This is a genomic window from Streptomyces luteosporeus, assembly GCF_039532865.1.
Lineage (GTDB): Bacteria > Actinomycetota > Actinomycetes > Streptomycetales > Streptomycetaceae > Streptomyces > Streptomyces luteosporeus.
In genome coordinates this window covers 1-56,262 of sequence record NZ_BAAASL010000003.1, presented here as the reverse complement: position 1 = coordinate 56,262, position 56,262 = coordinate 1, and the positions used below count along the sequence as shown (strand labels likewise).

Annotated in this window: 50 protein-coding genes, 2 rRNA genes, 1 pseudogene and 1 riboswitch (1 of these 54 only partly in view); of the genes and pseudogenes, 21 read left to right on the top strand and 32 right to left on the bottom strand. The window is 73.6% G+C overall.

The genetic code is table 11. The annotated features are described in order from the left end of the window. The 3 genes from scpA to ABD361_RS04370 all read right to left on the bottom strand — a co-directional run. Window positions 1-419: the beginning of a methylmalonyl-CoA mutase gene (gene scpA, locus ABD361_RS04380; RefSeq protein ID WP_344433334.1), read on the bottom strand. Its footprint begins 1,783 nt before the window's first position; 419 of the gene's 2,202 nt are visible here — the first part of the coding sequence; the start codon lies at window positions 417-419; the stop codon falls past the left edge of the window. Beyond that, window positions 419-2,305 (bottom strand): methylmalonyl-CoA mutase family protein, encoded by a 1,887-nt coding sequence (locus ABD361_RS04375; RefSeq protein WP_344433333.1) that lies wholly within the window; start codon window positions 2,303-2,305, stop codon window positions 419-421. The genes scpA and ABD361_RS04375 overlap by 1 nt, the downstream gene beginning before the upstream one ends. Window positions 2,306-2,425: 120 nt before the next feature. After that, on the bottom strand, window positions 2,426-4,519 hold the full coding sequence (locus tag ABD361_RS04370; protein ID WP_344433331.1) for a SpoIIE family protein phosphatase: 2,094 nt from the start codon (window positions 4,517-4,519) through the stop codon (window positions 2,426-2,428). An 80-nt stretch (window positions 4,520-4,599) separates the two neighbouring features. On the opposite strand from ABD361_RS04370, the gene ABD361_RS04365 reads away from it, so the two are divergent. Further along, window positions 4,600-6,030 carry a lipase maturation factor family protein gene (locus ABD361_RS04365; RefSeq protein WP_344433330.1) on the top strand — a complete coding sequence of 477 codons (1,431 nt, stop codon included), beginning with the start codon at window positions 4,600-4,602 and terminating at the stop codon, window positions 6,028-6,030. Between the two features lie 139 nt (window positions 6,031-6,169). On the opposite strand, the gene ABD361_RS04360 is transcribed toward ABD361_RS04365, so the two are convergent. Then, complete coding sequence (locus tag ABD361_RS04360) at window positions 6,170-7,606, bottom strand: FAD-dependent monooxygenase (protein ID WP_344433329.1); 1,437 nt, start codon at window positions 7,604-7,606, stop codon at window positions 6,170-6,172. Between the two features lie 115 nt (window positions 7,607-7,721). Between ABD361_RS04360 and ABD361_RS04355 the strand changes: the two genes are divergently transcribed. Together ABD361_RS04355 and ligD (ABD361_RS04350) are read left to right on the top strand one after the other, a co-directional pair. Then, entirely contained in the window at window positions 7,722-8,735 is a 1,014-nt protein-coding gene (locus ABD361_RS04355) for a PHP domain-containing protein (RefSeq protein WP_344433328.1), read from the top strand. Between the two features lie 35 nt (window positions 8,736-8,770). Next, window positions 8,771-9,697: a non-homologous end-joining DNA ligase gene (gene ligD / locus ABD361_RS04350; protein WP_344433666.1), complete on the top strand. Its 927-nt coding sequence runs from the start codon at window positions 8,771-8,773 to the stop codon at window positions 9,695-9,697. 18 nt (window positions 9,698-9,715) lie between these two features. On the opposite strand, the gene ligD (ABD361_RS04345) is transcribed toward ligD (ABD361_RS04350), so the two are convergent. Next, a complete protein-coding gene (gene ligD / locus ABD361_RS04345) occupies window positions 9,716-10,630 on the bottom strand; it encodes a non-homologous end-joining DNA ligase (protein ID WP_344433327.1) in 915 nt (304 codons plus the stop codon). A gap of 32 nt (window positions 10,631-10,662) precedes the next feature. Between ligD (ABD361_RS04345) and ku the strand changes: the two genes are divergently transcribed. After that, the gene (gene ku, locus ABD361_RS04340; protein WP_344433326.1) at window positions 10,663-11,706 is read left to right on the top strand and encodes a non-homologous end joining protein Ku; all 1,044 of its coding nucleotides are present in this window, start codon (window positions 10,663-10,665) and stop codon (window positions 11,704-11,706) included. A gap of 29 nt (window positions 11,707-11,735) precedes the next feature. On the opposite strand, the pseudogene ABD361_RS04335 reads toward ku, so the two are convergent. Further along, window positions 11,736-14,454, bottom strand: a pseudogene (locus ABD361_RS04335) (ATP-binding protein). A 423-nt stretch (window positions 14,455-14,877) separates the two neighbouring features. Here ABD361_RS04335 and ABD361_RS04330 point away from each other — a divergent pair. The 5 genes from ABD361_RS04330 (at window position 14,878) to ABD361_RS04310 (ending at window position 19,214) form a co-directional block, all read left to right on the top strand. After that, complete coding sequence (locus tag ABD361_RS04330; RefSeq protein ID WP_344433325.1) at window positions 14,878-16,389, top strand: ATP-binding protein; 1,512 nt, start codon at window positions 14,878-14,880, stop codon at window positions 16,387-16,389. 28 nt (window positions 16,390-16,417) lie between these two features. Next, window positions 16,418-16,804 carry a roadblock/LC7 domain-containing protein gene (locus ABD361_RS04325; RefSeq protein WP_344433665.1) on the top strand — a complete coding sequence of 129 codons (387 nt, stop codon included), beginning with the start codon at window positions 16,418-16,420 and terminating at the stop codon, window positions 16,802-16,804. Beyond that, window positions 16,801-17,175, top strand: a complete 375-nt coding sequence (locus ABD361_RS04320) for a DUF742 domain-containing protein (RefSeq protein ID WP_344433324.1) — start codon at window positions 16,801-16,803, stop codon at window positions 17,173-17,175. Before ABD361_RS04325 ends, ABD361_RS04320 begins: the two co-directional genes overlap by 4 nt. Further along, window positions 17,156-17,779 carry a GTP-binding protein gene (locus tag ABD361_RS04315; RefSeq protein ID WP_344433323.1) on the top strand — a complete coding sequence of 208 codons (624 nt, stop codon included), beginning with the start codon at window positions 17,156-17,158 and terminating at the stop codon, window positions 17,777-17,779. The genes ABD361_RS04320 and ABD361_RS04315 overlap by 20 nt, the downstream gene beginning before the upstream one ends. 91 nt (window positions 17,780-17,870) lie before the next feature. Beyond that, window positions 17,871-19,214: a cytochrome P450 gene (locus ABD361_RS04310; RefSeq protein ID WP_344433322.1), complete on the top strand. Its 1,344-nt coding sequence runs from the start codon at window positions 17,871-17,873 to the stop codon at window positions 19,212-19,214. Here ABD361_RS04310 and ABD361_RS04305 read toward each other — a convergent pair. Next, the gene (locus ABD361_RS04305; RefSeq protein ID WP_344433321.1) at window positions 19,097-20,296 is read right to left on the bottom strand and encodes a terpene synthase family protein; all 1,200 of its coding nucleotides are present in this window, start codon (window positions 20,294-20,296) and stop codon (window positions 19,097-19,099) included. The two genes, ABD361_RS04310 and ABD361_RS04305, sit on opposite strands and share 118 nt — an antisense overlap. A gap of 338 nt (window positions 20,297-20,634) precedes the next feature. Here ABD361_RS04305 and lnt point away from each other — a divergent pair, with 338 nt between their 5' ends. Continuing rightward, window positions 20,635-22,203 carry an apolipoprotein N-acyltransferase gene (lnt, locus tag ABD361_RS04300; RefSeq protein ID WP_344433320.1) on the top strand — a complete coding sequence of 523 codons (1,569 nt, stop codon included), beginning with the start codon at window positions 20,635-20,637 and terminating at the stop codon, window positions 22,201-22,203. A gap of 56 nt (window positions 22,204-22,259) precedes the next feature. Here the strand turns inward: lnt and ABD361_RS04295 are convergent, their stop codons facing one another. Then, on the bottom strand, window positions 22,260-23,465 hold the full coding sequence (locus ABD361_RS04295; protein ID WP_344433318.1) for an FAD-dependent monooxygenase: 1,206 nt from the start codon (window positions 23,463-23,465) through the stop codon (window positions 22,260-22,262). Between the two features lie 89 nt (window positions 23,466-23,554). Between ABD361_RS04295 and ABD361_RS04290 the strand changes: the two genes are divergently transcribed. From ABD361_RS04290 to ABD361_RS04280, 3 genes are all read left to right on the top strand, one after another. Continuing rightward, complete coding sequence (locus tag ABD361_RS04290; RefSeq protein ID WP_344433317.1) at window positions 23,555-24,178, top strand: TetR/AcrR family transcriptional regulator; 624 nt, start codon at window positions 23,555-23,557, stop codon at window positions 24,176-24,178. Between the two features lie 63 nt (window positions 24,179-24,241). Further along, the gene (locus ABD361_RS04285) at window positions 24,242-24,754 is read left to right on the top strand and encodes a DinB family protein (RefSeq protein ID WP_344433664.1); all 513 of its coding nucleotides are present in this window, start codon (window positions 24,242-24,244) and stop codon (window positions 24,752-24,754) included. Between the two features lie 92 nt (window positions 24,755-24,846). After that, window positions 24,847-25,524 carry a hypothetical protein gene (locus tag ABD361_RS04280; protein WP_344433316.1) on the top strand — a complete coding sequence of 226 codons (678 nt, stop codon included), beginning with the start codon at window positions 24,847-24,849 and terminating at the stop codon, window positions 25,522-25,524. Between the two features lie 46 nt (window positions 25,525-25,570). On the opposite strand, the gene ABD361_RS04275 is transcribed toward ABD361_RS04280, so the two are convergent. The 5 genes from ABD361_RS04275 to ABD361_RS04255 all read right to left on the bottom strand — a co-directional run bounded on the left by ABD361_RS04275 (window position 25,571) and on the right by ABD361_RS04255 (window position 29,318). Beyond that, entirely contained in the window at window positions 25,571-26,257 is a 687-nt protein-coding gene (locus ABD361_RS04275) for a uracil-DNA glycosylase (protein ID WP_344433315.1), read from the bottom strand. Between the two features lie 101 nt (window positions 26,258-26,358). After that, a complete protein-coding gene (locus tag ABD361_RS04270; RefSeq protein WP_344433314.1) occupies window positions 26,359-27,120 on the bottom strand; it encodes an SDR family oxidoreductase in 762 nt (253 codons plus the stop codon). 52 nt (window positions 27,121-27,172) lie between these two features. Beyond that, complete coding sequence (fabG, locus tag ABD361_RS04265; protein WP_344433313.1) at window positions 27,173-27,934, bottom strand: 3-oxoacyl-ACP reductase FabG; 762 nt, start codon at window positions 27,932-27,934, stop codon at window positions 27,173-27,175. Window positions 27,935-28,080: 146 nt separating this feature from the next. After that, window positions 28,081-28,497 carry a DUF3037 domain-containing protein gene (locus tag ABD361_RS04260; RefSeq protein ID WP_344433312.1) on the bottom strand — a complete coding sequence of 139 codons (417 nt, stop codon included), beginning with the start codon at window positions 28,495-28,497 and terminating at the stop codon, window positions 28,081-28,083. Then, a complete protein-coding gene (locus ABD361_RS04255; protein WP_344433311.1) occupies window positions 28,494-29,318 on the bottom strand; it encodes a HipA family kinase in 825 nt (274 codons plus the stop codon). Before ABD361_RS04255 ends, ABD361_RS04260 begins: the two co-directional genes overlap by 4 nt. Window positions 29,319-29,447: 129 nt before the next feature. Here ABD361_RS04255 and ABD361_RS04250 point away from each other — a divergent pair, with 129 nt between their 5' ends. Together ABD361_RS04250 and ABD361_RS04245 are read left to right on the top strand one after the other, a co-directional pair. Next, window positions 29,448-29,939: a Rieske (2Fe-2S) protein gene (locus ABD361_RS04250; RefSeq protein ID WP_344433310.1), complete on the top strand. Its 492-nt coding sequence runs from the start codon at window positions 29,448-29,450 to the stop codon at window positions 29,937-29,939. An 83-nt stretch (window positions 29,940-30,022) separates the two neighbouring features. Then, window positions 30,023-30,487, top strand: a complete 465-nt coding sequence (locus tag ABD361_RS04245; protein WP_344433309.1) for a pyridoxamine 5'-phosphate oxidase family protein — start codon at window positions 30,023-30,025, stop codon at window positions 30,485-30,487. A 46-nt stretch (window positions 30,488-30,533) separates the two neighbouring features. On the opposite strand, the gene ABD361_RS04240 is transcribed toward ABD361_RS04245, so the two are convergent. After that, window positions 30,534-31,475: a LysR family transcriptional regulator gene (locus ABD361_RS04240; protein WP_344433308.1), complete on the bottom strand. Its 942-nt coding sequence runs from the start codon at window positions 31,473-31,475 to the stop codon at window positions 30,534-30,536. Between the two features lie 74 nt (window positions 31,476-31,549). Between ABD361_RS04240 and ABD361_RS04235 the strand changes: the two genes are divergently transcribed. Continuing rightward, window positions 31,550-32,626: a DMT family transporter gene (locus ABD361_RS04235; RefSeq protein ID WP_425583145.1), complete on the top strand. Its 1,077-nt coding sequence runs from the start codon at window positions 31,550-31,552 to the stop codon at window positions 32,624-32,626. Here the strand turns inward: ABD361_RS04235 and ABD361_RS04230 are convergent. Then, window positions 32,617-33,948, bottom strand: a complete 1,332-nt coding sequence (locus ABD361_RS04230) for an aminotransferase class I/II-fold pyridoxal phosphate-dependent enzyme (RefSeq protein WP_344433306.1) — start codon at window positions 33,946-33,948, stop codon at window positions 32,617-32,619. The two genes, ABD361_RS04235 and ABD361_RS04230, sit on opposite strands and share 10 nt — an antisense overlap. A gap of 35 nt (window positions 33,949-33,983) precedes the next feature. On the opposite strand from ABD361_RS04230, the gene ABD361_RS04225 reads away from it, so the two are divergent. After that, window positions 33,984-34,646 carry a pyridoxamine 5'-phosphate oxidase family protein gene (locus ABD361_RS04225; protein WP_344433305.1) on the top strand — a complete coding sequence of 221 codons (663 nt, stop codon included), beginning with the start codon at window positions 33,984-33,986 and terminating at the stop codon, window positions 34,644-34,646. Here the strand turns inward: ABD361_RS04225 and ABD361_RS04220 are convergent. Both ABD361_RS04220 and ABD361_RS04215 read right to left on the bottom strand, forming a co-directional pair. Next, window positions 34,633-35,646 carry a DMT family transporter gene (locus ABD361_RS04220; protein ID WP_425583143.1) on the bottom strand — a complete coding sequence of 338 codons (1,014 nt, stop codon included), beginning with the start codon at window positions 35,644-35,646 and terminating at the stop codon, window positions 34,633-34,635. The two genes, ABD361_RS04225 and ABD361_RS04220, sit on opposite strands and share 14 nt — an antisense overlap. Window positions 35,647-35,809: 163 nt before the next feature. After that, window positions 35,810-36,814 carry an EamA family transporter gene (locus ABD361_RS04215; protein WP_344433304.1) on the bottom strand — a complete coding sequence of 335 codons (1,005 nt, stop codon included), beginning with the start codon at window positions 36,812-36,814 and terminating at the stop codon, window positions 35,810-35,812. A gap of 143 nt (window positions 36,815-36,957) precedes the next feature. On the opposite strand from ABD361_RS04215, the gene ABD361_RS04210 reads away from it, so the two are divergent. Beyond that, on the top strand, window positions 36,958-37,773 hold the full coding sequence (locus ABD361_RS04210) for a PhzF family phenazine biosynthesis protein (protein ID WP_344433303.1): 816 nt from the start codon (window positions 36,958-36,960) through the stop codon (window positions 37,771-37,773). A 10-nt stretch (window positions 37,774-37,783) separates the two neighbouring features. Here the strand turns inward: ABD361_RS04210 and ABD361_RS04205 are convergent, their stop codons facing one another. Beyond that, entirely contained in the window at window positions 37,784-38,536 is a 753-nt protein-coding gene (locus tag ABD361_RS04205) for a CPBP family intramembrane glutamic endopeptidase (RefSeq protein ID WP_344433662.1), read from the bottom strand. A 176-nt stretch (window positions 38,537-38,712) separates the two neighbouring features. Next, window positions 38,713-40,215 carry a glutamate-cysteine ligase family protein gene (locus ABD361_RS04200; protein ID WP_344433302.1) on the bottom strand — a complete coding sequence of 501 codons (1,503 nt, stop codon included), beginning with the start codon at window positions 40,213-40,215 and terminating at the stop codon, window positions 38,713-38,715. Between the two features lie 484 nt (window positions 40,216-40,699). On the opposite strand from ABD361_RS04200, the gene ABD361_RS04195 reads away from it, so the two are divergent. Then, complete coding sequence (locus ABD361_RS04195) at window positions 40,700-41,287, top strand: hypothetical protein (protein ID WP_344433661.1); 588 nt, start codon at window positions 40,700-40,702, stop codon at window positions 41,285-41,287. A 317-nt stretch (window positions 41,288-41,604) separates the two neighbouring features. Next, the gene (locus ABD361_RS04190) at window positions 41,605-41,802 is read left to right on the top strand and encodes a DUF5999 family protein (protein ID WP_344433301.1); all 198 of its coding nucleotides are present in this window, start codon (window positions 41,605-41,607) and stop codon (window positions 41,800-41,802) included. Window positions 41,803-41,887: 85 nt separating this feature from the next. Here ABD361_RS04190 and gcvP read toward each other — a convergent pair whose 3' ends face one another. Further along, entirely contained in the window at window positions 41,888-44,773 is a 2,886-nt protein-coding gene (gene gcvP / locus ABD361_RS04185; RefSeq protein WP_344433300.1) for an aminomethyl-transferring glycine dehydrogenase, read from the bottom strand. 188 nt (window positions 44,774-44,961) lie between these two features. Further along, window positions 44,962-45,061, bottom strand: a riboswitch (glycine riboswitch). Window positions 45,062-45,174: 113 nt separating this feature from the next. Here gcvP and ABD361_RS04180 point away from each other — a divergent pair. After that, window positions 45,175-45,567, top strand: coding sequence for a PRC-barrel domain-containing protein (locus tag ABD361_RS04180; protein ID WP_344433299.1), 393 nt, complete (start codon window positions 45,175-45,177; stop codon window positions 45,565-45,567). Between the two features lie 179 nt (window positions 45,568-45,746). Here the strand turns inward: ABD361_RS04180 and ABD361_RS04175 are convergent, their stop codons facing one another. From ABD361_RS04175 to ABD361_RS04120, 12 genes are all read right to left on the bottom strand, one after another. Then, a complete protein-coding gene (locus tag ABD361_RS04175) occupies window positions 45,747-47,120 on the bottom strand; it encodes a DNA polymerase IV (protein WP_344433298.1) in 1,374 nt (457 codons plus the stop codon). A 110-nt stretch (window positions 47,121-47,230) separates the two neighbouring features. Further along, a complete protein-coding gene (locus tag ABD361_RS04170) occupies window positions 47,231-47,872 on the bottom strand; it encodes a MerR family transcriptional regulator (RefSeq protein ID WP_344433297.1) in 642 nt (213 codons plus the stop codon). A 177-nt stretch (window positions 47,873-48,049) separates the two neighbouring features. Next, window positions 48,050-48,523 (bottom strand): bifunctional nuclease family protein, encoded by a 474-nt coding sequence (locus ABD361_RS04165; protein WP_344433296.1) that lies wholly within the window; start codon window positions 48,521-48,523, stop codon window positions 48,050-48,052. Between the two features lie 51 nt (window positions 48,524-48,574). Continuing rightward, a complete protein-coding gene (ftsR, locus tag ABD361_RS04160) occupies window positions 48,575-49,363 on the bottom strand; it encodes a transcriptional regulator FtsR (RefSeq protein WP_344433295.1) in 789 nt (262 codons plus the stop codon). Between the two features lie 35 nt (window positions 49,364-49,398). Further along, the gene (locus ABD361_RS04155) at window positions 49,399-50,244 is read right to left on the bottom strand and encodes an FHA domain-containing protein (protein WP_344433294.1); all 846 of its coding nucleotides are present in this window, start codon (window positions 50,242-50,244) and stop codon (window positions 49,399-49,401) included. Between the two features lie 130 nt (window positions 50,245-50,374). Then, complete coding sequence (locus tag ABD361_RS04150) at window positions 50,375-51,292, bottom strand: DUF881 domain-containing protein (RefSeq protein WP_344433293.1); 918 nt, start codon at window positions 51,290-51,292, stop codon at window positions 50,375-50,377. Between the two features lie 9 nt (window positions 51,293-51,301). Next, window positions 51,302-51,634: a small basic family protein gene (locus ABD361_RS04145; RefSeq protein WP_071964751.1), complete on the bottom strand. Its 333-nt coding sequence runs from the start codon at window positions 51,632-51,634 to the stop codon at window positions 51,302-51,304. Continuing rightward, a complete protein-coding gene (locus ABD361_RS04140) occupies window positions 51,631-52,521 on the bottom strand; it encodes a DUF881 domain-containing protein (protein WP_344433291.1) in 891 nt (296 codons plus the stop codon). Before ABD361_RS04140 ends, ABD361_RS04145 begins: the two co-directional genes overlap by 4 nt. A gap of 90 nt (window positions 52,522-52,611) precedes the next feature. Then, window positions 52,612-55,107: a sugar phosphate nucleotidyltransferase gene (locus ABD361_RS04135; protein ID WP_344433290.1), complete on the bottom strand. Its 2,496-nt coding sequence runs from the start codon at window positions 55,105-55,107 to the stop codon at window positions 52,612-52,614. Window positions 55,108-55,195: 88 nt separating this feature from the next. Continuing rightward, window positions 55,196-55,786, bottom strand: coding sequence for a cardiolipin synthase ClsA (gene clsA / locus ABD361_RS04130; RefSeq protein WP_344433289.1), 591 nt, complete (start codon window positions 55,784-55,786; stop codon window positions 55,196-55,198). 157 nt (window positions 55,787-55,943) lie between these two features. Next, window positions 55,944-56,060 (bottom strand): 5S ribosomal RNA (gene rrf / locus ABD361_RS04125). A 96-nt stretch (window positions 56,061-56,156) separates the two neighbouring features. Then, window positions 56,157-56,262 (bottom strand): 23S ribosomal RNA (locus tag ABD361_RS04120); the annotation flags it as partial.

The window sequence follows — 56,262 nt, the reverse complement described above, 5'->3', positions numbered from 1 at the left end:
CCCACGTCGCCGGTCACGCGCGGGTGGTCGCTGTCGTAGCCGCGGTGGGTGGGCAGGTCGAAGGCGACGGACAGGCCCTTCTGGCCGGCCGCGAGGTTGCGGCGGTAGAAGGCGTTGGACTCCTCGGCCGTGGAGAAGCCGGCGTACTGCCGGATGGTCCAGGGCTGGTTGACGTACATCGTCGGGTAGGGGCCGCGCAGGTAGGGCGCGATGCCCGGGTAGGTGCCGAGGAAGTCCAGGCCGGCGAGGTCCTCGGCGCCGTAGAGCGGCTTGACGCCGATGCCCTCGGGGGTCTCCCACACCAGGTCCTCGGCCCGGTGGCCGGTGCTCTCCTTCAGGGCCGAGCGCCAGGCGGCGGCGTCGGCCGGGCCGTCGCCGGGGGTGCCCAGGTCGATGCGGGAGAAGTCCGGAATGCGCATCACGCCACTCCCAGGTGGTCCAGGACGGAGGAGAGGACGGCGACGGCGTCGCCGCCGGCGAAGACGAACGCGTCGACGCCGGCCAGTTCGAAGGATTCCCGCTGTGCGCCGGAGGCCTTCCCCGCGAGGTGCACGCGGGTGGCGCCGGCCGCCTTGAGGGCGGCGGCGACGGCGGGCGCCTGCTCGGCGTAGAGGGCGTCGCTGGAGCACAGGCAGGCGACCGTGGTGCCGCTGTCCGCCAGGGCGCCGGCGGCGGTGCCGGCGTCGACGGCGGCCTGGACGGGTTCGATGCCGCCGGCCTGGAAGAGGTTGGCGGCGAAGGTGGCGCGCCCGGTGTGCGCGGCGGCGGGGCCGAGGGTGGCGAGCAGGACGCGCGGGCGGGCGCCGGTGGCGGCGAGGTGGGCGTCGGAGCGGGCCCGCAGGGCCTCGTACGCCTCGTCGCGGCGCACCCGGGGCAGGCCCCCCGCGGGGGCGGCGGGGGCGGGCTCGCGGTGGACGGGCTGCTCGGCGAGGTGGGGGAACTCGCTGACGCCGGTGACCGGTTCGCGGCGGGTGGCCAGGCGCTGCGAGCGCTCGGCCCAGGTGGCGGCGAGGCGTTCGCCGACCATCCCGGAGCGCAGCGCGGCGGCCTGGCCGCCGGCGCGTTCGAGTTCCTGGAAGAAGGCCCAGGCGGCGTGGGCGAGTTCGTCGGTGAGCCGCTCGACGTACCAGGAGCCGCCGGCCGGGTCGGCGACGCGGGCGAGGTGGGACTCCTCCAGCAGGATCGACGAGGTGTTGCGGGCGATGCGGCGGGCGAAGGCGTCGGGCAGGCCGAGGGCCTGGTCGAAGGGCAGGACGGTGACCGCCTCCGCGCCGCCGACGCCCGCGGCCAGGCAGGCGACGGTGGTGCGCAGCATGTTCACCCACGGGTCGCGGCGGGTCATCATCACCGGGGAGGTCACGGCGTGCTGGCGCTGGGCGCCGGCGGCGGGTGCGGCGCCGCTGACCTCGGCGACGCGGGCCCACAGGCGGCGTGCGGCGCGCAGTTTGGCGATGGTCACGAACTGGTCGGCGGTGGCCGCGTAGCGGAACTCCAGCTGGGCCAGGGCCTGCTCGACGCCGAGGCCGGCGTCGGTGAGGGCGCGCAGGTAGGCGACGCCGGTGGCCAGGGAGCAGCCCAGTTCCTGGGCGGGGGACGCGCCGGCCTCGTGGTAGGGCAGTGCGTCGACGGTCAGGGCGCGCACGCCGGGGCGGGTCGCAAGGCAGCGCTCGGCGAGGGCGGCGGCGGCCGCGAGGGGGCCGGTGGGGTCGGCGTCGGTGCCGGTGCGGGCCAGGGTGCCCAGCGGGTCGGCGCCGAGGTTGCCGCGCGGGGCCCCGGGGGCCAGGGCGCGCTCGTCGTACAGGCGCAGCAGCTGCCCGGCCGCGGCCTCGAACTCGGCTCCGGCGTCGAGGACGACGGGGGCGAGGTCGAGGTAGACGCCGTCGAGGGCGGTGGGCAGGGCCTCGACGGGCAGGTGCGCCCCGCCGGTGGTCAGCCACAGGCTGGTGACGCCGTTCTCCAGGTCGGCGAGGACGGCCTCGTTGGTGCGGCGCGGGTCGGGGTCGCGGTGGTGCTGGCGTACGTCCCAGCCGGTGGTGGTGCCCTCGGGCCGGGCGCCGCGCACGAAGGGCGGGAAGCCGGGCCAGCCGGTGCCGGCGGCCGCGGCGCGGCCGTCGTCCGCGGTGTAGAGGGGGCGCGTGACCAGCCCGTCCTCGAGGGCGGTGGCCAGGGCGTCCTCGGCAGCCGCGCCCTGCGCCGTGCCGCCCGCCTTGGCGAGGACCCCTTGGACGAGGCGCTGCCACTGTTCGCGGGTCGCGGGCGGGAATTCGGCGGCCAGGACGAAGCCGTCATCAGGCAGGACCGTCATGGGGGGAACGTTAGGGGAGCGGGCCCGTCCGGCAGCAGGGGCAACGGCTGTGACCTTGGCCTCTTCCGGGGCGTGGTCGCGTGGTCGCCGTTCGCTTCAGCCGTTCTTCAGTCATCCGCCTCAATCGGCGGGCCGGTCCTCCTCCCGGTATCCGTCGGTCACGACGAACTCGCACCAGACGGATTTTCCGGAACCGCGCGGTTCGACGCCCCAGGTGTCGGCGAGGCGGTCGACGAGCATCAGGCCGCGGCCGGAGACGCCGGATTCGCCCGGTTCCCGGCGGCGGGGCAGGGCGCTGGAGCGGTCCTCGACCTCGACGCGCAGGCGGCGTACGGGCCCGGTGAGCATACGGATCGTCACGACCGCCGCCCCGTCGGTGTGCAGCAGGGCGTTGGTGACCAACTCGTCGGCGGCCAGCTCGATTTCGTCGGCGCGTTCGCGGGCGCCCCAGGCCCGCACGGCGGCGCGGATCATGTGCCGGCCGGCGGAGAGGGCCTCGGGGTCGGCGGGGGCGATGTGCTGCTGCAGGCGGCCGCCGCCGCGGGTGGCCGGGCCGTGCCGGCGCAGCAGCAACAGGGCCATGTCGTCCTCGCCGAGCCGCTCGCCCACGTCCTCGCACAGCAGGTCGGCGAGCCCGTCCAGGTCGTAGGGGCCCTTGCGGACGAGGTCGGTCAGGTGCTGCATGCCCTCGTCGAGGTCGGCGCCGGGCTGTTCGACCAGGCCGTCGGTGAACAGCAGCAGCGTCTCGCCCGGGTCCAGTTCCATGGTGGTGACCGGGTAGTCGGGGCGGCCGAACTCGGCGGAGAGCCCGAGCGGCAGGCCGCCGGAGACCGGCAGCCGGCGGCAGGTGCCGTCGGTGTGGCGCAGCACCGGGTCCATGTGGCCGGCGCGGACGAGGTGGACGACCCCGGTGGCCAGGTCGGCCTCGGCGTAGGTGCAGGTGGCGAAGCGGTCGGTCTCCAGTTCGTGGAGGAAGACGGAGGCGCGGGCCATGACGGTGGCGGGGGCGTGGCCCTCGGTGGCGTAGGCGCGCAGCACGATGCGCAGCTGGCCCATGACGGCGGCGGCGTGGGTGTCGTGGCCCTGGACGTCGCCGATGACGGCGCCGACCCGGCCGCCGGGCAGCGGGATGGCGTCGTACCAGTCGCCGCCGATGTCGCGGCCCATGCGGGCCGAGCGGTAGCGGGCGGCGATCTGGGCGCCGGGGACGTCGGGCAGCCGGCGGGGCAGCATGGACTGCTGCAGGCCCTCGGCGAGGTCGTGTTCCTGGTCGAAGAGCATGGCGCGGGCTATGGCCTGGGCCAGGCTGCTGCCGAGGGCGATGAAGAGGTTGCGCTCCTGGCGGGTGAAGCCGCGGGACTCCCGGTAGAGCAGGCCGAGGGCGCCGATGGCCCGGCCCTGGGCGATCAGCGGGAGGTAGGCGGCCGAGGCGATGCCGATGTCCCTGATGCGCTCGTACAGCCAGGGGTAGCAGGTGGCGAACTCCTCGGGGGACTCGATGAAGCGCGGGGCGAGGGTGCGGATCACCTCGCTCATGGGGAAGTTGTCGTCGATGCGGGTGTAGCGGGTGCCGGGGATGAAGTGCTCGGAGGGCCCCTCGGCGACGAGGTGGATGCGGCCGGAGTCGACCAGGCCGAGGACGAGCAGGTCGGAGCCGAGGTATTCGACGGCGCGCGGGTCCTTGAAGAAGTCGATCACGTCCTGGACGGTGCGGGCGTGGGCGAGGGCGGCGGTGGTGGTCTCGACGACGGTGGTCTGGTGACGCCGGTCGTCGTCCACGTCGCGCGGGGCGCCGTGGCCCAGCTCCTCGGTGGCGTCGCGCACGATGCCGACGATGCGGCCGGGCCGGCCGGTCTCGTCGCGCCGGATGCGGCCCTGGGCGTACGTCCAGCGCAGGCCGCCGCCGGGCAGCCGGACCCGGTAGTAGACGCCGTAGATCTCGCTGCCGTCCTTCAGGGCGCGGGCGACCTCGCCGTCCACCCGCATGGCGTCGGTGCGCGGCAGCCGGCCGATCAGCTCGTCGATGTGGCCGTGGAAGGTCTCCGGCGGCACGCCGAGCACCTCGCGCGCCTGCTCGTCCAGGTGGATGCGGCCGCTGCCGAGGTCCCAGTCGAAGCTGCCCATCCGGTTGAGGGCGAGGGCCGTCTCCGGGCGGGCGGGCCAGTCCTCCGGCGGCGGCACGGCGGCAGGCGTCGTCGCTCCCCGATCAACCATATGAGCAACTTTGCCACCTTTTATCGGTTTCTTCGATGCGACGGCGATCGGCCGGGCGGCCCGGTGGTACGGATACCGGCATGGAGTGGTTCACGGCCGGCGGGTACGGGCTGAGCCGGCTGGTGCTGCAGCGCGGCCTCGCGGCCCTCTACCTGGTCGCCTTCCTCGCCGCGGCCCTGCAGTTCCGGGCGCTGATCGGCGCACGGGGGATGCTGCCGGTCCCCCGCTACCTGGCGTACGTCCCCTGGCGCCGGGCGCCCAGTGTCTTCCACGTGCACTACTCCGACCGCTTCTTCGCCGCCTGGTCCTGGAGCGGGACGCTGCTGTCCGCGGCGGTCCTCGCGGGCGCCGCGGACGCGGTGCCGCTGTGGGCGGCGATGGCGATGTGGGCACTGCTGTGGGCCATGTACCTGTCGATCGTCAACGTGGGCCAGACCTGGTACAGCTTCGGCTGGGAGTCGCTGCTGCTGGAGGCCGGCTTCCTCGCCGTCTTCCTCGGCAACGCGCGCACCGGCGCCCCGGTGCTGGTGCTGTGGCTGATGCGCTGGCTGGTCTTCCGCGTCGAATTCGGCGCGGGCCTGATCAAACTGCGCGGCGATCCCTGCTGGCGGGACCTGACCTGCCTGTACTACCACCACGAGACCCAGCCCATGCCCGGCCCGCTCAGCTGGTTCTTCCACCACCTGCCCAAGCCGCTGCACCGGGTGGAGACGGCCGCCAACCACGTGGCACAGCTCGTCGTGCCCTTCGGCCTCTTCACCCCCCAGCCGTACGCGAGCGTGGCGGCGGGGCTGATCATCGTCACCCAGCTGTGGCTGGTGGCCTCGGGCAACTTCGCCTGGCTGAACTGGGTGACCATCGTCCTGGCCTTCTCCGCGGTCGACGGCTCGGCCATGGCCCAGCTGTTCTCCCTGCCGCAGCCGGCCCCGGCCGGCGGCGCACCCCTGTGGTACGAGGCCCTGGTGCTCGCCGCGACCGCCCTGGTGGCCGTCCTGAGCTGGTGGCCGGCGCGCAACCTGCTCTCGCGGCAGCAGCGCATGAACATGTCGTTCAACGCCTTCCACCTGGTCAACACCTACGGCGCCTTCGGCAGCATCAACCGCAGCCGCTACGAGGTGGTGGTCGAGGGCACGGACGAGCCGGTGCCGACCGCCACGACCGTCTGGCGGGAGTACGGCTTCAAGGGCAAGCCCGGCGCGGTGGGGCGGCTGCCGCGCCAGTACGCCCCGTACCACCTGCGACTCGACTGGCTCATGTGGTTCGCCGGGATCTCACCGGGGTACGCGCGGGAGTGGTTCGGTCCCTTCGTCGAACGGCTGCTGACGGGCGACCCGGCGACCCTGCGCCTCCTGCGGCACAACCCGTTCCCCGGCGACCCGCCGACCCACGTACGGGCCCGGCTGTACCGGTACCGCTTCACGACCTGGCGCGAGCTGCGGGAGACGGGTGCCTGGTGGCACCGCACGCTGCAGGGAGAATTCCTTCCGCCCACGCGGCTGAGCCGGCCTTGAGCGCCCCGTAGGGGCGCGGGACAGTGTCGATCTGCGGCTGCCGCCGCGTGGGCGCGACCGGTCACCGACGGCCTGCAGTTCGTCTGCGGGTGCGTCGTGGCTTGTCGCGCAGTTCCCCGCGCCCCTACGGGGCGCCGTGTCAGCGGGGTGCCGGGTCCGCGGGGGTCAGGCCCGCCACCGCCAGCTCGGCGGAGGTGATCGGCGGCCCGGCCGGAGGCGCACCCGTCGGGCCGCGCAGCACTCGCAGCGCCACCGCGGGCGCGAAGACCGCCGGCAGGGGCCGGGAGAGGGTCATCACGTCGATCAGCGCCCGCGTCACCACGGCGTCCACGGTGGCCGTGCGCATCATCCGCTGCACGTATCCGCGCAGCAGCCGGGCCGCGGCCGGCGGTCGTTCGCCGATCGCGCCGGGGTAGTGCACGTCCTCCCCCACCGCCATGGACCAGGCCGCCTCGGCCGTACGGGCGATCGCCTGCTGCGCCCGGCGCGCGAGCCGCGGATCGGTCAGGCCGCCGTCCGGCAGGAGCCCGCGCAGGGCCACCGCGCCCAGGGCCGCCACCGACATGCCGTGCCCGTAGACCGGGTTGAACGCGGCCAGGGCGTCACCGGTGACGACGAAGCCGCCCGGCCAGGCGTCCAGCCGCTCGAAGTGGCGGCGCCGGTTGACGGTGGAGCGCGTCAGGCGGACGTCGGTCAGCGGCTCGGAGGCGGCGACGAGGTCGGCGATGATCGGGTGGCGCAGGGTGCGGGCGAAGGGCTCGAACTCCTCGTTCACCGCCGTCGGCTCGCCGCCGCGGGTGCCGGAGAGCGTCACCAGCCAGCGGCCGCCCTCGATGGGGTGCAGCGTCGCGGCCCGGCCCGGCCGGGACGTGCCCGGCTCCGGGGCGACGCTGACAATGGGGAAGTCCTCCGAGCCCGGCGGGGCCCGGAAGATCCGGGTGGCATAGACCAGCCCGGAGTCCACCGTGACCTCCCGCACCGCCGGCAGCCCGAGCCGCGTCAGCCACCGCGGCGCCTGCGAGGCCCGGCCGGTGGCGTCGACGACGAACGCGGCCGCCAGGGACCGCTCCTCGCCCGAGGCGGCGTCCCGCAGCCGTACGCCGGTGACCTGCCGGGCGTCGCCGGTGAGCCCGAGCACCCCGGTCCGCTCGACGAACCGCACGCCGGGCAGCGTCCGCACCCGTTCGCGGACGACCAGGTCCAGCAGGTCACGACTGCAGGCGATCACGTACTGCAGTTCGCCCGTCCGGGGGATCCAGCCCTGCGCGGACAGCGACACCAGCGCCGTCGGCAGCGGCATCCGCCGGCCGCCCGCCGCCAGCCACCCGGCCGTCACGCCCGGCAGCAGCGACTCCATCGCCCGGGCGCCGCCCGACATCAGCAGATGGGCATGGCGGGCCTGCGGCAGGCCCTTGCGCGGCCGGACCTCCTCCGGCAGCGCGTCCCGCTCGACGACCACCACCTCCCCGGCGTGCCCCGCCAGCGCGGCGGCGGCCAGCATGCCCGCCAGGCTGCCGCCGAGGACCACTGCCCGGCGCTCCCCCGCATGACCGGGCCCGCGCTGAGCCTCGCTCATCCCGCTCTCCTCTCGCTGACGGCAACGGCAGGAGTGACCTGCCCATCCCGGGCACCGGGCGAACACGTGCGTCCGTCCGCCCGGTGGCGCACGGTGGTGGGGTGGAGGTGGTGCGATGGACCCCGTGGAGGCGCTGGAGCGCATCGCGTTCCTGCTGGAGCGCAGCCAGGCGCCCACGTACCGCGTCAAGGCCTTCCGCACGGCCGCAGGCACGCTCGCGGCCCTGCCGCAGGGGGAACTGCGCCGCCGCGCGGACGCGGGGACGCTGACGGATCTCAAGGGCGTCGGACCCAAGACGGCGACCGCTGCGGTCGAGGCGCTGCGCGGCGAGGTGCCGGGCTACCTGGCCCGGCTGGAGGAGGAGGCCGGCGGCCCGCTCGCCGAGGGCGGCCAGGCGCTGCGGGCGGCTCTGCGCGGCGACTGCCACCTGCACTCCGACTGGTCCGACGGGGGCAGCCCGATCGAGGAGATGGCCCGTACCGCCAAGGCGCTCGGCCACGAATGGGCCGTCCTGACCGACCACTCGCCCCGGCTCACCGTGGCCCGCGGCCTGTCCGCCGACCGGCTGCGCGAGCAACTGCAGGTGGTGGCGGAGGTCAACGAGCGCCTCGGTGACGGCTTCCGGCTGCTGACCGGCATCGAATGCGACATTCTCGACGACGGCTCCCTCGACCAGGAACAGGAGCTGCTCGAACAGCTGGACGTGGTGGTCGCCTCCGTCCACTCCAAGTTGCGGATGGACGCCGAGAGCATGACCCGTCGCCTGGTCGCCGCCGTCGCCAGCCCGCTGGTGGACGTCCTCGGCCACTGCACCGGCCGGCTGCACGGCGGCCGGGGACGGCCGGAGTCGCAGTTCGACGCGGACCTGGTCTTCGCCGCCTGCGCCCGCTTCGGCACCGCCGTCGAGATCAACTCCCGGCCCGAACGACTGGACCCGCCCCGGCGGCTGCTGCGCCGGGCCCTCGACGCCGGCGTGCTGTTCTCCATCGACAGCGACGCCCACGCCCCCGGCCAGCTCGACTGGCAGATCCACGGCTGCGCGCGGGCCGAGGAGTGCGGGATCCCCGCCGACCGGATCATCACCACCTGGCCGATGGACCGCCTGCTGGACTGGACCGGCTCGACGTGACCTCGAGCCCCCGCGAACTCCCCCGGATCCGGCCCATGCTCGCCACCCCCGGGCCGCTTCCCCCGCCCGGCGAGGACGCCGCCTGGGGCTTCGAGGTCAAGTGGGACGGCATCCGCTGCATCGCCGAAGTGCCCGGCGACGGCACGCTGCGCCTGATCACCCGGGCCGGCAACGACGCCACCCGCACCTACCCCGAACTCCAGGGCCTGGGCGAGCAGCTGACCGGTCGCAGTTGCGTCCTCGACGGCGAGGTGGTGGTCCTGGACGAGGCCGGCCGCCCCGACTTCGGGCTGCTCCAGCGGCGCATGGGCGTGCTCAACCCGCGGCGCGCGGCGGAGCTCGCCCTGCGCCACCCCGTGCACTTCATGATCTTCGACGTCCTGCACCTCGACGGCGCCTCACTGCTGGCCCTGGGCTACCGCGAGCGACGGACCGCCCTGACCGGGCTCGGCCTCGCCGGACCCGCCTGGTCGGCGCCGGCCCACCTGGAGGGCCACGGACAGCGGGCCTGGGAGGCCACGCTCGGCAGCGGCTTCGAGGGCGTCCTGGCCAAGCGGCTGTCGTCGCCCTACACGCCGGGGCTGCGCTCACCCGACTGGCGCAAGACCAAGCACCTCGTCACCCTGGACGCGGTCATCGGCGGCTGGACGGAGGGCCGGGGCGCCCTCACGGGCCTGCCGGGGGCGGTGCTGACGGGACAGTGGGAGGCGGAGGGGCTGCGCTACACGGGGGCGGTGGGCTCGGGGCTCTCCGAGTACGAACGCCGCGACCTGGCCCGCTACCTGGCGGTGCTGGCGCGCCCGACGTCGCCCTTCACCGGGCCGGTGGACGTGCGCGGTGCGCACTTCGTCGAACCGCGGCTGGTGGCGGAGGTGACGTTCACGGGGTGGACGGCGACGGGGCTGCTGCGGCAGCCGACGTGGCACCGGTTGCGACCGGACCTGACGGATCTGGCCCCGTGACCGACCGTTCGCCGGCGCCTACGGGAGCGGTGCGCGCTCCTCGTCCGCGGCGAGGCCCGCCAGCAGGTCCCCGTCCGCCGTGAAGCGGTCGAGCACCTCCTCCGGCGTGAACGCCAGGTCCGCGGGGTCCTCGCAGGCCGCCACCTCCTGCCACGTCACCGGCGCCGCCACCCCCGGCCGTCCCGGCAGCACCCGCACCGTGTACGGCGCGGCCGTCGTCTTCGCGGAGGCGTTCTGCGACCAGTCGACGAGGACCTTGCCCCGCCGTTCGGCCCGCACCATGGACACCACGATCAGCCCCGGGTGCTCCTTCATCATGCGCGTGGCCAGCGCCTTGGCGTAGTGGCCGGCGGCCCGGCCGGGGGCCGCTTCGATGGGGGCGTACAGGTGCAGCCCCTTGGCGCCGGAGACGACCGGGTGGGCGGTGAGTCCGTCGTCGGCGAGGAGCTGGCGCAGCCGCTGGGCGACGCGGCAGCACACGACCAGGTCCACCCCGGGGCCGGGGTCGAGGTCGAGGACGAGGCGGTCGTGGGCGTCCGGCCCGGCCGCGGCGCGCCACTGCGGCACGTGCACCTCGTACGCGCCGAGGTTGACCATGGCGATCAGGGCGGCGGTGCTGTCGACCATCACCTGTTCGGTGGTGCCCTCGCGGTGCCGGACGGGGGCCCGGGGCACCCAGGCGGGCGAGCCGTTCGGCGGGTTCTTGGCGACCCAGCTCTGTCCGCCGGGGCCCTCGGGGGCGCGGACGAAGGAGGCCGCGCGCCCCTCGGTGTGGGGCAGCAGCGCGGGGGCGATCCCGGCGTAGTAGCGGAGCACCTGCGCCTTGGTGTGCCCCGACTCGGGGAAGAGCAGCCGGTCGAGGTGGGAGAGCGACAGCCGGTGCCCCTCGACCTCCACCACCTGCCGCTCCTGCCTGTCCGGGGAAGCGGGCATAAGGTAGGAATTCCCCGCGAAGGGTGGAAACTATGCGGACGATGTGGAAGGGCGCCATCGGGTTCGGCCTGGTCTCCGTTCCCGTACGGCTCTATGCCGCCATCCAGGAGCACGGGGTCCGGCTGCACATGGTCCACGACGCCGACGGCGGCCGGATCCACATGAAGCGCGTGTGCGACTCCTGCGGCAAGGAAGTCGACTACGAGCACGTCGCCAAGGGCTTCGAGGACGACGAGGGCCACACGGCCGTGATCACCCAGGACGAGCTGACGAAGCTGCCCGTGCCCAGCAAGAAGCTCATCGACGTGCTGGCCTTCGTCGACGCCGACCGGATCGACCCGGTGCACCTGGCCGGCTCCTACTACCTCGCCCCCGACAGCCCGGCCGCCCACAAGCCGTACGTCCTGCTGCGGGAGACGCTGAAGCAGACGGAGCGGGTGGCCGTCACCAAGATCGCGCTGCGCACCCGGGAGTCGCTGGCGGTGCTGCGGGTCCACGAGGACGTGATGACGCTGCACACCATGTACTGGCCCGACGAGGTGCGCGAGACCCAGGGCCTGGCCCCGCCGGACTCGGTCACCGTGCGGCCGCAGGAACTGAAGATGGCCACGAGCCTGATGGACACCCTTTCGGAGGACTTCGACCTCTCGGGCCTGGAGGACGAGTACGAGGTGGCGCTGCGCGAGCTGATCGACGCGCACCTGGACCACCGGCCGGTACCGAAGAAGAAGGTCACGGCAGCCCCCGACAACGTCATCGACCTCATGGCCGCGCTGCAGGCGTCCATCGACACGGCGGGCAGGAAGGAGGGGAAGGAGGAGGGGGCCAAAAAGCCAACGAAAAAGACCGCTGCGAAAACAAGCGATCGAAGTCGGTCCCGCGCGACCGCGGAATCGAGCAAGGGAACGAAAAAGACCGCGGCCAAGAAGACCACGGCCTCATCCACCACCGCACGGAAAACGGCGGCGAGCGGCAGGGCGAAGGCCGCCGGATCCGCCACTGCCAAATCCGCGACCGCCAAATCCACCCCAGCGAAATCCAGCACGGCGAGGAAAGCGGGCCGGCGCGCCTCGTGACGTCACCGGCCCGCTCCCCGGGCGCGTGCTCAGCCGGTGGGCCCGGCGTCCTCCGGGGCCCCCTCGCCCAGGGCCGTACGAGCGGTGGCGACGAGGCCGTCCGCGCCGCACTGCTCGGCCACCGTCAGGCCCTCGCGCAGCCGTTCGGCCGCGTCGTCGTGCTGCCCGGACTCCTGCAGCGCCAGACCGTGGTCGACCAGGGCCGCCGCGAACTCGTAGCGGCAGGGCGCCCGGCGCAGGTGCTGCACGGCTCTGGCGAGTTTGCCCAGGCGCTCCGCCGGCGCGTCCAGGACGGCCGACCTGCGCAGCGCCTCTCCGACGGCGGTCTCCGTGCCGAACCGGTTGGCGTGCTGCAGCGCCTGGTCCGACAGGGGCCCGGGCGCGCTCGGGCTCGTCCTGCGCGAGCGCCTCGGCGAGGTCGAACGCCCACGGCGCCCACAGGGTGTTGTGCCTGCCGCGCTCCTCCAGCCGGCGCCCGGCCGCCTCCAGTTCGGCGACGGCCTCCTTGGCCTTGCCCCGCGCCAGCAGCAGCCGGCCCGCCAGACAGGCGGCGTCGGGCAGGACGATGGCCGGTGAGTAGGGCGGGCAGAAGGAGTTCTTCTCGGCCACTTCCTGCGCCTCGTCGACCTTGCCGCGGGCCAGGAGGGTGTCGATGAGCATGCAGGTGCCGTCCCACTGGATGGGCAGCCCCGGGCCGAGCCGGTCGGCCAGGCCCAGACCCTTGCGCAGCGCCTCCTCCGCCGCCACGAGGTCGCCGCGGCGGCGCAGCACCAGGCCGCGGAAGTCGTGGGCGAAGGCCAGGTGGGCGCCGCTCCAGCCGGAGATCTCGAAGGCGCGCACGGCCTCGTCGAACAGCTCCTGGGCCTCGTCGAGCCGGTCGCAGTAGGCGTAGGTGATGCCCACGACGCTGGGGATCTCGAAGCCCCACTCGGTGTTGGTCCAGCCCATGCCGTCGGCGAGGCGGCCGTCGACCAGCGCGCGGTCGATGAACTCGGTGACCTGCAGGGCGTTCTCGGCGCGGATCATGCCGTCGAAGCCGCGCAGCACCAGCAGGGCGCGCTCGGCGTTGTCCCGGCCCTCCAGCCGGCAGGCGAGCTCGGCGATGCGCCGGGAGCGGCCGTGGGCGTCCTCCTCCTCGATCTGGATGCCCTTCCACATGTAGTGGGCGGCCTGCAGGCGCATCCGTCCGGGGCCGGACGGGGTGCGGGAGGCCTGGTCGGCCACCACGTCGGCGGCCTCGCGCAGCTGGTTGTTGTGCGCGTACGCCTGGGAGAGCCGGTAGGTGGCGTCCACGCGCAACTCCTCGCTGAGCCCGGGCAGTTCCAGGGCGTTGCGCAGGTGGTTGACGGTGGTCTTGGGCGAGGTGAGCAGCGTGGCGCAGCCCAGCTCGTACAGCAGGGTGGCCTTCTCCTCCTCGGGCGGCGGCTCCTGCAGGGCGCGCTCCAGGCAGCGGCGGGCGGCGTCCGGCGCGCCGACCGCGAGGTGTTCCCGGGCCGCGGCGCGCAGCTGGCTGACCACGTCGGGGTCCTGGTCGGGGTGCACTTCGAGCAGGTGGCGGGCGGAGACGGCCACGCCCTGGCCGGCGTCGGCGGACAGCCACGCGGCCTGTCCGTGCATGGCGGTGCGGGTCGCGGGCGGGATGGCCCGGTAGACGGCGGTGGCGATCAGCGGGTGGGCGAACTCCAGGGTGCTGGAACCGGTCAGGATGCGGGCCTCGCGCAGCCGGTCGGCGGCGACGGCCGCCTCCGAGGGACCCATGCCGGCCAGCCCGGTGACCAGCTTGGCGTCGATCTCCGTGCCCAGGACGGCCGCGGCCCAGGCGAAGCGGGTGGCGGAAGGACCCATCTGTTCGAGCCGGGCGACCAGGCCCTTGCCGCGGGCGGCGGCGCCGAGGTCGCGCAGCAGCACGGCCGACTCCTCCACCGGGTTCATGTCGCGGTCCTGTGCCTTGGCTATCAGCTCGACCGTGTCGTAGGGGTTTCCGCCGGTGACGGCCCACACCTCGCGGCAGAAGGGGTCGTCGGCCTTCGGCCCGAGGGCTTCGCGCACCAGCCCGGCCACGGCCTCGGGGGTCAGGGCCCGCAGCTCGACGGGGCGCACGCCCCTGGCCTCGACCAGCTTGCGGAAGGCCGGGGTGTGGGTGGGCAGTTCCTCGGGCCGGTAGGCCAGGACCAGCAGCAGCGGCAGCTCGCCCAGCCGCACGGCGAAGGAGGTGAGCCAGCCGAGGGATTCGGGGTCGCACCAATGGGCGTCGTCGATGACGACGACGAGCCGCCGGCCGCCCTGGGCGAGCTGGGTGATCACCCAGTCCAGGCCGTCGCGCACGCCCTGCGGGTCGGCCTGCCGCTCGATGGGCGGCACGATGCCCAGGGCGGGCCCCGCGATGTCGTACCAGCCGCCCAGCATCTCCTGCCGTGCGGCGGGCGTCATCGCCGCGAGCGTGGGCTGCAGCAGCTGGCGGACGACGTTGAAGGGGACCTGCTCGGCCGACTTGCTGCCGCGGCCGAACAGGACCGTGCAGCAGGCGCATTCGGCGGCCATGCGCCGGGCCTCGTTGAGCAGGGCCGTCTTGCCCAGGCCGGCCTCGCCGCTGAAGAGCAGCAGCCCGCCGTCCCGGCCGGGCTCCCGGTCCTTCCCGAGAGGACCTCGGCCGCACAGGCCGTGCACCGCCTGCTCGACGACGGCGAGCTCGCGCTCCCGCTCGAACAGGGCGGCAGATGGGTTCGGTTCACGCTGATGCCCCGACATGACGATGTCTCCCCGGAGGATGTGGTGGGCCGAGCCTAGCCCCGTGGGCGGGCCCGGGGGCAGGGTTCGCCGGAGGACCACCCGTGAGCGTGATCGCCCCTGCCTCCCGAACGCCCATTCAGCGCGTTCGGAAACGCATTCGCATATCCCTGTGCGGGCCATTATGGCGGGCCGCGAATTCCCCGTCAGGCCGATCTGCGAATATGACAACTTCGCGCCGGAGCACCACGGGACCGGCTACGCTCCATGTCGCGCAGCGAGCCGTCTTGACTTTCGGCCCGCCGCGGCCGAGTGCTGTGGCACCGCCCCGGGAGCGCCGTTCTTGTTCCCGTACGCACTCCCCGCCGTGCGCTGCACGAAGCTGTCCGCATTTCCGTCCGAAGTCTTTCCACGTTCCGCACCAAGTGTTTCCCGAGGATCTCGATGGTTGGTTCTGGCTCGTCGGCTCCCAGGCGGCCCGCATCGGCGCTGATATGGCTGATCTCCCCCCTGGTCCTGGCCGTGTGCTCGGTCTCGGCGGTCCTGTCCGTGACACCGGCGGCCCGGGCACCCGTGGCCTGGTGCGGGGCCGCCGCCACGGTGGCCGTGGCCCTGGCCGCCGCCGAGGCGGCCCGGCGCGGGCGGGTGATCACCGCACTGCGCCGCCGGCAGGCCGACCGCGACGCCGAACTGCAGCACCGGCTCGACCAGCACGAGGCCGAGACCTGGCGGTTCGCCCGCGAGGTCCTGCCCGAGGCGCTGAAGCTGATGCGCCGGGGCGCCCCCACCGACCAGGTGGTCAGGGCGACGATCCCCTCCCACGACCTGGAGCCGTCCTTCGCCTCCGCGCACCGGGCCGTGATCCGCTCCGTGATCGAGGCGGTGCAGGCGGAGGAGGCCCTGCGCGACGCCGCCCACCGGGCGTTCGTCAACATCGCCCGCCGGATGCAGGCCATCGTGCACCAGCAGGCCTACGACATCCGGGAGATGGAGCACAAGCACGGCACCAACCCCGACGTCTTCGGCGACCTGCTGCACCTGGACCACGGCAACGCCCTGACCGGCCGCCTCGCGGACAGCATCGCCGTCCTCGGCGGCTCGCGCCCCGGCCGGCAGTGGCGCTCCGAGATCCCGCTGTACAACGTGCTGCGCGGGGCGATGTCCCGGATCCTGGAGTACAAGCGCATCGACCTGCACTCGGTGGCGGACGTCGCCGTGGTGGGGCCGGCCGTCGAGCCGGTGATCCACGCCCTGGCCGAGCTGCTCGACAACGCCACCCGCTACTCGCCCCCGCAGACCCGGGTGCACCTGACCGCCGTGGACATCCAGTCCGGCATCGCGGTCGAGATCGAGGACGCGGGCGTGGGCCTGACCGACGAGGCCCGCCGCCGTACCGATCGGGTGCTGTCCAAGGAGGGCGGCCTGGACCTGGACGACCTCGGCGAGTCCCCGCGGCTGGGCCTGGCGGTGGTCAGCCGGCTGGCCAACGACTACGACTTCCTGGTCTCCCTGCGGCCCTCGGCGTACGGCGGCGTCCGCGCGGTGCTGGTCATCCCGCCGGAGCTGATCACCGCGAGCCGGTTCCCCGGTGGCGACATCGCCCGTGCCCCCAAGCTTCCGCCGGCGAAGAAGAAGCGGCGTCCGGGCGGCATCCCGGTGCAGCCGACGTCCTCGCCCATCATGGACAACCCCATTCCCCCGCCCCAGGCCGACAACGGCCTCCCCCAGCGCCGTCGCCGGCGCGGGCCGGCCCCGCTGCCCTTCGGCCGGGGCGCGGCCGCCGAGCGGCAGCGGGCACGGGCCGCCGAGGGACGCGCGCCCGCGCCACCCGCCGCGGAGGAGCCGCAGCGCCAGCCGGGGCTGTGGCTGGCCGCCTTCACCAGCGGCATCAACGGAGAGCTGCCGGAGCAGGACGGGCAGCCGACCAGTGACATCCCGTCAGACAAGGAAGAGTAGCCAAGTGACGCAGCAGCCGCGGTTCAACATGGACTGGATGCTCAAGGACCTGGCCACCAGCGTCCCCCAGACCCGCCACGTGATCGTGCTGTCGTCGGACGGCCTGCGCATGGCCCAGTACGGCACGGAGGCGGAGGTGGCCGACCGGCTCGCCGCCGCCTGCGCCGGCCTGCAGAGCCTCTCGACCGCCATCGCCTCGGAGTTCCCGCACGGGGACGGCGAGATGCGGCTGGTGGTGATCGAGGTCGACGGCGGGTTCTTCTACCTGATGGCCGCCGGCGCGGGGGCCTACCTGGCCGTGCTGGCCGACGACGACGTGGACGCCGGGCTGATGGGCATGAAGATGCGCGACCTGGTGGCGCGCATCGGCTCCCACCTGACCAGTCCGCCCCGGGTCAGCGGGTCGGTGACATGAGCGAACCGGAGAACCCCCGGCAGCCCGGCGCCGAGCCGCCCGGCAACCCCGACCGGCTCTACATCCTGGGCGGCGAGGGCGAGGCCAAGTCCCCCGCCCCGCACCTGGACCTGGTGACGCTGGTCGTCTCCCGCAGCGAGCCCGACCCGGGCCTGCAGCCGGAGCACGCCGCCGTGGTGCGCATGTGCGACTACCCGCTGTCCGTGGCGGAGATATCCGCGTACCTCGAGCTCCCGGTGAGCACGCTGACACCCGTGCTCACCGAGCTGCTCTCCCGCGGCCGGGTGGAGGCCCGGCCCCCGATCCCGGCGGCGGCGCTGCCCGACGTCAGTCTCCTTGAGGCGGTGATGCATGGACTACAAAAGCTCTGACGGCTACGCCGGGCCGCGCAGCGAGGACATCCTTCCTGCCACCGCCACCGCGGCCGTGAAGGTCGTGATCGTCGGAGGCTTCGGGGTCGGCAAGACGACCCTGGTCGGCTCGGTCAGCGAGATCCGGCCGCTGACCACCGAGGAGACGATGACCCAGGCCGGGGTCGGCGTGGACGACCTGGCCGGCATCGAGCACAAGACCGAGACCACGGTCGCCATGGACTTCGGTCGCATCAGCATCAACGACCAGCTGGTGCTCTACCTCTTCGGCACGCCCGGCCAGGAGCGGTTCTGGTTCCTGTGGAACGGGCTGTTCGAGGGCGCCCTGGGCGCCGTGGTGCTGCTCGACACCCGCCGGATGGAGGTCAGCTACGACGTCATCGGCCGCCTGGAGGAGCGGGGCGTGCCGTTCGTCGTCGCGGTCAACGCCTTTCCCGGCGCCCCGAGGTACCCCATGTCCGAGCTGCGGGTGGCCATGGACCTGGACGAGACCGTGCCCATGGTCGACTGCGACGCCCGCGACCGCTCCTCCTGCCGCGACACGCTCATGGCGCTCATGCGCTACCTCTACACCCTGACCACCGTTTCCGCGGAGACACAGTGACCAACCCCCCGAACACGCCAGCACCGACTCCCTGACCGCTCCCCCGCCGCAGTGCCCGGCCCACGCCCTGGGCGACCGGGGCCCCGGCGGGGTGACGCGGCTGTACGGCCCGCAGGCCGAGGCCGATCCGTACGGCCTGTACGAGCGGCTGCGCACCGAGCACGGCCCGGTGGCTCCGGTGCTGCTGCACGGCGACCTGCCCGCCTGGCTGGTGCTGGGCTACCGGGAGACCCTGGACGTCACGCGCACCCCCTCCCGCTTCTCCCGGGACTCGCGGCACTGGAAGGACATGCGCGAGGGCCGGCTGACCGCCGACCACCCGCTGGCGCCGATCGCCACCTGGCAGCCGGTGTGCGTCTTCGCCGACGGCCAGGAGCACGAGCGCTGGCGGGGCGCCGTCAACGACGGCATCGCGCGCTTCGACAAGCGCGGCATCCGCCGGCACGTGACCGAGTGCGCGAACCAGCTGGTCGACCACTTCTGCGCGGCGGGCACGGCCGATCTCGTGGGCCAGTTCGCCGAGCACCTGCCGATGATGGCGATGACGCAGCTGCTGGGCATGCCCGAGGAGTACGGCCCCCGGCTGGTGAGCGCCGCCCGCGACATGCTCAGGGGCACGGAGACGGCCGTCGCGAGCAACGAGTTCGTGCAGGAGACCCTGCGCAAGCTGGTGGCGCGCAAGCGCGTGCAGCCCGGTGCCGACTTCACCACCTGGATGCTGGAGCACCCCTCCGGCCTGTCGGACGACGAGGTGCAGCAGCACCTGCGCCTGGTGCTGATCGCCGCGTTCGAGACGACCGCGAACCTCATCGCCAACACGCTGAAGATGGTGCTCACCGACGTGCGCTTCCGGGCGTCGCTGGCGGGCGGCCACATGACGCTGCCGGACGCGGTCGAGCAGGTACTGTGGGACGAGCCGCCGTTCATCACCATCCTGGGCCGCTGGGCGACCCAGGACACCGAGCTCGCCGGCCAGCCGATCAAGGCGGGCGACGCGCTGGTGCTGGGCCTGGCCGCGGCCAACATGGACACGGCCGTGCGCCCCGACCTGGACGCGCCCATCCACGGCAACCGCGCCCACCTGGCCTTCAGCGGCGGCGCGCACGAGTGCCCCGGGCAGGACGTGGGCCGGGCCATCGCGGGCACGGGCATCGATGCCCTGCTGCTGCGACTGCCCGACCTCACGCTCGCCGTCGAGGAGTCCGAGCTGACCTACCGCTCGTCCCTGATGTCACGCCACCTGACGTCGCTGCCGGTGCGGTTCACCGCGCACCGGCCGCGCCGGCCCGAGCTGACCGCCGGGCCGGACGCGGACGGTCAGACCGGGAGCCCCGCGCAGTCGGTGGTCATTCCGGCGCCGTCGCGGGCACCGGCGCCGTCCGCCGGGAGGTCCTCCTGGTGGCGGTCGCTCACGAACTGGCTGCGACGGTCGTAGTCGTCGTAGTCGTCCTGTTCCAGCAGGTCCCACCACCAGGCGATCGACGGGACGGGCAACGGTGCCGTGCTGTCGTCCGAGGGCCGCGTCGCCCACCAGGCGGAGACGTCCACCGTACGGGGGTCGGCGTACCGGGAGCAGGAGGCCGCCCAGTCCAGGTGGCCCCGGACGAACTGGCCGAGCGCGACCAGGTAGCAGCGCAGCTCCACCCCGGCGCGGCGCCAGACCTGTTCGCGCAGGCGCAGGAAGCAGGTCATGACGCGGTCGCGCATCGCCATGGCCTCCGCCTGCACCTTCGCGGGCGACGTGCCGCGCTCGTGGGCGAGGACGTCGATCAGGTTGAGGTGGTCACCGGCACGGTGGATCTCCTTGTTGCGCGAATAGAAGTCGTTGTCCCATGCGACGAGGGTCCAGGTCATCTCGGTGAGAGCTCTGACCTCGGGCCGGTCGAGCTCCTGGTCGGGCAGGTCGTAGCCGCCCGCGATGTCCATGAGCGCCGTCGAGGGCGCCATGCCTATCGCGCGCATCCACATCGCGGCGTAGTCGTTCAGGGTGGGCAGCACCCGGTCCCTGCGACAGGCCGCCTCCCACACCAGGCCCGACAGGTAGACGCGCATGCCCTCGGTCCAGCGGCGCAGTTGCCGCGGGCTCGCGTAGTCGGCGAGCTCGGTGCGGATCGCGCGCAGCGCGGCCGCGTGCGGCGAGTCGTCGGGCCACGCGGGCGAGGGCGCCTCCAGGACGCGCATGATGCGCGATGTGGCGTGGGCGAGGCCGTGGGCAGTGGCCCGCGACTCGTCGCACAGGGCGTCGTCGAGGGAGAAGAGCACGGAGTGCATCTTCGCCACGACGCTGAGGGGGCCCATCTGCCCGTAGGGCATGGTCTTGGCCGTGAGCCCGCCGAAATCGCACTGGCTCAGTCGCTTGCGTTGCTGTCGCGACGTATCCAGCTGTTTCTGCAGCATCCACTCCACGGAGATGTGGTCGAGCTCGCGAACCCGCGGATGCATGGCGGGCGGTATCGGGCAGTAGAAAGGAACGATCTCCAGGGGCTGGACCTTGATCCGATCCCGTACGCGTGTCACGCCGCCTCCCCAGGCCGACTGCAGCGTTCCTGTCCGCTTTTGCGCGGTACCTGCCCACGCCGAGGGGCGGATAACCCGCATGCGCCACCGGCGCACGAGGTTCCGGCGCGGAGCGCAAGGATCGGTTCGGATCGTTTTCGATCGCATCAAGCCAAACGCATTTTCCAGGGGAGTAGGAACGGTTGAATATTGCACACCGTTGTCGAGGATTTCTCCCCATGATCCGCCATAAGCGGAGTCGTCCCGCCCATGGCCGGATCTCGCCCCCGCGTGGTGACGCGGACAGGCCACCGGGCATCCCCCACACTGGTGACGGGGGCGCACGAGGGAGAGACGTCATGACGCTGCGGTCGTGGGCGGAGCGACCGGCCCGGCTCCTCGCCACGCCGTGGTGGCGGGCCGTTGCGGCCCTGGCGGCGGGGGCGCTGCCGGCCCTGGCCTTCCCGGCCCCCGCCCTGTGGTGGCTCGCCTGGGCGGCCCTCGTGCCGTGGCTGCTGCTGCTCCGCTCCGCCGCGAGCGCCCGGCGGGCGGCGCTGGAGGGCTGGCTGGGCGGGGCCGGCTTCCTGCTCGCGGTGCACCACTGGCTGCTGCCGAGCCTGCACGTCTTCATCCTCGTACTGGCCGCCCTGCTGGGCCTGTTGTGGCTGCCGTGGGGGCTGGTCGTCCACCGGCTGCTGGGCGGCGCTCCCGGGCCCGGCCGGGTGGCGGCGGCGCTGCTGGTGGTGCCGTGCGGCTGGCTGCTGGTCGAACTCGTCCGCTCCTGGGAGTACTTGGGCGGGCCCTGGGGCCTGCTGGGCGCCAGCCAGTGGCAGGTCGCCCCCGCCCTGCGGCTGGCGTCCGTGGGCGGGGTGTGGCTCGTCGGCCTGGTGCTGGTGGCCGTCAACACCGCGCTGGCAGCACTGCTGTGCGCGCCCCGCGGCCGGGCCGCCGCGGCGACGGGCCTGACCGGCTGCGCGGTGCTGGTGTGCGGGGTGTGGCTGTGCGCACCGGTGCCCGCCCTCACCGGCACCGCGCGCATCGCCGTCGTCCAGCCCGGGATCGTCGACGGGACGGGCAGTGTGCAGCACCGTTTCGACGTGCAGGAGGACCTCACCCGCCGTCTGGCCGGGCAGCGGCTGGACCTGGTGGTGTGGGGCGAGAGCAGTGTGGGCCAGGACCTGGGGCGGCGGCCGGACCTGAGCGCGCGCCTCGCCGCGCTCTCCCGCACGGTCGGCGCCGACCTGCTGGTCAACGTGGACGCCCGCCGCTCGGACAAGCCCGGCATCTTCAAGAGTTCGGTGCTCATCGGCCCCGACGGCCCCACCGGCGACCGCTACGACAAGATGCGGCTGGTGCCCTTCGGCGAGTACGTTCCAGCCCGCGAGGTGCTGGGCTGGGCCACCTCGGTGGGCAAGGCGGCGGGCGAGGACCGGATGCGTGGCGAGAGGCAGGTCGTCATGCGGCTGCCCGACACCCGCGGCAGCGGCCTGCGGCTCGGCCCGCTGGTGTGCTTCGAGTCGGCGTTCCCCGACATGACCCGGCAGTTGACGCGGGACGGGGCGCAGGTGCTGGTGACCCAGTCGGCCACGTCCACCTTCCAGGACAGCTGGGCACCGGCCCAGCACGCCTCGCTGGCCGCGCTGCGGGCCGCCGAGACGTGGCGGCCCGTGGTCCACGCCACGCTCACCGGGGTGAGCACGGTGGCCGACCCGCGCGGCCGGATCACCGGCGAGCGGCTGGGCACGGACCGCAGCGCGGCCGCCGTCTACGACGTGCCGCTGGCGCGGGGCGAGAGCCCGTACGTCCGGGCCGGGGACTGGGCGGTGTACGGGGCGCTCGCCGTGCTCGCCGTCCACTGTGCGGCGGAGTTCTTCCGCTGGGCGGCGATCCGGGGCGCGCGGCGGGGCGGCGGCCCTGCAGGAGGCTGAGCCCCGGCCGCCTCGCGCGGCCCTGCCGTTGCCCGACCGGCCACCGGCGTGCACCGTCACGCGACCGGCGTCGAGCGGGGCGGCCGGGTCGGGGGGCACCAGTCGGCCACGCCGTCGAGGCTGCGCAGGACCGTACGGGGGCCGAGGCGGTCGGCCGTGGTCACGGCGACCGCGCGCAGGGCGCAGGCCGCGGGCGAGGAGAGCCGGGTGAGCCGGGCCACGCGCTCCGCGCGCCGTACGACTGCCGTCGTGCGCGGCAGGCGGAGCCGGGTGTACTCCTCCAGGGCCGCCGTCACGTCGTCGCCGCAGCCGGCGAGGACGTGGGCGAGGACGACGGCGTCCTCGACGGCCTGGCAGCCGCCCTGGCCGATGTTGGGCGGCATGGCGTGCGCGGCGTCGCCGACGACGGCGACGCGGCCGCGGTGGTGGGCCGGGAGCGGGGCGGTCATGGCGTGGACGTCGTTGCGCAGGATCGCCGCGGGGTCGACGGTGTCGAGCAGGTCGGGTACGGGGTGGTGCCAGTCGCCGAAGAGGCGGCGGAGCTGGGCGTGTTCGCCGCCGGGCGAGGCGGCCCGCCGGGGCGCGTTGGCCTGGGCGTAGACGTAGACGCGCCCGCCGGGCAGGGGGACGGTGCCCCATATGCGGCCCCGCCCCCAGGTCTCGTGCGGGGTGAAGGGGGCGCCCGGGGCGGGCACCACGAACCGCCAGACGGTGGCTCCGGTGTAGCGGGGCGCGGGGTGGCCGGGGAAGAGGACGGCGCGGGTGGCGGAGTGGATGCCGTCGGCGGCGACGACGAGTTCGGCTTCGAGGTCGCCGCCGGGGGTGGTGACGCGGGCGGGCCGGCCGGCACCGCCGGGGTCGGCGAGGGCGGCGGGGGCGCCGGTGCGCACCGAGCCGTCGGGGAGCCGGGCGGCGAGCAGGGCGGCGAGGTCGGCGCGGTGGACGAGCGCGACGGGGCCGCCGAAGCGGGCGGCGGCGGCCTCGCCGTCGGTACGGGAGAGCCAGCGTCCGCCGGGCAGGCGCAGTCCGCCGTCGGACTGCCAGGCGGACAGGGCCCGGACCGCGTCGCCGGCGCCGAAGGTGTCCAGGGCGCGCTGGGCGTTGGGGGCGAGGGCGATGCCGGCGCCGACGGGCTCCAGGGCGGCGGCGCGTTCGAGGACGGTGACGGCCCAGCCGTCGTGGTGCAGGGCGGCAGCGGCGGTCAGGCCGCCGATCCCGCCGCCGATGACGACGGCGCGGGGTGCGGACGCGGGGACGGGCACGAGAACCTCCGGTCACTACAGGTGTAGTTTCGTTGAACGACGGTACTACAGGTGTAGTGAGCCCGGTAGACGGCCGGTAGATTGAAGCCGTGCGTTCCGAGAAGTCCGGCACCACCCGGCACACCACTCCCACCCCGCCCCGCGCCCAGCTGATCGCCGACACCGCGCTGGCGCTCCTCGCCGAGCGCGGGATGCGCGGGCTGACCCACCGCGCCGTCGACGAGGCCGCCGGGCTGCCGCCGGGCTCGACCTCCAACCTCGCCCGCACCCGTGCCGCCCTGCTGGAGGCGGCGGTGCGCCGGCTGGGCGAGCGGGAGGAAGAGGTGCTCACGCCGCGGGAGATGCCGGATCCGGCGGCCGGGCTCGACGCCCTGGCCGAGGCGATCGCCCTCGCGCTGCACCGCTCGCTGACCGGACCGCGCGAACTGCTGCTGGCCCGCTACGAGCTGGCCCTGGAGGCCGCGCGCCGGCCGGAGTTGCGCGCGATCTACGACGCCACCGGCAAGGAGCGGTTCCGCGAGCCGGTGGTGGCCCTGATGGCGGCGGCGGGCTCCACCGAGCCCGAGCGGCACGCGCTGTCGCTCGTGGCGTGGTGCGAAGGCATGATGTTCGCCTGCGCCGCCGGTTCGTACCACGCAGAGGCGCCCGGCCGGGCGGAGCTGCGCCGGGGGGTCACCGAGCTGCTGCGCGGGGCGCTGCGGCCCGCGCCGTAGTCGCCGGCCCAATTCCGTGGCGCCGCATCCCGATTGGCGTCCATCATGGACGGCATGATCACGATCACGTCGGAACGCCCCAAGCCGTCGACCCATGCCGGAGAGCGCGACATGCTCGAAGGGTGGCTCGACCACCACCGGGCGACCCTCGCCCACAAGTGCGCCGGCCTCACCGACGAGCAGCTGCGGGAGGCGTCCGTGCCGCCCTCCGTCATGTCGCTGATGGGGCTCATGCGGCACATGGCCGAGGTCGAACGCCACTGGTTCCGCCGCGTCCTGGACGACGAGGACGCCCCGCCGATCTACTACACCGACGCCGAACCCGACCGGGACTTCCTCGTCACCGCCGAGGACTCCGGCGACGAGGCGTACGCCACCTGGCAGCAGGAGATCTCCGTCGCCCGGGAGCGCGCCGCGACCCGCTCGCTGGACGACGCGAGCCTGGGCCGGCACCGCTCGCACACCGACCCGCTCACCCTGCGCTGGATCCTCACGCACATGATCGAGGAGTACGCGCGGCACAACGGCCACGCGGACCTGTTGCGCGAGCGCATCGACGGCGCGACGGGCCACTGACCCGCGCGCGAGGCGACCCCGCGCACCGCCTTCGCCCGCGCGGGGCATTCCCAAGCCCCTTGCGGCGCAGCAGCGTTGGGCGGGTGCATCGAGTGTCCGCTGCGACGGTATGGGTGGCGGTGGCCATGGCGGCCGCCGCCGGCTGCGTCTGCGTCCCCCGTCACCTCCCCCCGCAGGGCCCGGCCGGTGCGGCCGGCGCGCCCCGGCTGATCCACGGCCCGGACCGCGAGTCCCTGGCCGTCACCGGGCCGGACGCCTCCGACCCGCCGGCGCCCGGGGCCACGGCGGGCACGGCCGGCTCCGCCGGCTCGGCCGGCGGAACGCCCGTACCCGAGCCGGCACCCGGCGCGGTGGGGGCCGACGGCCGCGTCGCGCGGCCGCTCGGCGGCCCGGGCGACAGCGGCGGCGCGGTGCGGCCGCCCGCCGCCGGCGGCTCCCCCGGCTCCGCGGACCCGGCCCCCTCGGACGACGCGGCGCCGCCCCCGACGCTGTCCGCTCCCCCGCTCCTCACCGCCCCCGCCCGGCCACCGCGGACCCCCGCCTGGCGAGCCCCCGCTCCGGCACCCGCCCCGGAGCGCTCCCGGCAGGAGCGGCACGAGGACGACCAGGGGCACGACCAGGGGCACGAGCCGGAGCCGCGGCGGGCGGCGCCGCCCGTGGCCCCGCCCGGCCGGGGCGGCCCCGGGGTGTGCGCCCTCGGCGAGACGTACGGCCGCTGGCAGCAGGGGGGCGACGCCTCGCGTATCTGCCGCCAGGTCTACGGGCGCTGAGCACCGCGCACGCACAGCGGTAGTGGGACGGGGTGCGGTGGGGTGATCAGACCTGCAGGTCCGGGATCCGCCAGTCGATGGGCTCGTGGCCCTGGGCCGCGATGGCCTCGTTGATCTGGGTGAAGGGCTTGCTGCCGAGGAACTTCTTCGCCGACAGCGGCGAGGGGTGGGCGCCCTTGACGACGACGTGGCGCTCCTGGTCGATCAGGGGCAGCTTCTTCTGCGCGTAGTTGCCCCACAGCACGAAGACCGCCGGGTCCTGCCGGGCGGCCACCGCGCGGATGACCGCGTCGGTGAACTTCTCCCAGCCCTTGCCCTTGTGCGAGTTGGGCTCCCCGCCGCGCACCGTCAGCACCGCGTTGAGCAGCAGCACGCCCTGCTCGGCCCACGGCATCAGGTAGCCGTTGTCGGGCACGTCGTGGCCGAGCTCGTCGCACATCTCCTTGTAGATGTTGCGCAGGGACGGAGGCGTGCGGACGCCGGGGCGCACCGAGAAGCACAGGCCGTGGCCCTGGCCGGGACCGTGGTAGGGGTCCTGGCCGAGGATGAGGACCTTGACCCGGTCGTAGGGCGTGGCCTCCAGGGCGGCGAAGACCTCCCCGCGGGGCGGGTACACCGGGGCCTTCGTCCGCTCCTCCTCGACGAACTCGGTGAGCTCCTTGAAGTAGGGCTTCTCCAGCTCCTCGGCGAGGACAGCGTGCCAGGACTCGGGCAGCACGTCGGTGACGGTCACGTCGCAACCTCCGAAGGTTCGTTCCGTTCTCGTGCCAGAACTTACCGGTGGCCACTGACAACGCCGTCCGCACGGTCCTTCCGGCGACCGTCCCCGGGGCCTCAGAAACCGGCGTTGAGGAACAAACCGCCGTCCACGACGAGGGTCTGCCCGGTCACCCAGCCCGCTGCGTCGGACAGCAGGAAGGCGGCGGCGCCGGCGACGTCCTGCGGCATGCCCAGCCGCCCCAGCGGGTAGGCGGCCGCGGCCTCCTCCTCGCGCCCCTCGTACAGGGCGGCGGCGAACTTCGTCTTCACCACCGCCGGGGCGATGGCGTTGACCCGGACGCCGGGCGCGAACTCGTGCGCCAGCTGCAGCGTGAGGTTGACCATGGCGGCCTTGCTCATGCCGTACGCGCCGACGAACGGGGAGGGCGCGAGGCCGGCAACGGAGGCGATGTTGAGGATCGCGCCGCCGTGCTCCTTCTGCCAGGCCTTCCAGGTCTGCTGGGCGAAGCCGAGCGCCGAGACGACGTTGGTCTCGAAGACCTTGCGGGCCACCGCCAGGTCGGCCTCGGCCAGCGGCCCGAAGACCGGGTTCGTCCCGGCGTTGTTGACCAGGTAGTCGACCCGGCCGAAGGCCTCCATGGCCCGCTCGACGGCGGCGGCCTGGTGGGCCTCGTCGTGGGCCTTGCCCTGCACGCCGACCGCCCGGTCGGCGCCGAGGCGCTCGGTGGCCTCCTGCAGGGCGTCCGCGCTGCGCCCGGTGATCACCACCCGGTCGCCGCGGGCGACGAGCGCCTCGGCGATGCCGTAGCCGATGCCCCGGCTGGCGCCGGTGACGAGGGCGACCCGTCCGGTGCCCTCCTGCTGCGGTTCGCTCATGGTCCTTTCCGTTCCTCGGCCGGGTCGGTCGGTGCGTGGGTCGGTACGTCGGTCAGTCGAGCGGGCCGCCGGCCACGTAGAGCACCTGGCCGGAGACGAAGCCGGCCTGCTCGCCGGCGAAGAAGGCGATGGCGTTGGCGACGTCCTCGGGCTCGCCGACGCGCTGCACCGGGATCTGGCTCGCGGCCGCGGCCTTGAAGTCGTCGAAGCCCATGCCGACGCGCTCGGCCGTGGCGGCCGTCATGTGGGTGGCGATGAAGCCGGGTGCCACCGAGTTGGCGGTGATGCCGAACTTGCCCAGCTCCTTGGCGAGGGTCTTGGTCAGGCCCTGCATGCCCGCCTTGGCGGCGGCGTAGTTGGCCTGGCCGCGGTTGCCGAGGGCCGAGCTGCTGGAGAGATTGACGATGCGGCCGAAACCGGCGTCCACCATGTGCTTCTGGCAGGCTCGCGACATCAGGAACGCCCCGCGCAGGTGCACGTTCAGCACCGTGTCCCAGTCGCTCTCGCTCATTTTGAACAGGAGGTTGTCGCGCAGCACGCCGGCGTTGTTGACGAGGACGACGGGCGGGCCGAGCTCGTCGGCGACGCGGGCGACGGCGGCCTCCACCGCGGCGGCGTCGGCGACGTCGCAGCCGACGGCGATCGCCCTGCCCCCGGCGCCGGTGATCCGCGCCACGGTGTCCGCGCAGGCCGCCTCGTCGAGGTCGAGCACGGCGACGGCGTACCCGTCCGCGGCCAGGCGCACGGCGGTGGCGGCGCCGATGCCGCGGGCGGCGCCCGTGACGAGGGCCACGCGCTGCTCGGTGGTGGACATGCGGGTACTCCTCAGGTCGGGGGCGGCCCACCCGCCACGGAGCCGCGAGTGAGCAACCGCTCAGTAGCGTCGGTGATCAGACGCTAGAAGCCGCACCACGCACTGTCAACGCCCGATCCGGCCGGGGCGGGCCCCGGCCGGCCCGGCTACTTCACCAGCAGGTCGAGCAGGCGCTCGGACTCCCGCTCCGGGTCGCAGGTCAGCCCGGTGTGCACGGGCCCGGGCTGGACGACCGTGCTGCGGGGGGCGATCAGCCAGCGGAAGCGCCGGCCCGCGTCGTCGCACGCCGCCTGACCGGCGCGCTCGCCGCCCGCGCACACGCCCTCCACCGCGTGCAGCGCGGCGCGCACGCCCGCGACGTCGGCGGTGGGGTCCAGGGCCAGCAGCCGGGCCTCGTCCAGGTGGACGCGGGCCGCGACGTACGCCTTGGCCTGGCAGTAGACGACGACTCCGGCGTTGATCTGCTCCCCGCGCTCCACGCGCGGCACGACGCGCAGCAGCGCGTACTCGAAGACCTCACGTGCGGTGCCGGCGTCACGTGCGGTGGTGCTGCGGCCCGTCACTTCGCGGCCTTTCCGTCGAGCCTGACACGTACCCACTCCGGCGCCTGGGAGGGCAGGTCGGCGGTGCGTTCGCCGATGGTGATGCCCGCGCCGACGACCGGTGCGCGCTCCAGCAGCACCTCGACGTAGGCGCGGCGCACGGCGTCGGGGTCCTCGAAGCCCGGCTCGCCGGCGAGCCACTCGTCGGGGACGTCGGCGACGACCTCGGTCAGCAGCTCCTCGGTGACCTGCGGGGCGAGCTCGGCGGCGGCCCCGGCCAGGTCGGGGCGGAAGGTCGCCAGCACGTGGTCGGAGGCGTCGTAGGGCTTGGCGGCCGCGGCCCGGGCACGGGGCCAGTTGTGGTGCCAGATCATGGTGGCGCCGTGGTCGATCAGCCACATCCGCCCGTGCCAGACGAGCAGGTTGGGGTTGCGCCAGGAGCGGTCGACGTTGTTGATCAGCGCGTCGAACCAGATCACGCGCCCGGCCTCGACGGGGTCGGGCTCGAAGGCGAGCGGGTCGAAGCCGAGGGCGCCGGGCAGGAAGTCCATGCCGAGGTTGAGGCCGCCGCTGGCCTTGAGCAGCGCCTGGACCTCGTGGTCGGGCTCGCCGCGGCCGATCACCGGGTCCAGCTGGATCTGCGCCAGCTCCGGGATCCGCAGGCCCAGGCGGCGGCCGAGCTGCCCGCAGACCACCTCGGCGACCAGCGTCTTGGGGCCCTGTCCGGCGCCGGTGAACTTCATGACGTACGTGCCGAGATCGTCGGCCTCGACGATGCCGGGGAGCGACCCGCCCTCGCGCAGCGGCGCGACGTAACGGGTGGCCGTGACTTCGGGGAGCATCGCCCCAGGTTACTCGGCACGTGATGGCGTCGTTGAACAGCCGGGGCCGTCCGGCCGTACCCGTCGTCGAACCGGTGGGGCACGGCTCTTCGCGCCCCACGGGCCCGAGAGCAGCGAAGGAAAACGATCATGACGTATTCGTCCCTCGTCCCCGCCGGTGCGACCCGCCGCGGCGTGGTCGCGGCCGCCTCGGCCGCCTCCCTGGCCGCCGTCCTCGCCGCCTGCGGCGGCGGCAGCACCTCCGGCTCTCCCGCCACCGGCTCCCCCGCGGGCGGCGGCAGCACCACCGGTGGCAAGGCCGGCGGTGGCGACGGCGACCGGCCGGCGGGCGCGGGCGAGGCGCTGGGCAAGGCGGCGGACGTCCCCGTCGGCGGCGGGAAGGTGTTCGCCGACCGCAAGGTGGTGGTCACGCAGCCGGCGAAGGGCGAGTTCAAGGCCTTCTCCGCGGTGTGCACGCACCAGGGCTGCCTGGTGCAGGACGTCGTGGACGGCACCATCAACTGCCCCTGCCACCACAGCCGCTTCTCGGCGACCGACGGCAGCGTGCGCGGCGGCCCGGCGCAGCGGCCGCTGCCCGCGCAGAAGGTGTCGGTCAGCGGGGATTCCCTCGTGCTGGGGTGATTGCGCGGACCGGGAAAGGGGCCCATCCTTCGTGACGGACATCCGGCGGACGGCCGGACGGTGACCGGAGCAGGGGGTGGGCCATGCCGGCCGGCCAGCGGCGCGGACGCCGGGCGATGCTGACCCCGGCCGAGCTCGACGCCTTCCTGACCGGCAGCCGCACCTGCCGGGTGGCGACGGCCGGCCCGGACGGACGGCCGCACGTGGGACCGCTGTGGTTCGTCTGGGACGGCTCGGCGCTGTGGCTGTACTCCCTGACCCGCAGCCGGCGCTGGGCGGATCTGCGCCGGGACGCGCGCGTGGCCGTCGTGGTCGACGACGGGCAGGAGTACGGGGAGCTGCGTGGCGCGGAGCTGTCGGGCACCGCCGTCCGGGTCGGGGAGGCGCCGCGCACGGGCGAGCCGTGCCCGGAACTGCACACGCCGGAGCGTTTGTTCGCGGCGAAGTACTTCGGGCTCGCCACGATGCCCCACGACGGGCGGCACGCCTGGCTGCGACTGACCCCGCGGTCGGTCGTCTCGTGGGACTTCCGCAAGCTCTCCGGCTGACCGCCTGCGGGCCCGGACCGGATCCGGCGGCTGGTGCAGCGGCCCGTCAGGGGCGCGGGGCGTCCGGTGCGTCGGCCGGGCAGCGGCCGCCGTGGCGGTGGCCCGCGGCGCGCAGGGCGTCGACGACGGCCCGCACGGAGGGCCGGCGGTCGGCGTCGGCGCGCCAGATGGCGAAGACGTGCCGGCACATCGTGTGCCGCACGGGCACCGTGCGCACGCCCTGCGGCACCGGGCCGCGGCCCAGCCGGGGGGCGACGGCGACGCCGAGCCCGGCCGCGACGAGGGCGAGCTGGGTGGGGTGTTCGTCGGCCATGTGCGAGATGCGGGGCTCGATGCCCTTGCCGCGCAGCGTGGACAGCAGCCAGTCGTGGCAGAACTCGCCCCGGGGCCAGGAGATCCACTCCTCGTCGGCGAAGTCCTCCAGCTCGACGTCGGGGCGGCCGGCCAGCGGGTGGCCGGCGGGCACCGCGAGGTCGACGGGGTCGTCGAGGATCGGGGTGCGCATCAGTTCCTCGGGCACGGGCAGCGGCTTGTTGTACCAGTCGAGGACGACGGCGAGGTCGATGTCGCCGCTGACCACGCGGGGCACGGCCTCGTCCTGCTCCATCTCCACCAGGCGCGTGCGCAGCTGGGGGTGCTCGGTGCGCAGTCCGGCGAGGACGGCGGGGAACAGGCCGCGGGCGGCGGTGGGGAAGGCGCCGAGCAGCACCTGCCCGACGGCCTGCCCGCGCTGGGCCTCCAGGTCGGACTGGGCGAGCTCGACCTGGGACAGGATGCGCGAGGCGTGCTCGGCGAGCAGCCGTCCGGCGTCCGTCAGCCGCACCCCGCGGCCGTTCTTGACCAGCAGTTGCTGCCCGGCCTCCCGTTCGAGCTTGGAGAGCTGCTGGGAGACCGCGGACGTGGTCACGTGCAGGCCCTCGGCCGCGCCGCTGACGGATCCGTGGCGGGCGACGGCGTGCAGGGTGCGCAGGCGCTCCAGGTTCAACATGTAAGCAATGCTACGCGAAGACCCCAAGATTAATTCGCTTGTCCTACGAGGTGTGGGCCGTCATCGTTGGTGTCATGAGCACCGTCGCACCGCCCGGAACGCCCACCGGTTCCTCCGCCTCCACAGCCGCCTCCCCCACCTCCTCCACCACCCCGGACGCCTCCAGCGCCCCCGCCCCCACCGGCCGGGGGCGCACCGCTGTCGACTGGCGGATCCGCTTCGGCGTGCTCTCGGTGATCTGGGGCTTCAGCTTCCTGTTCATCAAGGTCGGCACCGACGGCTATGCGCCGCCGTACGTGTCGTTCGGCCGGATGCTCTTCGGGTCGGTCGTGCTCGCCGTGGTGCTCCTGGTCAAGCGCGACCGGCCGCCGCGGGCGCCGCGCACCTGGGCGCACCTGGCCGTGGCCGCCTTCCTGTGCAACGCCTTCCCGTTCACGCTCTTCGCCTACGCCGAGCTGACCATCCCCTCGACGCTCGCCGGGATCTGCAACGCCACGACCCCGCTGTGGGGCATGGTGATCGCCCTGGTGGCGCTCTCGGAGGACCGCCCGACGCGGCGCCGCTTCGCCGGCCTGGGGCTGGGCTTCGTCGGCGTGCTGGTGGTGCTGGGGATCTGGCAGGGCTTCTCCGGCCAGGACCCCAAGGGCACCGCGATGGCGCTGATCGCCTCCGCCAGCTACGCGGTGGGCTGGGTCTACGTCCGGCGCACCCTGTCGGGCACCGGCGACTCCCACCTGTCGATGTCGACGACGCAGCTGTTCCTGGGTGCCGTGCAGCTGGCCGTCGTCGCCCCGCTGGTCAGCCCGCTGCCGACGGCGCTGCCGGTGGTGCCGCTGCTGGCGGTCTTCGCGCTGGGCGCGCTCGGCACGGGGCTCGCGTTCCTGCTGCAGTACGGGCTGGTCGCCGAGGTGGGGCCGACGACGGCGACCATGACGACGTATCTGATCCCGGTGGTCGCGACGGGCGCCGGGGTGCTCGTCCTCGGGGAGCGGCTCACCTGGAATGTGCCGCTCGGTGCCCTGATCGTGCTGGCCGGTGCCTGGCTGACGCAGAGCAAGGGCACGGACGGCCGGGCGGGCGGCCGCGGGAACGTGGTGGCCCGGTCCGCCGCGGACGCCGACGAGGGCGAGGAAAAGGCCGCTCAGTCGTAGCGCCCGCCGGGCAGGGAGAAGGTCGCCGACGCCACCGCGTCGGCGACCTTTTCCGTGTCGGCGACGGCCAGCGGCGAGACGGTCAGGCGTATCCCGGGCGGCGAGGCGAGGCGGAAGCGGGCACCGGGCGACACGCCCCAGCCGGCCTGCAGCAGCCGCGTCACGACCGCCGTCTCGTCGGGCACCGGCACCCAGACGTTCATGCCGCTGCGGCCGTGGGCCGCGAGGCCCCGCGCGCGCAGCGCCGCCACCAGCGCCTCGCGCCGGCGCCCGTACGAGGCGGCCACCTGGGCGGCGTCCACCGCACCGGTGCGCCACAGGTGCAGCACGGCGTCCTGCAGCACGTGGCTCACCCAGCCCGAACCGAGCCGCTGCCGCCCGCGCACCCGGTCCATGGTGACGGCGTCCCCGGTGAGCACGGCGAGCCGCAGGTCGGGCCCGTAGGCCTTGGCGACGGAGCGGACGAGCGCCCAGTGGGTGGTGGCGCCGGCCAGGGGGTGCAGCGGCAGGTCGACGATGCCGTGGGCGTGGTCGTCCTCGACGAGCAGGGTGTGCGGGTGCCGGGCGAGGACGGCGCGCAGCTCGCGGGCGCGGCCGGCGCCGATGGCGGCGCCCGTGGGGTTCTGCGCGCGGCAGGTGACGATCAGGGCGCGGGCGCCCTGGGCCAGGGCGCGGTCGGCGGAGTCGGCGAGCGGGCCGTCGTCGTCGACGGCCACCGGCACGGCCCGCATGCCGAGCGCGGGGACGAGGTCGAGGACGCTGCCCCAGCCCGGGTCCTCCACGGCCACGGCGTCGCCGGGCCGCAGGTGGGCGGCGAGCACGCGCTCGATGCCGTCGAGGGAGCCGGAGGTGACGGCGAGCGGCCCCTGAGGCACGCCGTCGTGCGCGAGGGCCGCCCGGGCCGCCTGCTCGAAGCCGGTGTCCACCGCGGGCCGGCCGTACAGGACGGGGTCGGTGCGGGCGCGCTCGGCCGCGGCGGCCAGGGCCGCGCCGAGCGGCGGCAGCAGGGCGGGGTCGGGGCTGCCCCCGGAGAGGTCGCGCGCGCCGTCGGGCACCTCGACGCGCAGGGCGTCGCGGGGCGCGCTGGCCGGCCGGGGGCGCACCCGGCTGCCACGCCGGCCGGCGGTCTCGATCACGCCTCGGTCGCGCAGCATGCGGTAGGCGGCGGCCACCGTGTTGGGGTTGACCCCCAGCTCGACGGCCAACTCCCGCATGGGCGGCAGCAGTTCGCCCGGAGGGAGCTTCCCCTCGCCCACGGCGCGCTCCACGCTCGCCGAGATGTCGGCTGCGCGCCGCCCCTCGATCCGATACTCTCCTAGCACAAAACACAGTATGCACTAGTGCAATGGAGACCGCAATGTCGTCCAGTGGTTACGAGCAGACGGAGCGCACCACCCCCACCCGCTACCGCGAGCGGGCCTCCTACGACCGCGCGACCGTCCACGCGATCCTCGACGACGGCTACGTGTGCCACCTCGGCTTCGTGCGCGACGGCGCACCCGTCGTCCTGCCCACCCTCTACGGGCGCGTCGGCGAGCGCCTGTACATACACGGCTCCACCGGCTCGCGGCCGTTGCGCGCGGCCGGCGAGGCCCACGAGCCCGGCATGCCGGTCTGCGTGACCGTCACGCACGTCGACGGGCTGGTCCTCGCCCGCTCCGCCTTCAACCACACCCTCAACTACCGTTCGGTGGTGATCCAGGGCACCGCCCGGCCCGTGACGGACGCCGAGGAACTCACGACGGCCCTCGACGCCCTGGTCGACCAGGCGGTGCCGGGGCGCTCGGCGGACTGCCGGCCCGCCACCCGCAAGGAGGTGGCCGCGACCGCGGTGCTGCGCGTGGACCTGGCCGAGGTCTCCGCCAAGGTGCGCAACGCCCCGCCGGCCGACGACGCCGCGGACGCGGCCCTGCCGCACTGGAGCGGCGTCGTGCCCGTCACCACGGTGTACGGGGCGCCCGTCCCGGCCCCCGGCCAGGACCCGGGCGCCCCCGTGCCGGCCTACCTCACCGGCCGCTGACCGCCGCGCCCGCGCCCCCGCGGGCCTCGGCGACGGCCAGCGCCGCCACCGCGCCCAGCAGCACCGCCGTGCCCAGCGCCGTGGTGACGGAGAGCCGCTCGCCGAGGAGCAGGACGGCGATGACCGCTGCCGTCACCGGCTCCAGCAGCGTGATCACCGCGACCGTGGTGGCCCGCACGACCGCGAGCCCGGCGAAGAACAACCCGTACGCCAGCGCCGTCGGCACCGTCACCAGGTAGCCCAGCAGCCACAGGGTGCGCCCCAGGTGGTGCGTCGAGGGCCACAGGCCCTCGGCGACGGCCGGCGGCAGCAGGCACACCGTGCCCACCGCGAACGACGTCACCGTGGTGGTCAGCGGATCGGTGCCCCGGCCCGCGCGGCCCAGATGCCGGGAGTGCAGGGTGAGCACCGCATAGCCCGCTGCCGAGACCAGGCCCCACGTGACGCCGGCCGGGCGCACACCGCCCGCGGCGTCACCGCCCAGCATCAGCACGGCGAGACCGGCGACCGCCCCCGCAACGGCCGTCCGGCCGCCGGCGCCGAGCCGCTCGCCCGAGGTCAGCCGGCCGCCCAGGGCGACCAGGACCGGGCAGGCCCCGAGGGTGACGACGGTGCCCACCGCCGTACCGGTGCCGTCGACGGCGGCGAAGTAGGCGGCCTGGAAGAGGGTCAGCCCCAGGCCGGTGACCGTCACGCGCGCGAACCGCCGTCCCCACGACTCCCGCACGTCCCGCGGTTGCGGGGCGCGGCGCGGGCGCAGGGCCCGTACCGCCAGCAGCAGGACGAGCCCGCCGGCGGTGCGCCAGAAGGTCAGGGCGAGGGGGCCGAGGCCGCTGCCGGCGAAGACCAGGGCGGCCGTCGCACCGGTCGTGCCCCAGGTGGCGGCCGCCACGGTCACGAAGAGCAGCCCCCGGCCGACGGACGGGCCGGGGACGGAGGGAAGGGGGACGGAAGCCGCCGGAAGCGCCGCAGGGCGCACCGGGGCGGAGGAGTCGTGCACGACTGTTCTCCCGCGAAGAGGGACGAAAAAGATCAACTGGTCCGTCTGCGGGCAGCACCGACCGGCCCGGGAACTCTTGCGCCCCGGGCCTCATGTGCGAGGAGCGGCCGCCCGCGCTACGCGGCGGGAGGCGGCAGAACAGTCATGGGCATGATCGCGCAGCCTAGGCCCTGCCGGCGTCGCCGGACAACTCCCGTCCGGCGGCGACCTCCCCGGTGACCGGTCCCTTCCCCCGGGCCACCGGCTGCGCCGGGGCCTTGCGGGGCGTCGCGGTCTGGGCGACGAAGGCCCCGAGCACCACCATGGCGCCGCCCGCGGACTGCGCGGCCGAGAGGTGCTCGCCGAGCAGCACCCAGGCCAGGACGGTGGCGACGACCGCCTCCAGGCAGGCGACGACCCCGGCGACCTGCGGGGAGAGCCGGCGTACGGAGAGCACACCGGTGACGTACGCCGCGACGGTCGCCACCAGGACCACCCAGCACAGCAGCACCACGGCCGGCACGTCCGCACCGTTCATCCGTGCGCTGCCCGCGAGCACCGACCAGTCCATGGCCCAGGGCCGCGCGAGGACCGTCAGCAGGGCGGCGCCGCCGAGGAGTCCGAAGGCCACGACGCCGAGGGGGTCCGCGCCGCCGTCCGCGTCCTCGCCGCCGTGGTCGGCGAGGACGAAGTAGCCGACCTGGCAGCAGGCCGAGCCCAGGCCCAGCAGCAGGCCGAGGGTGTCGAAGGCCAGCCCGGACCACACTTCCACCACACAGGCCAGGCCGGCCGCGGCGAGCACCACGCCGATCACGGCCGCCCGGCTCACCGGCCGCCGCTGCACGAACCGCACCCAGCCCAGCAGGAGCGCCGGACCGAGGTACTCGACGAGCATGGCGACCCCGACCGGGATGCGGGATATCGCCCCGAAGTAGCACGCCTGCACGCCCGCCACCGCGAGCAGCGCGAACCCCGCCAGGAGCGCGGGGCGGCGCGTGAGCAGGGCGCGGTGGCGCCAGGCCACGGGCGAGAGCACCAGCGCCGCGCCGGCCACGCGCAACCACACCACCTCCAGCGGGTCCAGGCCCGCCTCGATGAGCGGCTTGGCCGCGACCCCCGAACCCCCGAACGCCAGCGCGGAGACCAGGGCGAGGCCCAGGCCGGCGCTTCTTCTCTCAGACGCTTGCATCGCGGCATCATGCCAGTGATCGACAGGACCGTCACCCCTTGCGCTCCTGGCGTCCCCTCAGGGGCGCACCGCACCCGAGGAGCCGGTCCACTGCGCGCCGATTGGCCATGGCCGGCGCCCGCGGTTCTCCGTACGGTCCGGGCATGCGGATTCGTATCGTCGACGCCTTCACCGACCGTCCCTTCACCGGCAATCCGGCCGGCGTCCTGCTGCTGGACTCCGGCTCCTTCCCCGACGCCGCGTGGATGCAGCGCGTGGCGGCCGAGGTCAACCACGCGGAGACGGCCTTCGCCCACCGCCTGCCGGACGGGGGGCCGGCCGACTGGGCGCTGCGCTGGTTCACCCCGGTCACCGAGGTCGACATGTGCGGCCACGCCACGCTGGCCACCGCGCACGTCCTGCGCACCACGGGCGCGGCCACCGGCACCGTGCGCTTCGCCGCCCGCTGCGGGGTGCTCACCGCGACGGCGCACGCGGACGGCACGATCACCCTGGACTTCCCGACCGCGCCCCTGACCCCCGTCGAGGTGCCCGAGGACATCGCCGAGGCGCTGGGCACGGTGCCGCTCGGCGCCCACGACACCGGCCCGCAGGTGGGCGACCTGCTGGTCGAACTGCCCGACGAGCACAGCGTGCTGTCCCTGGCCCCCGATCTGCGCGCGCTCGGCCACCACGCGCGCCGGGGCGTGATCGCCACGGCGCCGGCCGAGGACCCCTCGCGCGGCTACGACTACGTCTCGCGCTGCTTCTTCCCCAACGTGGGCATCGACGAGGACCCGGTCACCGGCAGCGCGCACACGGCCCTGGCGCCGCTGTGGTCCGGCCGGCTGGGGGTCGCCGACCTGACGGGGCGCCAGGCCTCCGCCCGCGGCGGCCTGGTCCGCACGGCGCTGCGCGGCGAGCGGACGCTGCTGACCGGATCGGCGGTGACCGTCGTCGACGGCGAGCTGCTGGCCTGAGCGGGCGGCGTCAGGCGGTGGGCAGCCAGCCGACCTTGCCGGCCAGGAGGGCGTACCCGACGAAGGCCACGACGTCGATGAGCGCGTGCGCGGCCACCAGCGGCCCCACGCGCCGCCAGCGCCGGTACAGAAAGACGAAGACGACGCCCATCACCATGTTGCCGACGAGGCCGCCGATGCCCTGGTAGAGGTGGTACGAGCCGCGCAGGACGGCGCTGGTGGCCAGCGCGGCCGCCGGTGACCAGCCCAGCTGCCCGAGCCGGCGCAGCAGGTAGCCGACGACCACGACCTCTTCGAGCACCGCGTTCTGCACGGCGGACAGGATCAGTACGGGGATCCGCCACCACACGTGGGGCAGGTGCTCGGGCACCACGGTCAGGTTCAGGCCGGCCGCCCGGACGGCGAGGTAGAACAGCAGCCCGGTGCCGCCGATCGCCGCCGCGAGGCCGGCGCCGCGGGTCAGGTCGAAGGCCGGGCGGGTGCGGTCGAGGCCGATGGCGCGCGGCCCGGCGCCCTCGCGCAGCAGCAGGTGGGCGACGAGGAGGACGGGCACGAGCGCGGTGGCGATGCCGAACAGCTGCCAGGCCAGGTCGAGCCACGGACGGCCGGGGGCGTGCGAGGCGTTGAGGGTGGCGGCCTGGTCCTTCAGGCCGCCGGGCCGGGTCGCCGCCCCGATGAAGCTGATCAGCGCCGCGACGGCGCTGGCCCCGAGCGAGAGGGCCAGCACGATCAGCAGCTCGGACCGCAGGACGGGCCGGGGCAGCGCCTCGCCGGGCCACCGCCCGCCGGCGCCGCCCGGCGCGGTGCCGGGCGCGGTGCCCGCGCCGCCGTCGGGAGCGTTGTGCCGCACTGCCGCCTCCGTCTGCCCATGTCGTGCCCGTCAGGTCGTCACAGCTTGCCCGACCGCGGGCACCGGGGACGAACCGGGGCGGGCGCGGGTCAGCCGCCGGCGCCGTCCGGCCAGGTGTGCACGGGGTCACCGGTGCGCATCAGCTCGCAGTACTCCCGGGTGGTGGCCGCCAGTGCCTGCTCGCGGTCCAGGCCCCGCTCCCGGGCGCGGTGGTAGGCGGCGGCCTGCCAGGAGGCGCCGTTGACCCGGCGCCGGCAGCGGCCTTCGATGATGCCGAGGTAGTGGTCGCGGTCGGCGGGCTCGACGCCCCAGGCGTCCAGGCCGGCCGCGGCGAGCGGCAGCAGCTCGTCCAGGACGAGCCGGACGGCCTCGACGCGCGCCGGGGCGCCGCCGCGGCCCGCGCGGGGCCAGCGCAGGTGGGCCTCGATGCCGTGCCGGCAGGCGAGGTCGAAGTTGTCGGCGGCCACCGCGAACGGCATGCGCGTCCACACCGGCCGGGGCTCCTCGGCCAGCGCCCTGATCAGCCCGTAGTAGAAGGCGGTGTTGGCGATCACGTCGGGGACGGTGGGCCCGGCGGGCAGGACGCGGTTCTCCACGCGCAGGTGGGGCACACCGTCGGCGATGCCGTAGACGGGCCGGTTCCAGCGGTAGACGGTGCCGTTGTGCAGGGTGAGCTCCTGCAGGGCCGGTATGCCGCCCTCGTCGAGTACGCGCAGCGGGTCCTCGTCGCCGCTGATGGGCAGCAGCGGCGGGAAGAAGCGGACGTTCTCCTCGAACAGCTCGTAGGCCGAGGAGATCCAGCGCTCGCCGAACCAGGTGCGCGGGCGCACGCCCTGGGCCTGCAGCTCGGGCGGGCGGGTGTCGGTGGACTGCACGAACAGCGGCGGCCGCGACTCGCGCCACAGCTCCCGGCCGAAGAGGAAGGGGGAGTTGGCGCCGACGGCTATCTGCGCGGCCGCGACCGCCTGGGCGGCGTTCCACACCGCCGCGAAGCGGCCGGGGGTGACCTGCAGGTGGAGCTGGACCGACGTGCAGGCGGCCTCGGGGGCGATGGACCGCGCGGTGCAGGTCAGCCGCTCCACGCCGGCGATGTCGATGGTGAACTCCTCGCCGCGGGCGGCGACGACCTGGTCGTTGAGCAGGACGTAGCGGTCGCCGGCGGAGAGGTTGCCGTGCACGAGGTGCTCGTCGGTGAGCGTGGGCAGAATCCCGATCATCACAATTCCGGAATCGACTTCCCGGGCCCGGCGGTCGGCGTACGACAAGCCGGTGCGCAGCTCCTCGGCGAGCTGGTCGAGAACGCGCCCGGAGAGGCGGTGCGGGACGATGTTGACTTCCAGGTTGAACTGCCCGAGTTCCGTTTGGAAATCCCCGCTTGCGATGCGCTCCAGCACCTCGGCATTCACCATGCTCGGCATGCCGTCGGAGCCCGCGAGATTCAGCTCGATCTCAAGCCCCATGAGATTGCGCGGGCGGTCGAACCGCTTCTCCTCCAGCAGTCTCGCCAGCGCTTCGAGGCACCGCCTGAGCTTGTCCCGGTGGCGTCGCCGGTCGGCGAGGTCGAACCCCACGGCGACGACCTTCTCACCCATTGAAGCGTCCTTCCTCAGGCAGGGCCGTCCGCGGCACCGGTCGCCTTGTCACGGTCGATGATGCCCAGGCGAGGCGATCCATAACGCCCCGCGGCGGCCGCGGAACCGGTAGGCTCCGACCGAGCGCACTCCGGCACATTCCGTCGGCATGGCGGCTGCGTCCGGCCGCTGCGGCGGGCGCTGGTGATAAAGACCGACGGGTTCCGGCCTACCGCGCGGGGCGCCGAGGCCGAGGTCAGCCGCTGGGCGCGGGCGACAAATTCACCGAAATCGCCCCGTGAATGGGACCTGAATTCCCCTTGCCGGAAATGCGCGCGACAGCTAGCCGAAACACTGCGTGAACATGTGTCGTATAAACTCCGCTCAGAGGCGGAGAGCACGCGCCCTGGAGTCGGTCCGGCCCCCTCCGACCCGCAACGCCGACGGCGTCGTTCGCACCTGCCGCAGCTTCACCGTTGTCTCCTTGAGCGAGAGGCGACCCACCATGCCGCTGCACGTTCCCCCTGCCCCCGCGCCTGCCCTGCACAGCGTCAGCACGGCCCTCGCGTCCCCCGCCGCCGTCCGTGAGGCCCGCACCCCTTCGCTGCGGTCCGCCCGTGCCCCGATCCCGGCCGAACCCGCCCTGCCCGTCCACGTCCTGGTGCGGGCGGCGGCCCGCGGCGGGGCGCCGCGCACCCGGTTGACCGGCTGGCGGTTCCCGATCACCGACGGCGAACGGACGGTGGCGGCCGGCGAGGCCGTCGTCACCGCCGACGGCTGGTCGTTCTCCCACTTCTTCGAAGGGCCGTACCTGGCGGCCACGGAAGTGGCACTGCGCCAGGCCGGCCAGCTGACCGCGCCGTACCAGCCGCGGCTGCTGTCCGTACCGGAGCTGTACATGCTCACGCTGTGGCTGCACGCGGACGCGGCGGCCGACGCCGCGACCGAGCTGTTCGCCCCGGGCGACCTGCTGGTGCCGCTCGCCCCGGCGCCGCCGGGCTTCGCCCCGCACCGGCCGTACCGGGCCGCCGATCTGCTGCCCGTGCTCGCCCTGCGGCTGGCCCCCGCCGCGTCCCTGAAGGCGACCGCCTGACGCACGCCGCGGACCGCCACGGCGCCCCGTACCCCGGCGAGCCGGGGAGACGGGGCGCCGTGGCACGCCCGGCCGCCCTCACCCTCACGGACTAGCCCCCGATGACCATGCCCGAACCACCCGATGGGGCAGTCCTGTTGGGAGCAACCGCCCGCTCGGGTGATGCGTCATCATCCTGAGAGGAGCGTCATCCGGAAATCCCTGCGGAATCCGGCCCGTGGGGGAACACTGGAACCGACCGATCGATGTAAACGGGGGGCGGCATGACAACCGCATCGAGCCGCAGCACAGCCACCTCAGAGCGAAAGATCACTCCCATGTGCCCGCATCAGCCCACGTGCCCGTCAGCCGACTCCGCCGACCGGGAGGCCGCCCACCTGGTGGCCGCCTACCCGGAACAGGGGTGGAGCCTCCTGTGCAACGGCGTCCTCTGCTTCGAGGACACCGGTGAGCTGCTGCCGGACGGGCAGATCATCGCCCCGCACCGGGCCCTGGACGTGGTGACCGCCGCCTGAGGCCGGCGGCAGGGGGAAAGGGACCGGGGCCGGCCCGGCGCACACGCGCCGGACCGGCCCCGAGGCGTACGGGGGCGGGGCCCCGTCAGCCGTCGTACTCCTCAAGCGGCGGGCAGGAGCACACCAGGTTGCGGTCGCCGTAGGCACCGTCGATGCGGCGCACCGGCGGCCAGTACTTGTCGGCGGCGACGACACCGGCCGGGAAGACGGCCTCCTCGCGGCTGTACGGGTGCTCCCACGCACCGGCGACGCAGGCCGCGGTGTGGGGGGCGTTGCGCAGCGGGTTGTCGTCCTTGTCCCACTCCCCCGAGCCGACCTTCTCGATCTCGGCGCGGATGGCGATCATCGCCTCGCAGAACCGGTCGAGTTCGGCCAGGTCCTCGCTCTCGGTCGGCTCGATCATCAGCGTGCCGGCCACCGGGAACGACATGGTCGGCGCGTGGAAGCCGTAGTCGATCAGGCGCTTGGCGACGTCGTCGACGCTCACGCCCGTCGCCTTGGTCAGCGGCCGCAGGTCGATGATGCACTCGTGGGCGACCAGACCGCCCGGGCCGGTGTAGAGCACCGGGAAGTGCGGCTCCAGGCGCTTGGCGATGTAGTTGGCGCCCAGCACCGCGACCTGGGTGGCGCGCTTGAGGCCCTCGCCGCCCATCAGGCGCACGTACGACCAGGAGATCGGCAGGATGCCCGCGGAGCCCCAGGGCGCCGCCGAGATCGGGCCGACACCGGTCTCGGGCCCGGCGGTGGGCTGCAGCGGGTGGTTGGGCAGGTACGGGGCGAGGTGGGCGCGCACCGCCACCGGGCCGACGCCGGGGCCGCCGCCGCCGTGCGGGATGCAGAAGGTCTTGTGCAGGTTCAGGTGCGAGACGTCGCCGCCGAAGCGGCCCGGCTTGGCCAGGCCCACCAGGGCGTTGAGGTTGGCTCCGTCGACGTAGACCTGGCCGCCGGCGTCGTGGACGGCGGCGCAGATGTCGGCGACGTGCTCCTCGAAGACGCCGTGCGTGGACGGGTAGGTGATCATCAGCACGGCGAGCTCGTCGCGGTACTGCTCGATCTTGGCGCGCAGGTCCTCGACGTCGATCTCGCCGTCGTCGGCGGTCCTGACGACCACGACCTTCATGCCGGCCATCACGGCGCTGGCGGCGTTGGTGCCGTGCGCGGAGGACGGGATGAGGCAGACGGTGCGCTGCGTGTCGCCGTTGGCGCGGTGGTAGGCGCGCACGGCCAGCAGGCCCGCGAGCTCGCCCTGGGAGCCGGCGTTGGGCTGGAGGGAGACCTTGTCGTAGCCGGTGACCTCGGCCAGGCGCTCCTCGAGCTCGGTGATCAGGGTGCGGTAGCCCGCGGCCTGCTCGACGGGCGCGAAGGGGTGCAGCGCGCCGAACTCCGGCCAGGTGACCGGCTCCATCTCGGTGGTCGCGTTGAGCTTCATGGTGCACGAGCCCAGCGGGATCATGCCGCGGTCCAGCGCGTAGTCCCGGTCGGCGAGGCGGCGCAGGTAGCGCAGCATCGCGGTCTCGGAGCGGTGCTGGTGGAAGACGGGGTGCGCGAGGTACTCGTCGGTGCGCAGCAGGCCCTCGGGCAGGGCGTCCGCCACGACCGCGTCCAGCTGCTCGACGTCGGCGTCGACGCCGAACGCGGCCCACACGGCGGCGAGCTGCTCGCGGGTGGTGGTCTCGTCGCAGGCGATGCCGACCCGGTCGGCGTCCGTCAGGCGCAGGTTGACGCCGCGCTCGCGGGCGGCTTCGACGACGGCCGCGGCCCGGCCGGGCACCTTCGCGGTGAGCGTGTCGAAGTACGCGCCGTGCTCCAGCTCGACGCCGCCGGCCCGCAGGCCCTCGGCGAGGATCGCGGCGTAGCGGTGGGTGCGGCGGGCGATCGCGGCCAGGCCCTCGGGGCCGTGGTAGACCGCGTACATGCCGGCCATCACGGCGAGCAGCACCTGGGCGGTGCAGATGTTGCTGGTGGCCTTCTCGCGCCGGATGTGCTGCTCGCGGGTCTGCAGGGCCAGGCGGTAGGCCTTGGCGCCGTCGGCGTCGACGGAGACGCCGACCAGGCGGCCGGGCAGGCTGCGGGCGTAGGCGTCGCGCACCGCCATGAAGCCGGCGTGCGGGCCGCCGAAGCCCATCGGCACGCCGAAGCGCTGGGTGGTGCCGACGGCGATGTCGGCGCCGAGCTCACCGGGCGGGGTGAGCAGGGTCAGGGCGAGCAGGTCGGCGGCGACGGTGACGATCGCGCCGAGCTCGTGGGCCCGCTCGATGACGGGGCGCAGGTCGCGCACGGCACCGGAGGCGCCGGGGTACTGCAGCAGCACGCCGAAGACGCCGCGCTCGGCGATCTCCTCGGGGATGCCGGCCGACAGGTCGGCGACCACGACCTCCACGCCGGTGGGCTCGGCGCGGGTCTCGATGACGGCGATCGTCTGCGGGAGGGTGTCGGCGTCGACCAGGTAGACGCCGTTCTTCACCTTGCCCACGCGCCGGGACAGCGACATGGCCTCGGCGGCGGCCGTGCCCTCGTCCAGGAGCGAGGCGCCGGAGGTCGGCAGCCCCGTCAGATCGGCGACGACGGTCTGGAAGTTGAGCAGCGCCTCCAGGCGGCCCTGCGAGATCTCCGGCTGGTACGGCGTGTACGCCGTGTACCAGGCGGGGTTCTCCATGACGTTGCGAAGGATCACCGGCGGGGTGAACGTGCCGTAGTAGCCCAGGCCGATCATCGGCGCCAGGACCTGGTTGCGCCCGGCGAGCTCGCGCAGCTCGGCGAGCACCTCCGCCTCGCTGCGGGCGGCGGGCAGCGCGAGCGCCCCGGCGCTCTTGATCACTTCCGGTACGGCGGCGGCGGTCAGCTCGTCGAGGGAGCCGTAGCCGACCTGGGCGAGCATCTTGGCCTGGGCCTCGGCGTCCGGCCCTATGTGCCGGCGCTCGAAGGGGGTGCTCCGCTCCAGGTCGGAAAGGGAGCTGCGGTGGGCTGTCATCTGCGGAGGCCTCCTGGTCACTGCGACCTGCGAGGGGTACCACGGCGCGGGTACCCGGACGGCCTCCCCCTCTGTCATCTCAACCTGAGAGCTTCACCGGGCCGCGGACACGGACCGGCTTTCACCGTCGGTGAGGAGGGGCTTCGGCGTGGTGCCTGACCTGGGCCCGCCCTGCTTTCCAGAGTGACCTCTTCCGTGCGGTACCGGGTGCCTGAGAGATTCCGGGGAGGAGTTGCTCCTTCGGCGCCCCCGCCGGCTCGCGACGGAGGACTCTCCCGCACGGGTTCTGCGGCCAATCGTCAGCCTACCAGCGCGCCTTTCCGGGCGGATCTCCCGAGTGGCCCGTTCCTGCTTTGTGGCTTTTCGTGGGTCTGGGGGCCGTGGAACGCCAGGGAGGAACCGTGCAGACCGACATCGACCCCAGGAGCCTGATCGGCCGCAAGGCCTTCGACCGGGCCGGCACGCGCATCGGGACCGTCGACGAGGTGTACCTCGACGACGTGACCGGCGCACCGGAGTGGGCGGCGGTGCGCACGGGCTTCTTCGGCCGCGACGCGTTCGTCCCCCTGGAAGTCAGCTCGGTCGAGGAGGAAGGCCTGCGCGTCCCCTTCGACCGCGCCCTGATCCGCCAGTCGCCGGGCTTCGGCGTGGGCCGCCACCTGTCGCCCCAACAGGAGCTCCAGCTCTACCGCCACTACGGCCTGCCCCTACCTCAGCCGGGGCCGGAGCCCGGACGGGGGCCGGGCCCCGCCGACACCGGCCCCCCGGCCAACGGCTCGCCCACGGCCCCGTAGACCTGGGCGCCGGCTTCCTCGCCGCACCACGGCGCCCCGTAGGGGCGCGGGGAACTGCGCGATCGGCCACCGACGGCCCGCAGCCAACGCGCCACCCCGGGGGGCCGGGCGCAGCACGGCAACTCCGTCTGCGGGCACGTCGTGGCTGGTCGCGCAGTTCCCCGCGCCCCTACGGGGCGCTAGGCCGCCGCCGGCCCCCCGGCCTCGGGCGCGTCCGGCGCGGGCGGGATCAGCGGAAGCGGTTCGGCCGGTTCCAGCGCGGGGTCGTCCACACTGAGCGTGCGGACCCGGCCGGGGGCGGACCAGGGGGTCTCGAAGCGGACCGTGACGCGGCCCAGGCCGCTTCCCTGGACCCAGCCGGGGCCGTACTCGGCGTGGTGCACGTCCACGCCGGGCGACCAGCGCCTCGGAGCCGGCGGCGCCTCCGCCGGTGGGGGCGGCGCGGCCTCCGCGGGGGTCTCCGGCGCCGTCCGCGCGGCGCTCGCGGCCTGGGCGAAGAGGTCCTCCTGCGTGTAGTCGGCGAGCCCGGAGACGCCGACGCCGAGCAGGCGCACGCCGGCCGTGGTGTCGACCCCGTCGAGCAGCCGGGCCGCCGCCTCGCGCACGACGGCCACGTCGTCCGTCGGGCCGCGCAGGGTCTCGGAGCGGGTCAGCGTGGAGAAGTCGTAGCTGCGGACCTTGATGACGACCGTGCGCCCGGAGCGCCCGGCAGCGCGCAGCCGCTGCACGCACCGCTCGGCGAGGCGGGCGAGCTCGTACTGGACGCGGGTGCGGTCGGTGAGGTCCTCGGCGAAGGTGTCCTCCACGGAGACCGATTTCGCGTCGCGCTCGGCGACGACGGGCCGGTCGTCGTGGCCGGTGGCCAGGGCGTACAGGCCGGCGCCGTGGGCCTTGCCCAGGAGGCGGACGAGCTCGGCCTCGCCCGCTTCGGCGGTCTCCGCGACAGTGGTGATCCCGGCGCGCCGCAACGTTTCGGCAGTGGCGGGCCCGACGCCGGGAATGGCTCGCACCGACATGGGCCCGAGGACCTCCAGCTCGGTGCCGGGTGCGATGAGCACGAGCCCGTCCGGCTTGGCCTCCTCCGAGGCGATCTTGGCGAGCATCTTGGAGCCGGCGAGCCCGACGGAGCCGGTCAGGCCGGTGGCGGCCCGGATGTCGCGCCGCAGCCGCTCGCCCACGCGGCGTGCTGCGTCCGCCGTCGGCTCGGTGCCGCCGGCCTCCAGGTCGACGAACGCCTCGTCCAGGCTGAGCGGCTCGACCAGCGGCGACAGCTCGCCCAGCAGCCGCATGACCGTGCGGCTGACCTCCTGGTAGAGGCCGAAGCGCGGGGTGAGGTAGGCGGCGTTGGGACAGAGCCGGCGTGCCTGGGCGGTGGCCATGGCGGAGCGGACGCCGAAGACCCGCGCCTCGTAGGAGGCGGTGGCCACGACGCCGCGCGGCCCGATGCCGCCCACGACCACCGGCTTTCCGCGCAGGCTGGGTTTGGATGCCTGCTCCACCGAGGCGTAGAAGGCATCCATGTCCAGATGCAGGATCGTCGGCGCACCCCTCACAGGAGTAGATGCTGCCGCATGCCACTGACAATGGTGATCCGCGCACGCCGCGGCCCCCGGCGGAGGGTCCTCCTCCGCCGGGGGCCGGTGCGCGGGGCCTGCCTGCCTGCTCAGCCCGCCCGGTTGCTGCGGCGCCGGGCCAGCTCGTCGCCGGGGTGGTGGCCGACGAGGGTCTCGCCGGTGTCCACGCGCTCCCCGTGCAGCTGGGCCAGCGCGTTCTCCACGTCGCGCCAGACGACGCCGACGGCGATGCCGAAGACGCCCTGACCGCCCTGGAGGAGGTCGACGACCTCGTCGGGCGAGGTGCACTCGTAGACCGTGGCGCCGTCGCTCATGAGCGTCACCTGCGCCAGGTCGGCCACGCCGCGCTCGCGCAGGTGCTGCACCGCGGTGCGGATGTTCTGCAGCGAGACCCCGGTGTCCAGGAGCCGTTTGACGATCTTCAGGACGACGACGTCCCGGAAGCTGTAGAGCCGCTGGCTGCCCGAGCCGTACGCGGGCCGCACGCTGGGCTCGACGAGCCCGGTGCGCGCCCAGTAGTCCAGCTGGCGATAAGTGATGCCCGCGGCGGCGCACGCCGTGGGCCCGCGGTATCCGATGTCGTCGGTGCCGCGGGAGGTACTGGAGCCGGTGTCGCTCCCCCGCGGGGTGGTGACCGCTGTCGTGGCTGAATAGCGGGGCACTGGTTCGACCGTTCCCCCATGCAGCGGATACGGACCGCCGACCGCCGTACCGTCGCCCGTGCTTCTCACGCCGACCTCCGTCCTTGACCTGCCTTCTCGACGGTAGGCAGTCGCCCGGGGTGCGTCAACGATCGCCACACTCGGCACGCCGAGTGATAATCACCTTGAGAGTGGTTTCACGTGTCCGGGCAGCGGGAAAACTGCTCGAATGCGGCAATCCGCCCAGGTGCTGCGCCCCGGCGACGCCTACTGGTTGCTGCTGCCGAAGTCCTCGGGCGAGATCTGGTCGAGGAACTCGCGGAACTTCTCCACCTCGTCCTCCTGCTCGTCCGGGATGGCGATTCCCGCGTCGTCCAGCACCCCGTCGCTGCCGTAGATCGGCGTTCCGGTGCGCAGGGCCAGCGCTATGGCGTCGGACGGCCGGGCGCTGACCTCCACCCCGCTGGCGAAGACCAGCTCCGCGTAGAACACGCCTTCGCGCAGGTCGGTGATGCGGACCTCGGCGAGCTGCTGCCCCACCGCGTCCAGGACGTCCTTGAAGAGGTCATGGGTCAGCGGCCGGGCCGGCGTCATGCCCTGCTGGGCGAAGGCGATGGCGGTCGCCTCGCCGGGGCCGATCCAGATCGGCAGGTACCGGTCGCCGCCCACTTCCCGCAGGAGCACGATCGGCTGGTTTGAGGGCATTTCCACCCGGACACCCACGACATCGAGCTCGTTCACACAGCAACCCTAGGCCGTGGTCGGCAGGTTTGGGTAGTCGGGCACCCGCCGTCACCGGCTCCTGGGCTGCAGTGCGGCCCGTACGAGGGCGGCGTGCAGCCGTACGGACAGGGCGGCCAGCTCCCGGGCCGTGGCCTCGGCGTGCGCCCTGGTCTGGGGATTGCGGTGCCTGCGCAGGGGTGCGACCACCTGTTCGACCAGGCCCGCCTCGCGGTCGGCGGCGGCCTTCACCGACCGCAGGTGCCTCGGCTCCAGTCCGTAGCGGCCCAGGTCGGCGACGAGCTTGGCGATGGTGACGGCGTCGGCGTCGAATCCGCCGTCCGGGTGGGGCACCAGCAGCCCGTAGGACTCCCACTCGACGAGCTCGGCCTCGGTGACCCCGGCGCCCGCCAGCAGCTCCCCACGGCCGATCCTGGCGGCGGGAGCGCCCTGTGGGCCCCCCGGGCCCGCCGCACCGGCGACGGCGGCCTCACCGGGCTCCGGGTCGCCGGCGAGGTCCAGCGCGTCGCGCGGCTGGGCGGGGGCGGGCAGCTGGACCCGCTCGCCGCGGGCCAGGGCCTCCAGGTGCTCCCGGATGACCTTCAGGGGCAGGTAGTGATCACGCTGCATGCGCAGCACGAGGGCGAGGCGCTCCACGTCCTGCGTGCTGAACTTGCGATAGCCCGAGGGGGTGCGCTGCGGCTCCACCAGGCCCTCCGCCTCCAGGAAACGGATCTTGGAGATGGTGACCTCGGGGAACTCCTCGCGCAGCAGGTTGAGCACCGTGCCGATGCTCACCAGCCGGCCCTCCGCACCGGTGGCACCGGCCGAACCGGTGCCACCCGACGGTGTTCGCAGCATGGCCCTTCCCCTCGCGGGTCGTCCGCTGCCCGCTGTCAGTAGCCCCGCTGGCTGCCGAAGAAGACCAGCCGGTACTTGCCGATCTGCACCTCGTCGCCGTTCGACAGCTGAACGGACTCGATCTGCTCACGGTTGACGTACGTGCCGTTGAGGCTGCCGACGTCGGTGACGGTGAAGCCGCCGTCCGGCTGCCGGCGGAACTCCACGTGCCGGCGGGAGACGGTGACGTCGTCGAGGAAGATGTCGCTCTGCGGGTGCCGGCCGGCGGTGGTGACGTCGGCGTCCAGCAGGAAGCGGCTGCCCGAGTTCGGCCCGCGGCGCACCACCAGCAGCGCCGAGCCCATCGGCAGCGCCTCGACCGCGGCCTGGGCCTCGGGCGAGAGGGCCGGGATCGGCGTCTGGCCGGTGGTCTCCGAGTCGTACGCCTCCAGACCGGAGATGGAGATGGTCGAGGTCGTCTCCGAGGCCCGCTCGGCCACGGCACCGGGCCGCAGCGGCGCACCGCAGTTGGAGCAGAACCGACTGGCCTCGGCGTTCCGGTGGCCACACCTCGTACATACCGGCAAGGCAAACCCTCCACCCGCACTTGAGGTCGCTGGTGCCCCGAAACCTATGCGCCCCGCCTGGGCAGGGTCAACAGAGGACGCGCCCGGACCGCCCGGAATGTCACTTCCGTGCGCCCCCGGGACGTCCTGGTCCCGGAACAGCGGGCGACCCTCCTGGGCCCCCTCACCGGCGTCCGCGGGACGCCCCGCGCGATGCCGGGCGGTGCCGCCCTCCTGGCGTGCGCTCTTGCCGAACAACTTCGCAAACAACTTCACGGGCGATTCCCCTTGACCGAAACAGACCCGCCCGTGGGGCAGGACGAACCCTTGCTGCACACACCGTCCGACCTGGACATCCGAACAACGTCCGCGGTCACCAGACAGTTTCCACCACGCGCACCGAGCCCGGTGCGCCGACCCCCCGCAACCTTCCGCCCCTCCCACGGGCCCCGTCGAAACGCCCGCCTCACTGCGATGACGACCGAGCGTAGTCAGGCCGCTTCGCCGGGCGCAAGGCGTCCACAACGATCTTCTCAGACCGGGAGACGGTCACGACGGCCTGCTCCTTCTCCAGAGTCTGCACCACCCCACCAGGGATGTTCAGCGCCGGCTCGAGGTCCTGGGGCTTGCCGATGACCTTGAACTTATAGGGCTGCGAGACCTTCTTGCCATCGATCTCCACCTTCCCCGCGGAACCGGAGAAGTACGTGTCCGCCACGATGCGCACGTCGTTGATCTGGATCGCCTCGGCGCCGGCCGCCCTCAACTCCTGGATGGCGTCCAGCAGCTTGTCGGCCTCCACGGCGCCCTTGGGGTCGCTCACCGTGAGTTCGATGCCCGGCCCCTCGGCCGGCACCGTGCCCGCCAGCACCCCGAGCTGCTCCTCCTTCTGCTCGGTCTGCTTGCGCGCCTCGGCCGCCTGGTTCGAGCTGCTCTCCAGCTGCGCCTTCTGGTTCTCCAGCCGCCGCTTCTCGTCGTCCAGCCGCTTGGTGCGGTTGTCCAGCTCGTCCAGGATGCGTACGAGGTCCTCCTGCCGGGCCCCGCGCAGGGCGCTGGTGTCGCTGGTGGTGCGCACCTGGATGGCCAGGCCGAGCCCGAGCACGCACAGCAGCAGTGCCACGGTCAGCTGGGCCCGCGTCAACCGCGGCGGCCACAGTCCGTTCAGCAACCGTTGACGCCCCGTCAACGGCGCGGGCCGTCCGGTCTCTTCCGCGGGCGGTACGGACTCCGGCTCCGGCTCCGCGTCCGCCCCCGCCTCGGGCTCCGGTCCGGGCTCCGCCTTCGGCGCGGCCGGCTCCTGCGGCCTTTCGGGCCCCTCCGGCATTTCCGGCTTGCCGGGCTTTTCTTCCTTCTCCGGCTTGTCCGGCGTGTCCTCAGTGCTCATGGGTGTGCCTCACGCCCGGAAGATGTGCCGCCGGATGGCGGCGGCGTTGGAGAAGATGCGAATGCCGAGGACGACCACGACGCCGGTGGACAACTGCGCGCCCACGCCGAGCTTGTCGCCCAGGAACACGATCAGCGCCGCCACCACGACGTTGGACAGGAACGACACCACGAAGACCTTGTCGTCGAAGATCCCGTCGAGCATCGCCCGCAGGCCGCCGAACACCGCGTCCAGCGCCGCCACCACGGCGATGGGCAGGTAGGGCTCGACCGCCGTCGGCACCACGGGACGGACGACGAGCCCGACCACGACTCCCACGATGAGGCCCAATACGGCGATCACGATGTGCCCTTCCCTGGCTTTGCGGTTCGTACGATCAGACTCGGGGCGGCCGGCAGCCGGACCTCGTCCTGGGCGGAAATGCTCGCGCGGACCCCGTAGTTCTGCTGCAGCACGTGCAGGTACTGTCCGTCGGCACTGTCCTGGAAAGCGGTGCTCAGCCGCTGACCGTCCCCGACCGCCAGCACCGTGTACGGCGGCGCCAGCGGTTTGTTGTCGACCAGTATGGCGTCACCCGCCGCCCTGATCGCCGACAACGAGGTCAGCCGCTGGCCGTTGACGGCGATGGCCTCCGCCCCCGACTGCCACAGCCCGTTGACGACCCGCTGCATGTCACGGTCGCGCACCCGGCCCGTGTCGGAGAACCCGCTGCTCTCCCGCGGCCCGCCCCCACTGGTGCGGGCCTGCTTGGCGTCGTCGACCACGATCTTGACCCCGGGACCCTGCACGGGCGTGGCACCGGCCAGCAGCGAGACCAACTCGGCCCGGTCCCCGCCCTGTTTCCGCAGCGCCTCGCGCTGCGTGCTGCCCACCGAGTCGCGCAGCGCGTCCACGCTCTCCTGGAGCTTGTCGGCGGCCGCCGTCTCGCTCTGGATGCGGTTGATGAGCTGCTCGCGTTCCTTGGCGAGCGTCGGTGCCGATATCTGCGCCTGCACCGCCCCCAGGGTGACCACGGCGGCGGACAGCAGCAGGGCCGCAGCCAGCCCCAGCCTGGCGCGCAGCCGGCCCGGCAGGCCCGTGCCGCCCGCCGACCGGCGGGCCGCCGCCTCGGCGTAGCCGTCGTCCAGCGCGTGGTCCGTCACATTGGTCAGCAGCGACATGGAAGCGTCGGGACGCGGAGGCGGCGACGAGGTGCTCCGAACGGGGGGCTGCTGCGACATGCCGCACATCGTCGCACGTCGGGGGCGCCGTCTCCCAATGGCCCCACCGGCGTGCCGGACAGGAACCCGGGAGACGGCGCCCGGAAGGTCGCCGTGGCGTCAGCGCCCGGCGCTCTCCACCACCGCCGACCACTCGTCGAGCAGGGCCTGCGCGGAGGCGTCGTCGGGGCCCTCCGCCCACAGGTGGGTCACGGCCTCGGCCGGATCGGGCAGCACCATGATCCAGCGCCCGTCCGCCTCCACCACCCGCACGCCGTCCGTGGTGTCCACCGAGCGGTCCCCGGCGGCCTCCACCACGCGCCGCATCACCAGGCCCTTGACGGCCCACGGCGTGGCCAGGTCACGCCGCAGGACGTGCGCCCGCGGGATGCGCGCGTCTATCTGGCTGAGCGTGAGCTGCGTACGGGCCACCAGGCCGATCAGGCGGACGAAGGCGGCAGTACCGTCGAAGACACTGCTGAACTCCGGCACGATGAAGCCGCCGCGCCCGTCACCGCCGAAGATCGTCGACTCCTGCCGGCCGACCCTCGTCAGGTCGTCCGGCGACGTCGTCGTCCACGCCACCTGCGTGCCGTGGTACGCCGCCACCTGCTCGGCGATACGGGTCGTGGTCACCGGCAGCGCGACCCGGCCGCTGCGCCGCTCGGCGGCGACCAGGTCCAGCAGCACCAGCAGCGCTCGGTCGTCCTCCACGATGCGCCCGCGCTCGTCCACCAGCGAGATCCGCTCGCCCACCGGGTCGAAGCGCACGCCGAACGCCGCCCGCGCCGAGGCCACCATCTCCCCCAGCCGCACCAGCCCGGACCGCCGGGCGTCCGCGGTCTCCGTCGGACGTGCCTCGTCCAGACCCGGATTGATGGTCAGCGCGTCCACGCCGAGCCGGCCCAGCAGGCTCGGCAGAACGAGACCGGCGCTGCCGTTGGAGGCGTCCACGACCACCTTCAGGCCCGCCTCGGCGACCCCGGTGGTGTCGACCGACCGCAGCAGCGAACCGGTGTAGGAGTCGTAGACGCTGGAGGGGAAGGACAGGTCGCCGATCTCCCCGGGGAAGGCCCTGCGGTACTCCTGGCGCGCGTAGACCCGGTCCAGCTTGCGCTGGCCGGCCTGCGACAGGTCCGCCCCCCGCTCGTCGAGGAACATGATGTCCACCGAGTCCGGCACGCCCGGCGACGTACGGATCATGATGCCGCCCGCGCTGCCCCGCGCCGTCTGCTGCCGGGCCACCGGCAACGGCACGTTCTCCAGGTCCCGTACGTCGATGGCGCTGGCCTGCAGGGCGGAGATCACCGCGCGCTTCAGCGCCCGCGCGCCCCGGGAGTGGTCACGGGCCGTGGTGACGGTCGCGCCCTTCTTCAGCGTCGTGGCGTACGCACCCGCCAGCCGCACCGCGACCTCCGGGGTGATCTCCACGTTCAGGATGCCGGAGACGCCCCGGGCGCCGAAGAGATGGGCCTGCCCGCGCGACTCCCAGATCACCGAGGTGTTGACGAAGGCGCCCGCCTCGATGGTCTTGAAGGGATAGACGCGGACGTTGCCCTGGATAATCGATTCCTCACCGATGAGGCACTCGTCGCCGATGACGGCGCCGTCCTCGATCCGGGCCGCGCGCATGATGTCGGTGTTCTTTCCGACGACACAGCCGCGCAGATTGCTCTGCTGCCCGACGTACACGTTGTCGTGCACCACGGCCCTGTGCAGGAATGCCCCGGACTTCACCACGACGTTCGAGCCGACCACCGTGTGCTCGCGAATTTCGGCGCCGGCTTCCACCTTCGCGTAGTCACCGATGTACAGCGGCCCGCGCAGCACGGCGTCCGGATGCACGTCGGCGCCTTCCGCCACCCACACGCCCGGCGAGATCTCGAAGCCGTCGAGGTCGACGTCGACCTTCCCTTCGAGCACATCGGCCTGCGCCTTGACATAGCTCTCGTGCGTGCCGACGTCCTCCCAGTAGCCCTCGGCGACATAGCCGTAGATGGGCTTGCCTTCCTTCATGAGCTTCGGAAAGACGTCGCCCGACCAGTCCACCGGGACATCGGGCTGGACGTAGTCGAAGACCTCCGGCTCCATGACATAGATGCCGGTGTTGACGGTGTCGGAGAAGACCTGGCCCCAGGTCGGCTTCTCCAGGAAGCGCTCGACCCGGCCCGCCTCGTCGACGATGGTGATGCCGAACTCCAGCGGATTGGGCACCCGCGTCAGGCACACCGTCACCAGCGCGCCCTTTTCCTTGTGGAACCGGATCAGGTCCGTCAGGTCGAAATCGGTGAGGGCGTCACCGGAGATGACGAGGAAGGCGTCGTCCTTGAGCGCCTCCTCCGCGTTCTTGACGCTGCCCGCCGTGCCGAGGGGCTTCTCCTCGTTGGCATAGGTGAGCTCCATGCCCAGCTCTTCGCCGTCACCGAAGTAATTGCGCACCAGTGAGGCGAGGAACTGCACGGTCACCACGGTCTCGGTCAGCCCGTGCCGTTTGAGCAGACGGAGCACGTGCTCCATGATCGGCCGGTTGGCCACCGGCAGGAGCGGCTTGGGCATGCTCGAGGTCATCGGGCGAAGGCGGGTGCCTTCACCGCCGGCCATCACGACGGCCTTCATGTCGGAAGCGTCCTCCTTGCGAGACGACGGTCATGCCGACTTCACGCCCGGTAAGGCTCGGGGCGGGGGCCGCCTGGGGGCGGCGCAATCAGTCGGCCGTGGCGTCCGCCCTGACCAGTCGGCGGACCTGCACCACGTAGAGGATCCCTGCCCACCAATAGAGGGTTGTACCCCATCCGGCGAACGCCCATCCGAAAATCGCGGCGAGCGACGCCACCCAGCCCGAACCGTCACTGAGAAGCAGCAACGGGAAGGCATACATCAGGTTGAAGGTCGCTGCCTTGCCCAGGAAGTTCACCTGCGGCGGCGGATAGCCGTGGCGCCGGAGGATCCCCACCATGACCAGCAGCATCGCTTCCCGCGCCAGCAGCGCCACGGTCAGCCAGAGCGGAAGGATCTCACGCCACGTCAGACCGAAGAGGGTGGAGAGCACGTAGAGCCGGTCGGCGGCCGGGTCGAGCAGCCGGCCGAGGCTGCTGATCTGGTTCCAGCGCCGGGCGAGCTTTCCGTCCAGGTAGTCACTGACGCCGCTGAGCGCCAGCACGAGCAGCGCCCAGCCGTCGTGCTTCGTGAGAATCAGCCACAGGAAGAGCGGAACGCCGACCAGACGCGCCATGCTGAGGATGTTCGGGATGGTGAGGACGCGGTCGGTCTGCACGCGCGTCTCCTGTACCTCCACCCGGGGGCCTCCTGTGGGGATATGTACCAACGATGTGATGTCCCACGACTTTACCCCCAGACGTCCGGCCTCCGGACGGAGGGGTGGAAGGGCAGGCGATAAACGCAGAGAAGCCCCGTTGGGAACCATGTTCCCAACGGGGCTTCTCACAAAAGGAGTTCGGCGGCGTCCTACTCTCCCACAGGGTCCCCCCTGCAGTACCATCGGCGCTGAAAGGCTTAGCTTCCGGGTTCGGAATGTAACCGGGCGTTTCCCTAACGCTATGACCACCGAAACACTATGAAACTATCAACCGAAACACACCCCACACCGGGTGGGTGTGTGTTGGTTGTTCGTGGTTTCAGAACCAACACAGTGGACGCGAGCAACTATGGACAAGCCCTCGGCCTATTAGTACCAGTCAACTCCACCGGTTACCCGGCTTCCATATCTGGCCTATCAACCCAGTCGTCTACTGGGAGCCTTACCCCATCAAG

Coding starts and splice junctions, on each gene's coding strand:
- ABD361_RS04375 (WP_344433333.1), bottom strand. CDS start 2,305: ATGACGGTCCTGCCTGATGACGGCTTCGTCCTGGCCGCCGAATTCCCG.
- ABD361_RS04370 (WP_344433331.1), bottom strand. CDS start 4,519: ATGGTTGATCGGGGAGCGACGACGCCTGCCGCCGTGCCGCCGCCGGAG.
- ABD361_RS04365 (WP_344433330.1), top strand. CDS start 4,600: ATGGAGTGGTTCACGGCCGGCGGGTACGGGCTGAGCCGGCTGGTGCTG.
- ABD361_RS04360 (WP_344433329.1), bottom strand. CDS start 7,606: ATGAGCGAGGCTCAGCGCGGGCCCGGTCATGCGGGGGAGCGCCGGGCA.
- ABD361_RS04355 (WP_344433328.1), top strand. CDS start 7,722: ATGGACCCCGTGGAGGCGCTGGAGCGCATCGCGTTCCTGCTGGAGCGC.
- ligD (WP_344433666.1), top strand. CDS start 8,771: ATGCTCGCCACCCCCGGGCCGCTTCCCCCGCCCGGCGAGGACGCCGCC.
- ligD (WP_344433327.1), bottom strand. CDS start 10,630: ATGCCCGCTTCCCCGGACAGGCAGGAGCGGCAGGTGGTGGAGGTCGAG.
- ku (WP_344433326.1), top strand. CDS start 10,663: ATGCGGACGATGTGGAAGGGCGCCATCGGGTTCGGCCTGGTCTCCGTT.
- ABD361_RS04330 (WP_344433325.1), top strand. CDS start 14,878: ATGGTTGGTTCTGGCTCGTCGGCTCCCAGGCGGCCCGCATCGGCGCTG.
- ABD361_RS04325 (WP_344433665.1), top strand. CDS start 16,418: ATGGACTGGATGCTCAAGGACCTGGCCACCAGCGTCCCCCAGACCCGC.
- ABD361_RS04320 (WP_344433324.1), top strand. CDS start 16,801: ATGAGCGAACCGGAGAACCCCCGGCAGCCCGGCGCCGAGCCGCCCGGC.
- ABD361_RS04315 (WP_344433323.1), top strand. CDS start 17,156: ATGGACTACAAAAGCTCTGACGGCTACGCCGGGCCGCGCAGCGAGGAC.
- lnt (WP_344433320.1), top strand. CDS start 20,635: ATGACGCTGCGGTCGTGGGCGGAGCGACCGGCCCGGCTCCTCGCCACG.
- ABD361_RS04270 (WP_344433314.1), bottom strand. CDS start 27,120: ATGAGCGAACCGCAGCAGGAGGGCACCGGACGGGTCGCCCTCGTCACC.
- fabG (WP_344433313.1), bottom strand. CDS start 27,934: ATGTCCACCACCGAGCAGCGCGTGGCCCTCGTCACGGGCGCCGCCCGC.
- ABD361_RS04255 (WP_344433311.1), bottom strand. CDS start 29,318: ATGCTCCCCGAAGTCACGGCCACCCGTTACGTCGCGCCGCTGCGCGAG.
- ABD361_RS04250 (WP_344433310.1), top strand. CDS start 29,448: ATGACGTATTCGTCCCTCGTCCCCGCCGGTGCGACCCGCCGCGGCGTG.
- ABD361_RS04245 (WP_344433309.1), top strand. CDS start 30,023: ATGCCGGCCGGCCAGCGGCGCGGACGCCGGGCGATGCTGACCCCGGCC.
- ABD361_RS04240 (WP_344433308.1), bottom strand. CDS start 31,475: ATGTTGAACCTGGAGCGCCTGCGCACCCTGCACGCCGTCGCCCGCCAC.
- ABD361_RS04235 (WP_425583145.1), top strand. CDS start 31,550: ATGAGCACCGTCGCACCGCCCGGAACGCCCACCGGTTCCTCCGCCTCC.
- ABD361_RS04225 (WP_344433305.1), top strand. CDS start 33,984: ATGTCGTCCAGTGGTTACGAGCAGACGGAGCGCACCACCCCCACCCGC.
- ABD361_RS04215 (WP_344433304.1), bottom strand. CDS start 36,814: ATGCAAGCGTCTGAGAGAAGAAGCGCCGGCCTGGGCCTCGCCCTGGTC.
- ABD361_RS04210 (WP_344433303.1), top strand. CDS start 36,958: ATGCGGATTCGTATCGTCGACGCCTTCACCGACCGTCCCTTCACCGGC.
- ABD361_RS04200 (WP_344433302.1), bottom strand. CDS start 40,215: ATGGGTGAGAAGGTCGTCGCCGTGGGGTTCGACCTCGCCGACCGGCGA.
- ABD361_RS04195 (WP_344433661.1), top strand. CDS start 40,700: ATGCCGCTGCACGTTCCCCCTGCCCCCGCGCCTGCCCTGCACAGCGTC.
- ABD361_RS04190 (WP_344433301.1), top strand. CDS start 41,605: ATGTGCCCGCATCAGCCCACGTGCCCGTCAGCCGACTCCGCCGACCGG.
- gcvP (WP_344433300.1), bottom strand. CDS start 44,773: ATGACAGCCCACCGCAGCTCCCTTTCCGACCTGGAGCGGAGCACCCCC.
- ftsR (WP_344433295.1), bottom strand. CDS start 49,363: ATGCTGCGAACACCGTCGGGTGGCACCGGTTCGGCCGGTGCCACCGGT.
- ABD361_RS04150 (WP_344433293.1), bottom strand. CDS start 51,292: ATGAGCACTGAGGACACGCCGGACAAGCCGGAGAAGGAAGAAAAGCCC.
- ABD361_RS04140 (WP_344433291.1), bottom strand. CDS start 52,521: ATGTGCGGCATGTCGCAGCAGCCCCCCGTTCGGAGCACCTCGTCGCCG.
- ABD361_RS04135 (WP_344433290.1), bottom strand. CDS start 55,107: ATGAAGGCCGTCGTGATGGCCGGCGGTGAAGGCACCCGCCTTCGCCCG.